The organism is Lentzea sp. NPDC051208 (assembly GCF_040682435.1).
Taxonomy (GTDB): Bacteria; Actinomycetota; Actinomycetes; order Mycobacteriales; family Pseudonocardiaceae; genus Lentzea; species Lentzea kristufekii.
Genome location: NZ_JBFBAW010000009.1, coordinates 221,580 through 277,872 on the forward strand (window position 1 = coordinate 221,580; position 56,293 = coordinate 277,872).

53 protein-coding genes and 1 tRNA gene (2 of these 54 only partly in view) are annotated in these 56,293 nt (G+C 68.6%); 23 read left to right on the forward strand and 31 right to left on the reverse strand.

The window, feature by feature from the left end:
* Positions 1–712 carry the 5' portion of a threonine/serine exporter family protein gene (locus tag AB0M48_RS23530; protein ID WP_363845709.1) on the reverse strand. The gene continues 632 nt to the left of window position 1, outside the view, so the window shows 712 of its 1,344 coding nt (coding positions 1–712); it begins with the start codon at positions 710–712; its stop codon lies off the left edge, out of view.
* Positions 713–971: 259 nt separating this feature from the next.
* Between AB0M48_RS23530 and AB0M48_RS23535 the strand changes: the two genes are divergently transcribed.
* A tRNA-Thr gene (locus AB0M48_RS23535) sits at positions 972–1,047 on the forward strand.
* Positions 1,048–1,299: 252 nt separating this feature from the next.
* A complete protein-coding gene (locus tag AB0M48_RS23540; RefSeq protein ID WP_363845711.1) occupies positions 1,300–1,815 on the forward strand; it encodes an RICIN domain-containing protein in 516 nt (171 codons plus the stop codon).
* 64 nt (positions 1,816–1,879) lie between these two features.
* Here AB0M48_RS23540 and AB0M48_RS23545 read toward each other — a convergent pair whose 3' ends face one another.
* A complete protein-coding gene (locus tag AB0M48_RS23545) occupies positions 1,880–3,541 on the reverse strand; it encodes a hypothetical protein (RefSeq protein WP_363845713.1) in 1,662 nt (553 codons plus the stop codon).
* Between the two features lie 40 nt (positions 3,542–3,581).
* Between AB0M48_RS23545 and mgrA the strand changes: the two genes are divergently transcribed.
* On the forward strand, positions 3,582–4,610 hold the full coding sequence (gene mgrA / locus AB0M48_RS23550) for an L-glyceraldehyde 3-phosphate reductase (RefSeq protein ID WP_363845715.1): 1,029 nt from the start codon (positions 3,582–3,584) through the stop codon (positions 4,608–4,610).
* A 69-nt stretch (positions 4,611–4,679) separates the two neighbouring features.
* Here the strand turns inward: mgrA and AB0M48_RS23555 are convergent, their stop codons facing one another.
* Together AB0M48_RS23555 and AB0M48_RS23560 are read right to left on the reverse strand one after the other, a co-directional pair.
* Positions 4,680–6,089, reverse strand: coding sequence for a HAMP domain-containing sensor histidine kinase (locus AB0M48_RS23555; protein ID WP_363845717.1), 1,410 nt, complete (start codon positions 6,087–6,089; stop codon positions 4,680–4,682).
* Positions 6,090–6,097: 8 nt separating this feature from the next.
* The gene (locus AB0M48_RS23560; RefSeq protein WP_266041914.1) at positions 6,098–6,796 is read right to left on the reverse strand and encodes a response regulator transcription factor; all 699 of its coding nucleotides are present in this window, start codon (positions 6,794–6,796) and stop codon (positions 6,098–6,100) included.
* 135 nt (positions 6,797–6,931) lie between these two features.
* Here AB0M48_RS23560 and AB0M48_RS23565 point away from each other — a divergent pair, with 135 nt between their 5' ends.
* From AB0M48_RS23565 to AB0M48_RS23575, 3 genes are read left to right on the forward strand one after another with little or no spacing between them, the layout of a single operon-like run.
* Complete coding sequence (locus AB0M48_RS23565) at positions 6,932–8,290, forward strand: ferredoxin reductase family protein (protein WP_363845720.1); 1,359 nt, start codon at positions 6,932–6,934, stop codon at positions 8,288–8,290.
* Positions 8,291–8,304: 14 nt separating this feature from the next.
* The gene (locus AB0M48_RS23570) at positions 8,305–8,808 is read left to right on the forward strand and encodes an FMN-binding protein (protein ID WP_319985259.1); all 504 of its coding nucleotides are present in this window, start codon (positions 8,305–8,307) and stop codon (positions 8,806–8,808) included.
* 8 nt (positions 8,809–8,816) lie between these two features.
* A complete protein-coding gene (locus AB0M48_RS23575; protein WP_363845723.1) occupies positions 8,817–9,551 on the forward strand; it encodes an FAD:protein FMN transferase in 735 nt (244 codons plus the stop codon).
* A 226-nt stretch (positions 9,552–9,777) separates the two neighbouring features.
* On the opposite strand, the gene AB0M48_RS23580 is transcribed toward AB0M48_RS23575, so the two are convergent.
* On the reverse strand, positions 9,778–10,791 hold the full coding sequence (locus AB0M48_RS23580; RefSeq protein ID WP_363845725.1) for an ADP-ribosylglycohydrolase family protein: 1,014 nt from the start codon (positions 10,789–10,791) through the stop codon (positions 9,778–9,780).
* A gap of 122 nt (positions 10,792–10,913) precedes the next feature.
* Here AB0M48_RS23580 and AB0M48_RS23585 point away from each other — a divergent pair, with 122 nt between their 5' ends.
* Complete coding sequence (locus tag AB0M48_RS23585; RefSeq protein ID WP_363845727.1) at positions 10,914–13,679, forward strand: BTAD domain-containing putative transcriptional regulator; 2,766 nt, start codon at positions 10,914–10,916, stop codon at positions 13,677–13,679.
* Between the two features lie 147 nt (positions 13,680–13,826).
* Here the strand turns inward: AB0M48_RS23585 and AB0M48_RS23590 are convergent, their stop codons facing one another.
* Positions 13,827–14,597 carry an SGNH/GDSL hydrolase family protein gene (locus AB0M48_RS23590; RefSeq protein WP_363845729.1) on the reverse strand — a complete coding sequence of 257 codons (771 nt, stop codon included), beginning with the start codon at positions 14,595–14,597 and terminating at the stop codon, positions 13,827–13,829.
* Positions 14,598–14,841: 244 nt separating this feature from the next.
* On the opposite strand from AB0M48_RS23590, the gene AB0M48_RS23595 reads away from it, so the two are divergent.
* Positions 14,842–15,147, forward strand: a complete 306-nt coding sequence (locus AB0M48_RS23595) for a hypothetical protein (protein WP_363845731.1) — start codon at positions 14,842–14,844, stop codon at positions 15,145–15,147.
* Between the two features lie 174 nt (positions 15,148–15,321).
* Here AB0M48_RS23595 and AB0M48_RS23600 read toward each other — a convergent pair whose 3' ends face one another.
* The 6 genes from AB0M48_RS23600 to AB0M48_RS23625 are packed head-to-tail and all read right to left on the reverse strand — an operon-like array spanning position 15,322 to position 22,036.
* On the reverse strand, positions 15,322–16,335 hold the full coding sequence (locus AB0M48_RS23600) for a BadF/BadG/BcrA/BcrD ATPase family protein (protein WP_363845733.1): 1,014 nt from the start codon (positions 16,333–16,335) through the stop codon (positions 15,322–15,324).
* 5 nt (positions 16,336–16,340) lie between these two features.
* On the reverse strand, positions 16,341–17,609 hold the full coding sequence (locus AB0M48_RS23605) for a 6-phospho-beta-glucosidase (RefSeq protein WP_363845735.1): 1,269 nt from the start codon (positions 17,607–17,609) through the stop codon (positions 16,341–16,343).
* The gene (locus tag AB0M48_RS23610; RefSeq protein ID WP_363845737.1) at positions 17,606–18,499 is read right to left on the reverse strand and encodes a carbohydrate ABC transporter permease; all 894 of its coding nucleotides are present in this window, start codon (positions 18,497–18,499) and stop codon (positions 17,606–17,608) included. Before AB0M48_RS23610 ends, AB0M48_RS23605 begins: the two co-directional genes overlap by 4 nt.
* Positions 18,496–19,470, reverse strand: coding sequence for a sugar ABC transporter permease (locus AB0M48_RS23615; RefSeq protein ID WP_266041924.1), 975 nt, complete (start codon positions 19,468–19,470; stop codon positions 18,496–18,498). The genes AB0M48_RS23610 and AB0M48_RS23615 overlap by 4 nt, the downstream gene beginning before the upstream one ends.
* A 12-nt stretch (positions 19,471–19,482) precedes the next feature.
* Positions 19,483–20,808, reverse strand: a complete 1,326-nt coding sequence (locus AB0M48_RS23620; RefSeq protein WP_363845740.1) for an ABC transporter substrate-binding protein — start codon at positions 20,806–20,808, stop codon at positions 19,483–19,485.
* Between the two features lie 16 nt (positions 20,809–20,824).
* Positions 20,825–22,036, reverse strand: coding sequence for an ROK family protein (locus tag AB0M48_RS23625; RefSeq protein ID WP_363845742.1), 1,212 nt, complete (start codon positions 22,034–22,036; stop codon positions 20,825–20,827).
* Positions 22,037–22,162: 126 nt separating this feature from the next.
* On the opposite strand from AB0M48_RS23625, the gene AB0M48_RS23630 reads away from it, so the two are divergent.
* From AB0M48_RS23630 to AB0M48_RS23640, 3 genes are all read left to right on the forward strand, one after another.
* Positions 22,163–22,810, forward strand: coding sequence for a DUF3159 domain-containing protein (locus AB0M48_RS23630; RefSeq protein ID WP_363845744.1), 648 nt, complete (start codon positions 22,163–22,165; stop codon positions 22,808–22,810).
* A 102-nt stretch (positions 22,811–22,912) separates the two neighbouring features.
* Positions 22,913–24,163, forward strand: a complete 1,251-nt coding sequence (locus AB0M48_RS23635) for an AAA family ATPase (protein ID WP_363845746.1) — start codon at positions 22,913–22,915, stop codon at positions 24,161–24,163.
* A gap of 44 nt (positions 24,164–24,207) precedes the next feature.
* Positions 24,208–24,894, forward strand: a complete 687-nt coding sequence (locus AB0M48_RS23640) for an HNH endonuclease (protein WP_363845748.1) — start codon at positions 24,208–24,210, stop codon at positions 24,892–24,894.
* Between the two features lies 1 nt (position 24,895).
* On the opposite strand, the gene AB0M48_RS23645 is transcribed toward AB0M48_RS23640, so the two are convergent.
* The 10 genes from AB0M48_RS23645 to AB0M48_RS23690 are packed head-to-tail and all read right to left on the reverse strand — an operon-like array spanning position 24,896 to position 33,717.
* Positions 24,896–26,074 (reverse strand): hypothetical protein, encoded by a 1,179-nt coding sequence (locus AB0M48_RS23645; protein ID WP_363845750.1) that lies wholly within the window; start codon positions 26,072–26,074, stop codon positions 24,896–24,898.
* Positions 26,075–26,081: 7 nt separating this feature from the next.
* Positions 26,082–27,260 carry a hypothetical protein gene (locus AB0M48_RS23650; RefSeq protein WP_363845752.1) on the reverse strand — a complete coding sequence of 393 codons (1,179 nt, stop codon included), beginning with the start codon at positions 27,258–27,260 and terminating at the stop codon, positions 26,082–26,084.
* Positions 27,257–28,561, reverse strand: a complete 1,305-nt coding sequence (locus AB0M48_RS23655) for a hypothetical protein (RefSeq protein ID WP_363845754.1) — start codon at positions 28,559–28,561, stop codon at positions 27,257–27,259. Before AB0M48_RS23655 ends, AB0M48_RS23650 begins: the two co-directional genes overlap by 4 nt.
* Positions 28,558–28,884: a hypothetical protein gene (locus tag AB0M48_RS23660; protein WP_363845756.1), complete on the reverse strand. Its 327-nt coding sequence runs from the start codon at positions 28,882–28,884 to the stop codon at positions 28,558–28,560. Before AB0M48_RS23660 ends, AB0M48_RS23655 begins: the two co-directional genes overlap by 4 nt.
* The gene (locus AB0M48_RS23665) at positions 28,884–29,402 is read right to left on the reverse strand and encodes a YbaB/EbfC family nucleoid-associated protein (protein WP_363845758.1); all 519 of its coding nucleotides are present in this window, start codon (positions 29,400–29,402) and stop codon (positions 28,884–28,886) included. The genes AB0M48_RS23660 and AB0M48_RS23665 overlap by 1 nt, the downstream gene beginning before the upstream one ends.
* Before the next feature lie 42 nt (positions 29,403–29,444).
* On the reverse strand, positions 29,445–29,615 hold the full coding sequence (locus AB0M48_RS23670; RefSeq protein ID WP_363845760.1) for a DUF397 domain-containing protein: 171 nt from the start codon (positions 29,613–29,615) through the stop codon (positions 29,445–29,447).
* On the reverse strand, positions 29,612–30,448 hold the full coding sequence (locus AB0M48_RS23675) for a helix-turn-helix transcriptional regulator (RefSeq protein ID WP_363845762.1): 837 nt from the start codon (positions 30,446–30,448) through the stop codon (positions 29,612–29,614). Before AB0M48_RS23675 ends, AB0M48_RS23670 begins: the two co-directional genes overlap by 4 nt.
* A 23-nt stretch (positions 30,449–30,471) precedes the next feature.
* Complete coding sequence (locus AB0M48_RS23680; RefSeq protein ID WP_363845764.1) at positions 30,472–31,857, reverse strand: class I adenylate-forming enzyme family protein; 1,386 nt, start codon at positions 31,855–31,857, stop codon at positions 30,472–30,474.
* Between the two features lies 1 nt (position 31,858).
* A complete protein-coding gene (locus tag AB0M48_RS23685; protein WP_363845766.1) occupies positions 31,859–32,932 on the reverse strand; it encodes a 3-dehydroquinate synthase II in 1,074 nt (357 codons plus the stop codon).
* The gene (locus AB0M48_RS23690; RefSeq protein ID WP_363845768.1) at positions 32,929–33,717 is read right to left on the reverse strand and encodes a 2-amino-3,7-dideoxy-D-threo-hept-6-ulosonate synthase; all 789 of its coding nucleotides are present in this window, start codon (positions 33,715–33,717) and stop codon (positions 32,929–32,931) included. Before AB0M48_RS23690 ends, AB0M48_RS23685 begins: the two co-directional genes overlap by 4 nt.
* A 204-nt stretch (positions 33,718–33,921) precedes the next feature.
* On the opposite strand from AB0M48_RS23690, the gene AB0M48_RS23695 reads away from it, so the two are divergent.
* Positions 33,922–34,830 (forward strand): LysR family transcriptional regulator, encoded by a 909-nt coding sequence (locus AB0M48_RS23695; protein WP_363845995.1) that lies wholly within the window; start codon positions 33,922–33,924, stop codon positions 34,828–34,830.
* On the opposite strand, the gene AB0M48_RS23700 is transcribed toward AB0M48_RS23695, so the two are convergent.
* Positions 34,825–35,748: a BadF/BadG/BcrA/BcrD ATPase family protein gene (locus AB0M48_RS23700; protein ID WP_363845770.1), complete on the reverse strand. Its 924-nt coding sequence runs from the start codon at positions 35,746–35,748 to the stop codon at positions 34,825–34,827. The genes AB0M48_RS23695 and AB0M48_RS23700 overlap by 6 nt on opposite strands.
* A 52-nt stretch (positions 35,749–35,800) precedes the next feature.
* Complete coding sequence (locus AB0M48_RS23705; RefSeq protein WP_363845772.1) at positions 35,801–38,608, reverse strand: S8 family serine peptidase; 2,808 nt, start codon at positions 38,606–38,608, stop codon at positions 35,801–35,803.
* Between the two features lie 122 nt (positions 38,609–38,730).
* Between AB0M48_RS23705 and AB0M48_RS23710 the strand changes: the two genes are divergently transcribed.
* The 9 genes from AB0M48_RS23710 to AB0M48_RS23750 are packed head-to-tail and all read left to right on the forward strand — an operon-like array spanning position 38,731 to position 47,301.
* Complete coding sequence (locus AB0M48_RS23710) at positions 38,731–39,585, forward strand: fumarylacetoacetate hydrolase family protein (protein ID WP_363845774.1); 855 nt, start codon at positions 38,731–38,733, stop codon at positions 39,583–39,585.
* Positions 39,586–39,589: 4 nt separating this feature from the next.
* On the forward strand, positions 39,590–40,900 hold the full coding sequence (locus tag AB0M48_RS23715) for an enolase C-terminal domain-like protein (protein WP_363845776.1): 1,311 nt from the start codon (positions 39,590–39,592) through the stop codon (positions 40,898–40,900).
* The gene (locus tag AB0M48_RS23720) at positions 40,893–41,645 is read left to right on the forward strand and encodes an SDR family oxidoreductase (protein WP_363845778.1); all 753 of its coding nucleotides are present in this window, start codon (positions 40,893–40,895) and stop codon (positions 41,643–41,645) included. The genes AB0M48_RS23715 and AB0M48_RS23720 overlap by 8 nt, the downstream gene beginning before the upstream one ends.
* Before the next feature lie 14 nt (positions 41,646–41,659).
* Complete coding sequence (locus AB0M48_RS23725; protein ID WP_363845780.1) at positions 41,660–42,694, forward strand: sugar ABC transporter substrate-binding protein; 1,035 nt, start codon at positions 41,660–41,662, stop codon at positions 42,692–42,694.
* Positions 42,694–44,196: a sugar ABC transporter ATP-binding protein gene (locus AB0M48_RS23730; protein ID WP_363845782.1), complete on the forward strand. Its 1,503-nt coding sequence runs from the start codon at positions 42,694–42,696 to the stop codon at positions 44,194–44,196. The genes AB0M48_RS23725 and AB0M48_RS23730 overlap by 1 nt, the downstream gene beginning before the upstream one ends.
* The gene (locus AB0M48_RS23735) at positions 44,193–45,206 is read left to right on the forward strand and encodes an ABC transporter permease (RefSeq protein ID WP_363845784.1); all 1,014 of its coding nucleotides are present in this window, start codon (positions 44,193–44,195) and stop codon (positions 45,204–45,206) included. Before AB0M48_RS23730 ends, AB0M48_RS23735 begins: the two co-directional genes overlap by 4 nt.
* A gap of 3 nt (positions 45,207–45,209) precedes the next feature.
* Complete coding sequence (locus AB0M48_RS23740; RefSeq protein WP_363845787.1) at positions 45,210–45,521, forward strand: L-rhamnose mutarotase; 312 nt, start codon at positions 45,210–45,212, stop codon at positions 45,519–45,521.
* The gene (locus AB0M48_RS23745; protein WP_363845789.1) at positions 45,518–46,474 is read left to right on the forward strand and encodes an aldo/keto reductase; all 957 of its coding nucleotides are present in this window, start codon (positions 45,518–45,520) and stop codon (positions 46,472–46,474) included. The genes AB0M48_RS23740 and AB0M48_RS23745 overlap by 4 nt, the downstream gene beginning before the upstream one ends.
* The gene (locus tag AB0M48_RS23750) at positions 46,471–47,301 is read left to right on the forward strand and encodes an amidohydrolase family protein (RefSeq protein WP_363845791.1); all 831 of its coding nucleotides are present in this window, start codon (positions 46,471–46,473) and stop codon (positions 47,299–47,301) included. Before AB0M48_RS23745 ends, AB0M48_RS23750 begins: the two co-directional genes overlap by 4 nt.
* Here AB0M48_RS23750 and dapA read toward each other — a convergent pair.
* The gene (dapA, locus tag AB0M48_RS23755) at positions 47,298–48,158 is read right to left on the reverse strand and encodes a 4-hydroxy-tetrahydrodipicolinate synthase (protein WP_363845793.1); all 861 of its coding nucleotides are present in this window, start codon (positions 48,156–48,158) and stop codon (positions 47,298–47,300) included. The genes AB0M48_RS23750 and dapA overlap by 4 nt on opposite strands.
* Before the next feature lie 71 nt (positions 48,159–48,229).
* Here dapA and AB0M48_RS23760 point away from each other — a divergent pair, with 71 nt between their 5' ends.
* Positions 48,230–49,108, forward strand: a complete 879-nt coding sequence (locus tag AB0M48_RS23760) for a LysR family transcriptional regulator (RefSeq protein WP_363845795.1) — start codon at positions 48,230–48,232, stop codon at positions 49,106–49,108.
* Here AB0M48_RS23760 and AB0M48_RS23765 read toward each other — a convergent pair.
* Positions 49,094–49,768, reverse strand: a complete 675-nt coding sequence (locus AB0M48_RS23765) for a FadR/GntR family transcriptional regulator (protein ID WP_266041953.1) — start codon at positions 49,766–49,768, stop codon at positions 49,094–49,096. The genes AB0M48_RS23760 and AB0M48_RS23765 overlap by 15 nt on opposite strands.
* A gap of 189 nt (positions 49,769–49,957) precedes the next feature.
* On the opposite strand from AB0M48_RS23765, the gene nagA reads away from it, so the two are divergent.
* The gene (gene nagA / locus AB0M48_RS23770) at positions 49,958–51,157 is read left to right on the forward strand and encodes an N-acetylglucosamine-6-phosphate deacetylase (protein ID WP_363845798.1); all 1,200 of its coding nucleotides are present in this window, start codon (positions 49,958–49,960) and stop codon (positions 51,155–51,157) included.
* Between the two features lie 80 nt (positions 51,158–51,237).
* On the opposite strand, the gene AB0M48_RS23775 is transcribed toward nagA, so the two are convergent.
* The 5 genes in view from AB0M48_RS23775 to AB0M48_RS23795 are tightly spaced (at most 10 nt apart) and all read right to left on the reverse strand, a layout consistent with a single transcriptional unit that may run on beyond the window.
* A complete protein-coding gene (locus tag AB0M48_RS23775; protein WP_363845800.1) occupies positions 51,238–52,281 on the reverse strand; it encodes an SIS domain-containing protein in 1,044 nt (347 codons plus the stop codon).
* Positions 52,278–53,696 (reverse strand): glycoside hydrolase family 3 N-terminal domain-containing protein, encoded by a 1,419-nt coding sequence (locus AB0M48_RS23780; protein ID WP_363845802.1) that lies wholly within the window; start codon positions 53,694–53,696, stop codon positions 52,278–52,280. Before AB0M48_RS23780 ends, AB0M48_RS23775 begins: the two co-directional genes overlap by 4 nt.
* 3 nt (positions 53,697–53,699) lie before the next feature.
* A complete protein-coding gene (locus AB0M48_RS23785; RefSeq protein WP_363845804.1) occupies positions 53,700–54,518 on the reverse strand; it encodes a carbohydrate ABC transporter permease in 819 nt (272 codons plus the stop codon).
* Positions 54,518–55,516 carry a sugar ABC transporter permease gene (locus tag AB0M48_RS23790; protein WP_363845806.1) on the reverse strand — a complete coding sequence of 333 codons (999 nt, stop codon included), beginning with the start codon at positions 55,514–55,516 and terminating at the stop codon, positions 54,518–54,520. Before AB0M48_RS23790 ends, AB0M48_RS23785 begins: the two co-directional genes overlap by 1 nt.
* Positions 55,517–55,526: 10 nt before the next feature.
* Positions 55,527–56,293: the 3' portion of an extracellular solute-binding protein gene (locus tag AB0M48_RS23795; protein ID WP_363845808.1), read on the reverse strand. The gene runs 508 nt beyond the window's last position; only the last 767 of its 1,275 coding nucleotides appear in the window; the start codon falls outside the window, past its right edge — the gene reads right to left on this strand; it ends in the stop codon at positions 55,527–55,529.

Sequence of the window (56,293 nt, forward strand, 5' to 3'; positions counted from 1 at the left end):
TGACGTTGTAGCCGGAGATCGCGTCCTGCACGGTGCTCACCAGTGCGAGCCCGGACAGCAGCACGACGATCCCGACGGCCACGAGCAGACTCGGCCGCACCGGCAGCAACCCGGTCGAGTAGATCGCCAGCGCGGCACCCGTGCCGAGCGCACCGCCGACGAGCTGCTGGAAGAAGAACGGCAGGTTGCGGCGGTTGAGGATTCGGCCGACCCGGTCGACCACCGCCGTGATGACCGCCGCGGTGAGCGCGAGCACCAGCCCACCGCCCACGAGGAACGCCACCGCGGCCGCCATTCCGCCCCACGCGGCGGTGGCCACCCAGCGCGGGTACGGGTGCTTGGCGTTCGTGATGTCCTCGAGCCGTGCGTGCGCTTCCTCGATCGGACCCAGGTTGCGCACGAGGTGTTCGACGTCGGCGAGCCGCGTGTAGTCGAGACCGCGCTGCCGGACGACGCGGATCGACGTGATCGGCATCGCCTCCGTGCCGCGATGACACGACACGCTGATAGAGGTGTAGATCACGTCTACTTCGGTGTGCGGGAGGCCATAGCTCTCGGTGACCGAGAGAATCGTGGCTGTCACATCGGCCGCACCGGCTCCACTGGCCATTTGGACCTCACCGATCTTGAGGGCGAGATCGAGTACCAGGTGAACCGTGGTGTCATCGGGCAGAGCGGGGCCGTGCAGGCTGTTCGTGGAAATCTTGGGCACCTCCGTCGTGTGATCGTGACAGGGCCTTCGACTGTTGCTGTGTCGTCTGCCACCTCCGATCGGGCGACCCGAAAAGGAGGACATGATCACTGTCTGTTGGTTACCCTCCTGACCTGGTCAAGGCGGTCAGTGGGGCGCATTGATCCACTCGGTTGGTTGGTCTGACTCCTGTCGGAGCAATCCGATCACACTGAGAGCAGACCGTTCGCCGCAGGTAGCACCCGCAACGGGCGCTTACGATGTTCGCGAACACGGACCGGCCGGCGTAGCTCAATTGGCAGAGCACTCGCCTTGTAAGCGAAAGGTTAGGGGTTCGATTCCCCTCGCCGGCTCCATTTCGGCTCCCCGGCCAGCCATGACGGCTGGTCGGGGAGCCTTCTTGCTTCTTCGGTCCCGCGACAGGGATTCCGGCACTATCCGCATCGATGTCTGTGCGCTGCGTAGTCGTTTGGCTCGGATCAGTTTGGAAACCGGCTGCGCACCGCGCCGGTTCACCGATACGCTCGCCGCACATCGACCACGCAGCAATTGGGGGATTGCGGATGTCGTTTCTTCGTCTTGTCCTGGTCATGGCGACCGCTCTTTTGATGGTCGCGACACTGAACACCACCGCGCAAGCCGCGGAGAAAATCACCTACGTCAAGCGCACGGGTGAAGTGACGGCCCAGTACCTCAGCACCTGGACCAACATCAACACCGGCCGTTGTCTGGCGATCAGGGCGGCGAGCAACTACAACGGGTCGCCCGCGTTCCAGCACGACTGCGGGTTCGCGGACCAGGTCTGGAACCTCTGGTACATCGGCTACGACCGGTGGGAGATCCGGAACGCGTACACGGGCCGCTGCCTCGCTATCAAGGCAGCGGACAACTACAACGGGTCGCCCGCGTTCCAGTACGACTGCCTGGGCTTCGACGACCAGCGCTGGTTCGTCGTCGACGCCTACGACTCCGTGGGCCATTACCTGCACAGCTTCGCGATCAACAACTACACCGGTCGTTGCCTCGCGGTGAGGTCTGCGGACAACTACAACGGGGCGCCGGCATTCCAGCACGACTGCGTCACGTCCTACAGCGACCAGCAGTGGAAGATTCGCAACGCGTGAATCCGGAATCCGGGCAACTGAAGTGAGGAACAAGGCCGCGGTCGGTCGACCGCGGCCTTGTTCGTCAGCTTTTGCGAACGAGTCCGGTGAAGCCCGCGACGCTGAGTGTGGCGAACGACCACCCCAGGATCTGCACCACCCAGCCTGCTCCGGTCGCCCACTGCCCGGCTGGTCCGTTCGCCAGTTCGCATCTCGGTGTGCCACCCAGCTTCACCAGGGGGATCGCCAGATCCGCCGCAAGACTGATCCTGTTCACCGGTGAACACGCGTCGGCGGGGCGGTCCTTGGCCGGTGTCAGACCGTTGTGGGCGCTGGCCGTCCACACCAGACACAGCCCGAGCAGGAACGTGACGAGCAGGCCGATCACCGCCCTGGAGGGCCGGTAGCCGTAGCCGAGCGTGACGCCGAGAAACCAGTGCCACAGCTTGTTGCCGGGGTCGCCGTGCCGGCGGAGGTCCTCCTGCTGCGCGATCAGGACTTTGCGTGCGGTGTGCTCGTGGCCTGCGGCGCGGTGGACGGCGGCGAGTTGTTGGTACGGCTGGGCTTCGTAGTGCCTTGTGTGGTCACGCAGCATCGTGAGCCACACGGCGGTGTTCCGCGGCGGATTCGGATAGGTCAGGCCGTCCACCGTCACGGTGAAGACGCCGGCGTCGATCAGTTCCGACTCGCCGAGGTCGAGCCTGTTGCCCACGTCCGTGTTGGACAGGTCGACCTCGTAGCCACTGCCGTGATTGACGATCTTCGTGGACTCGATGACGAGCTCGCTGTTCACGGTGGCGTCGGTGAGGTCCACGGCGGCCTGGCTGGTGTCCGTCCTGACAGTGGAGTCCGTGATCGTGACGCTCGCGCCCACCTTCGTCCTGTGCAGAACGAGGGCTTGGCCGTCGTCGGCTCGCACTGTTCCGTGGAGGACCAGCCCGGCGCCGACGCTCGTGTCGATCATGCGGATCGTGTCGTTGCTGGTCGAGCGGGCGTCGAAGCCGACGAGCCAGACCTCCTGCGTGAACTGTGCGCCGTCGAGGAGGAGCGCTGAGCCTGCGGCGGCGCGCAGCACCGTCCCGTACATCCGCAGGTTCATGGCCGTGGCATCGGTCAGTGACACCGCCGAGTGCGCGCCGCCCGCCTTGACGAAGGCTCTGTTGAGCGTGAGGCCTCCGCTGATCTTCGCGTTGGTTCCGACGAAGGCGGCGCCCGACTCGTTGACGATCACCGCCTCCGACAGGTCCACGCCGCCGCCGACCTCGCAGCCGTCGAGCCAGACCCGGCTCGCGAACAGCCGCTCGGCGTCCACGCTGCGGCTGACGTGCAGACCGGACGCGAACAGCGGCATCGCGGTGGCGCCGGACAGCAGAAGCGAACCGTCGACGCGCGCGTTCTGCAGGTCGACGATCCCGGTGCAGCGGGTGCCCCGCATCGTGAGGTAGCGAGTGCGCAGGTTCTCCGCGTTGAGCTCCGGCAGCGTGGACCCGTCGAGTGAGAGCGCCGGCAGTTCGGCGCCGTACATCGAAAGCGGTTCCTCGAAGACGCAGTTGTCCAGCTGCAGTGCGGTCGAGGTGCTGATGAAGTCCAGATCGAGCGCGCCGGTGATGCGAGCACCGGACAGCAGAAGACCACGCGGGTCCACGGTTCCCGAACGCAGCAGGCCGCGGATCGCTTCGGCGCGCAGCACGTTGTTCCCACGCAGTGAGAGGTCGAGCACCTCGCCGGCCTCGGCGGCGCGGATCATGTCCTGCTCTGTCCTACTGGGACGTGACATTGTGGGACCCATGTCCTACCTCGCGGATAGCGCGCGCTACGACCAGATGACCTACCGGCGGACGGGACGCAGCGGCCTCAAGCTGCCCGCCATCTCGCTCGGTCTTTGGCACAACTTCGGCGGTGACCGGCCCTACGAGCTGGGCCGCGGAATCGCGCGGAGGGCGTTCGACCTCGGTGTCACGCACTTCGACCTCGCCAACAACTACGGTCCGCCCTACGGCTCGGCGGAGATCACCTTCGGGCAGATCCTGAAGGATGATCTCAGGCCGTACCGCGACGAGCTGGTCATTTCGACAAAGGCCGGCTACGACATGTGGGACGGCCCGTACGGGGAGTGGGGCAGCCGCAAGTACCTGCTCAGCTCGCTCGACCAGTCGCTGACCCGGATGGGCCTCGACTACGTCGACATCTTCTACTCCCACCGGTTCGACCCGGAGACGCCGCTCGAGGAGACCATGGGCGCGCTCGTGTCCGCCGTCGGGCAGGGCAAGGCGCTCTACGCCGGCATCTCGTCGTACTCGCCGGTCAAGACCCGCGAGGCCGCCGAACTGCTCCGGTCCGCCGGTGTGCCGCTGCTGATCCACCAGCCGTCGTACTCGATGCTCAACCGCTGGATCGAGCCGGAGCTGCTGGACACGCTGGAGGAGGTCGGCGCGGGCTGCATCGCGTTCTCGCCGCTCGCGCAGGGCATGCTGACCGACCGCTACCTCAACGGTGTTCCCGAGGGCTCGCGCGCCTCGCAGAACAAGTCGCTGTCGACGGACCTGCTCACCGACGAGAACCTCGCCCGCATCCGGTCTCTCAACGAGATCGCGAAGTCGCGTGGCCAGTCGCTCGCGCAGCTCGCGCTGACCTGGACGATCCGCGACCCGCGCGTCACGTCGGCGTTGATCGGGGCGTCCTCGGTGGGGCAGCTGGAGCAGAACCTCGCGGCCCTGCAGGCGCCGCCGCTGACCGACGACGAGCTGGCCGAGATCGACAAGCACGCCGTCGAGTCGGGCATCGACCTGTGGGCGCCGTCGTCCCAGGCGGAATGAGCAGGCTGTAGCGCACGCGGGGAGCTTTCGTGCGCTCTGACCGCACGCGGGGGCCCCGCGTGCGGTCAGTCACGCCGTGTGCCGGGGGAGGCGGATCGTGAAGACCGTCGACCCCGGCCGGCTCGCCAGCTCGATCGTGCCGCCGTGCGCCTCCACCAGTGACTGGACCACGGCGAGCCCCAGGCCGCTGCCACCGCGCTGGCGGGTCCGCGAGTCGTCCACCCGGTAGAACCTGTCGAAGATCCGCGCCTGGTCCGCCGCCGGGATGCCGGGCCCGCTGTCGCTCACCCTGATCACCGCCCAGCCGTTCTCGGCCGTCACCTTCAACGCCACGGCCGTGCCCGCGGGCGTGTGCACGGCCGCGTTGGTCAGCAGGTTGTCGAGCACCTGCCGCAACCGCGTCGGGTCCGCGGTCATCGTCACCGTGTCGGCGTCGACGTCCAGCACGTGCGACGGCCTGCCCGCGCGGAACGCGTCCGCCGCGGCTTCCGCGATCACCGAGAGGTCCAGCTCCTCCGGTCGCAGCGGTGGCTCGGTCGCCGCCGAGTCCAGGCGGGCCAGCAACAACAGGTCGTCGAGCAGCACGCTCATGCGTGCCGCCTCCGACCGCAGCTTCTCCAGGTGCTTCTCGCGTTCGCCCGGCTCGTTGGCCGCCGCGTACTTGAAGAGGTCCGCGTAACCGCGCAACGAGGTGAGAGGCGTCCTCAGTTCGTGCGAGGCGTCGGCGATGAACCGGCGCAGGCGTTGCTCTGCGGCCGTGCGCGCGACGAGGGAAGTGTCGATGTGCGCGAGCATCTTGTTGAACGCCTCGCGCAGCTCCTCGACCTCGACACCGCCGCCCCGTCCGTCCACGCGCACGGCGAGGTCACCCGAGTCGGTCAGGTCGTGCGACGAGATGTCGTGCGCGGTGTCGGCCATGTCCGACAGCGGCTGCATGCCCTTTCGGATCAGCGCCTGACCGCCCACCACCAAGGTGATCAGAGCGGCCAGGAACGCGATCACGCCGACCGTGACCAGCTGCGAGATCGTGCCGTCCCGGTCCTGCATCGGGGCGGCGCTGACCACGATCCACTCGTCCTTGACGACCTGGCAGGCGCGCAGCCGGAACTTGCCCTCGCCGCGCAGGTACTCGGTCTGGAACTCGTCGGCGGTCAGCGCCCTCTTCGCGAGGGCGTCGAACTCCTCGCGGTCCGCCGGCTGCTGGCTGCCCGGCTGTGGTTGCAGCTCACCGTTGTCGATCTTGTAGACGACGGCGAACCAGTCCGGCGGGATCTTGGTGATCTTGCCGTAGTTCTCGACCTCCTTGGCCGCGCCCTGCTGGCTGATCACCATCTGGTCGTCGAGCCGGCGGTCGAGGAAGTCCTTCATCGACGTGACCATGACCCAGCCGACGATCACGAACACCGTCAGCGCGAGCGCGCCGAGGCCCAGAGCGAGGCGGGTGCCAAGCCGCCAGTCGCGGACGGGCTTGAGCTTCATCGCCGGGCTCACTCCGCTGCTCGGCGGAGCACGTACCCCACACCGCGCACGGTGTGGATCAACGGCTCGCGGCCGTCGTCGAGCTTGCGGCGCAGGTGGGAGATGACGAGCTCGACCACGTTCGAACGGCCGCCGAAGTCGTACTCCCACACGTGGTCGAGGATCTGCGCCTTCGTCAGCACGGCCGGCGAGCGGCGCATCAGGTACCGCAGCAGCTCGTACTCGGTGGGCGTCAGCGTCACGAGCTTGCCGCCGCGACGGACCTCGCGGGTGTCCTCGTCCATCACCAGATCGGACACCTTCAGCACCGATCGCTTCCACGACGGACCCGTCGAGCGGCGCAGCACGGCCCGGAGCCGTGCCATCAGCTCCTCGACCGAAAAAGGTTTCACGAGGTAGTCGTCGCCACCTCGGGTGAGCCCCGCCACCCGGTCCGCGGTGCCGTCACGGGCCGTCAGGAAGACGACCGGCACCATCGCGCCGGCCGCTCGCATCCGATCGAGAACGGTGAATCCGTCCAGGTCAGGCAGCATGAGGTCGAGCACGACGATGTCGGGTTGGAACTCGGCGGCCTCTCTGAGGGCCTCTTCGCCGCTGAGCGCGGTCGCGGCCTGCCAGCCCTCGTACCGGGCGACCGTCGCGACCAGGTCAGCGATGTGCGGCTCGTCGTCCACGACGAGCAATCGAACCGAATTCCCCTTGTCCACGTGCTCATGGTGCGTCACCTGATGGCTCTCCCGCTCGATCGACAGGAACTCGACAGCGCGGGCAAAGCGGAGCCACAGCTCGAACGCACAGGATCGAGACCGGCCGACAGAGACCGCCTGACCGAGGAGCCCGCCGTGACGACCACCCTGCAGCCTCCCGTGCGACCGGCTTCGGCCGGCCGCGCGACGCCGCACAAGGTGCTGGCCAAAGCCGGCCTGTACGTGTTCCTCCTCGCCAACGCGGCCTTCGTGACGTACCTGTTCAACGCGGCGGGCGTCGGCTCGAACAAGCTGATCAACTTCGGCCGGCTCGCGGGCCTGTACGGCGCGCTCGCCATGGCGTTCCAGCTGCTCCTGGTGGCGCGGCTGCCGTGGCTCGACCGGCGCCTGGGCATGGACAAGCTCACCTCGTGGCACCGCTGGGTCGGCTTCACGATCTTCTTCACGCTGGTCGGTCACCTGGTCTTCATCGCGTTCGGCAACGCGGGCCCCGACGGTCCGGTCGCCGAGGTCATCCGGCAGGCGACCGAGCTGGAGGGCATCCTCCGCGCGCTGGTGGCGTGGGCGATCATCATGGTCGTCGGCACCGTCTCGGCCCGCTTCGCGCGGCGCCGGATGGCCTACGAGACCTGGCACTTCATCCACCTGTACACCTACATCGCGATCTTCCTCGCGTTCTCGCACCAGGTCGCGGTGGGCAGCACGTTCCGCAAGTCCGCGCTCGCGACCGGCTACTGGTGGGGCCTCTGGGCGTTCGCGCTCGGCTCCGTCCTCATCGGACGCGTGGTGCTCCCGCTCTACCGCAACTGGCGGCACCAGTTCCGCGTCGCCGCCGTGGTGCCCGAGGCGCACAACGTCGTCTCGGTCTACATCGAAGGCAAGGACCTCGACCGGCTCGGCGCCAAGGCGGGCCAGTTCTTCCTCTGGCGCTTCCTGACCAAGGACCGCTGGTGGCAGGCCAACCCGTTCTCGCTGTCCGCGGCGCCGAACGGCAAGTACCTGCGCCTCACCGCGAAGGCCCTGGGCACCGGCAGCGCGGACATCCGCAACATCGAGGTCGGCACCCGCGTGTTCGCCGAGGGCCCGTACGGCGCCTTCACGACCATGCACCAGATCAAGCCCAACGCGCTGCTCGTCGCGGGCGGCGTCGGCGTCACGCCGGTCCGCGCGCTGCTGGAGGAGATCAAGGGCCACGTCGTGGTGCTCTACCGGGTCAGCGACCCGCGTGAAGCCGTGCTGCTGCGTGAGCTCGAAGGCCTCGCACGCAGCAAGGGCGCGGTGCTGCGCCTGGTCACCGGTTCCTCGAAGACCATCACCGCGAACGGTCCGCTGCTCGGCCCGGAGAACATCGTCGCGCTCGTGCCGGACGTGCAGGACCGCGACGTGTTCATCTGCGGCCCCGGCGGCATGACCGACACGGTGATCACCAGCCTCGACGAACTGGGAGTGCCCAGCAACCAGATCCACGCCGAGCGCTTCGCGCTGGCCAACTGAGAGGGTCCGACGACGTGAAAAGGGCAATTCCCGTTCTGGCGCTGAGCGTGGCCGGCCTGGTTCCGGTCTGGATCTACTCGCCGGGTGCCGCGCACGAGGGCGAGATCAACGAGGCCGCCGCCGCACCACCGGCCCAGACCCAGCAGCAGACGACGGCACCGCGGACGACGGCACCGCAGACCACCGGCTCCGCGCCGAAGGCGACCGGGGCCGCGCCCAAGACGACCCAGCAGCAACAGACCACGCAGCAGCAGGCCCAGAACCGCACCGTGCCCGGCCCCGCGGTGAACACGTCCGAGGGCACCGTGCAGGTGCAGGTGACGTTGCAGGGCACCAAGATCGTCGACGTGAAGGCGTTGCGGGCGCCCAACAGCAACCCGACCAGGATGGCGCTGCCGCTGCTGCGAGAGTCGGCCCTGAAGGCGCAGAGCGCGGACATCGACACGGTGTCCGGCGCGACCGCGACCTCCGAGGGTTACAAGCAGTCGCTGCAGGCCGCGATCGACGGGGCGCAGTAGAAGTGGCCGTGCGGCGCGTCGAGCACATCATGGGGTTGCCGATCTCGGTGGACCTGCGTGACGGCGACGCCGCGCTGGCCGAGAGGGCCTTCGCCTGGCTGCGCGAGGCGGACGCCCGGTTCTCGCCGTTCAAGCCCGGCAGCGAGGTGTCCCGGCTCGACCGGGGTGAGCTCACCAGGGAAGAGCTCACCCCGGACCTCGTCGAGGTCCTCTCGCTGTGCGACTGGTACGAGCAGTCGACGGGCGGCGCGTTCACGGCACGGGTGCCGGGCCGCGGACTCGATCCGTGCGCGGTCGTGAAGGGCTGGGCCGTGCAACGGGCGGCGGACATGCTGCGCGAGGGCGGCGCCACGTCGTTCTGCGTCAACGCCGGCGGCGACGTCGTGACGGCCGGCGAGCCCGAACCCGGAAAGCCTTGGCGCGTCGGCGTTCGGCATCCCGATCTCGCCGACCAGCTCAGCGTCGTGCTCGGTGTGCGCGACGGAGCCGTTGCCACGTCAGCGTTGTACGAACGCGGGCAGCACATCCTGGACGGGCGTACCGGTCGGCCGGTCTCCGGGGTTGTCTCGGTCACGGTCGTCTGCGACGACCTCGCGATCGCGGATACCACTGCCACAGCAGCGTTTGCGCTGGGCAGGGACGGGATCGAGTGGGCTGCGGCGCAGGAGGGCTGCGAGATCTTCATCGTCGACGAAGATCGTCGGGTGTACTCCAGTCCTGGACTTCCCGTACACATCTGTTAACATGCTCGCCCAACGGAGCCTTGACTCCGGGGCATGATTTCGTTGATCAAGAGCTGGATCGGAGCTCGCGCTCGGGGCAAGACCCGGCCTGCTGTCGACCAACTACTCGTGCGGAAGAGCCTGCTGCGGCGCGAATTCGGGAGCGCGCTGCGGTGGGCTCTTCCTGTTGATGAGGGGAGCTTTCATAAACCTCAGGTTTGTGAAAGCTCCCCTCATCAACAGCCTTCTACGCGTAGCGGTCCTCGTTGAAGTCCAGGTTCACCGCGGACGAGCCCAGGTCGCGGCCCATCGCGTCCAGGACGTCGACCATTTCCAGGCCCATCAGCCAGTCGCGGGGCAGCGCGTCGGTGCCGTGCAACGCTCCGAGCACGTTGCCCGTCAGGGCTGCTGTGGCGTCGCTGCCGCCTGAGTGGTTCGCGGCGGCTCGCATGGCGTCCACGAACTGGGACGGCTTCGGGTGGGTCAGCACTGTGTAGACGGCGATCGCCAGCGCTTCTGGGCCGGTCCAGCCGCTGCCCAGGCGGTCTACGCGCACGGGTGAGGTGCCGTCGTGCTCGTCTGCCAGCACCACGGCGCGTGTCAGCACCGTTGCTGTGTACGTGTCGTCGCGCAGCACGCGGCCGATCACCTGGTCGATCGCTTCGCGCAGCGGCCTGGCCTTCACGGCCAGCAGGTGGACCAGCAACGCCAGTGCGCCGCCGGAGACCCAGCCGCCCGTGCCGCCGTGCGTGAGAGCGGCGAACCGGCAGCCGAGGTCGTAGGCGATCGCGGCGGACGGTGCGAAGCCCGCCGGGGCGGTGCGGGTGACGCCGTTGCAGCCGGACGACTCGTTGTGCGGGTTCTCCGGAGTGGACGGTGTCTCGGCGGCCAGGGCGCGCAGGCACGTGAGGCCCGGCGAGCGGCTCTCGTACAGCCGTTCGTCGGCGAGCAGCCCGGTCGCCCCGCGCTCGGGGGCCGGTTGCTGCTGGGTGATCAGCCAGCGGCGATAGCTGTGCCAGACCATCTGGGACGGTTCCCACTCGCCGGTGCGCTTGCCGCGCACCCAGGCGCGCAGGTAGCCGTCGGCGGTGAACAACGTCAGCTGGGTGTCGTCGGTGAACAGCGCGGGCTTCGGCGGCCCCATGACGCCCTCGGGGCCGTGTTCGCGCTGGATGTCGGCCAGGCCGAGGTACTGCACGGGCGCACCGAGCGCATCACCGAGAGCGCCGCCGAGAAGGCACCCGGCGCCGCGGTCAACCACGGAATTCCTGTCTCGCGGCACGTGTGAACAGTAGCGTCCCGCGAATCTGGGTCGTACTTGTATCTGAGACTCGGGCTTGCGCACCTGTTGAAGTGACGAGGTCAGCGCACCTGAGGAGGGACATGCGGAGCAAAACCGGACTCGAGTTCGGCGTGCTCGGTCCGCTCCAGGTGCTCGCGGACGGACGGCTCGTCCAGCTGGGCCGTCGTGGCATGCGCGGGCTGCTGGCCATGCTGGTCGTCGAGGCGAACCGACCCGTCTCGATCGACCAGATCGTCGACGCGCTGTGGACGGGCACGCCTCCGGCCACGGCGCGGACGATCGTGCACGGGTACGTCTCGCGGCTGCGCAAGGTGCTGGAGGAGTCCGATCCCGCGGGCTCCGCGACCATCCGCACCACGCCGACGGGGTACCAGCTGACCGTCGACCCGTGGCGCCTCGACCTGCACCGCGCCCGGCAGCTCGTGGCGTCGTCCCGCGGCAAGCCCGCCGCCATCAGGGCGGGCCTGCTGCGCGAGGCGCTGGGGTTGTGGCGCGGGCCGGTGCTCGCGGACGTGCCGGGTGACCCGATGACGTCCGACCTGGAAGAGCTTCGGCTGTCCGCGCTGGAAGAGCGCATCGACGCCGAGCTCGAACTCGGCCGCCACCTGGAGCTGGTGGGCGAGCTGCGCGGGCTGTGCACCGAGTACCCGTTCCGGGAACGCCTGGTCGCCCACAGCATGCGGGCGCTGTACCGGGCCGGGCAGCGTGCCGACGCGCTGGAGGCCTACCAGCGGTTCCAGCGCCGTGCCGTGGACGAGCTGGGCATCGACCCCGGCCCGCAGCTGCGCGCGCTGCACGAGCAGGTGCTGCGCGACGACCCGTCGTTGAGCGTGATCGGCCCGGTCGAGTCCCGTCCCGTCGCGCCGCGCGCGGGGATCGTGGCACCGGCGTTGCTGCCCGCCTCCGCGTCGCGGTTGTTCGGCCGGGACGACGACAGGTCGTGGCTCGACACCGTGGTGGGGGCGCGGAACCTGCGGGCGACGTCGGTCGCCGTGCTGACCGGTGCGCCCGGTGTCGGCAAGAGCGCCCTCGCGATCACGTGGGGGCACGAGAACTCCGAGCTGTTCCCGCACGGCGTGCTGTTCGCCGCGCTCGGCGACACCGAGCCGGGCGAGGTGCTGACCCGGTTCCTGGTGGCGATGGGTGTGCCGGCGGACGGCGTGCCGGTCGGCGTCGAGGACCGCGTCGGGCTGTACCGCTCACTGCTCAACCGCCGCCGCGTGCTGGTGGTGCTGGACGACGCGACGGCGTTCGACCAGGTCCAGCCGCTGCTGCCGCCGGGGTCGGGTTCGGTGGTGCTGGTGACGTCGCGGTCCCAGATGGAACGACTCGTCGTCACCAACAGCGCCCGCGTGCGCAAGCTCGGCCCGCTGGACGACTCGGCGGCGCGTGCGCTCGTGGACGACGTGCTGGGCAGGCCCCTGTCCCGGCAGGACCCGGTGGCCGCGCAGAAGCTCGCCGAACTCTGCGGAGGGTTGCCGCTCGCGCTGCGGGTGGCCGCCGCGAAGCTCGTGATCAGTCCCGAGTGGACGGTCGAGGAGCTGGTCGGGGAACTGGCCGACGACGGGCACCGGATGCGCGGCCTCGACCTGCCGGAGGCGGAGATGGGGGTCTCGCGGGCGCTGGACCTCTCGACCCGTGATCTGCCGTCCGAACTGGGTGAGGTCTTCCAGTCCGTCGGCCTGGCGCCCGGCCGGTGGATGTCGTCGCACGCCGTCGCCGCGCTGACCCGCATCCAGGTCGAGTCGGCCCGGTCCCGGCTGGCCCAGCTCGTCGGGGTGAACCTGCTGGTCGAACCGTGGCCGGACGGCTTCACGATGCACGAGCTGGTGCGCCTGTACGTGCGCGGAGCCGGCCGTGCCGACCTGGACTCGTTGCGGCGCCTGGTGAGCTACTACCTCGTGGCGTGCGACCACGTGCGCCGGGCCATCCGGCCGGCCCGTGACGGCCTGGACTTCGCCTTGGCGGACAACGGATGCACGGCCCTGCCGGCGTTCAGCGACCCGATCGACTGGTTCGACCGGGAGTGGCCCAACATCGTCGCGGTCGTGCACGCGTCCGCCGAAAAGGGTCTGCACGACCAGGTGTGGCAGCTCGTTCGGCTGCTGCACCACTACGCGACCGTGCGCGCACTCACCGGGGAGTGGGTGGCGCTGGTCGGGTTCGGCCTGGCCGCGGCCGAGGTGACGGGGAGCCGCCTCGGCCAGATCCTCATGCTGGACACGACCTACACGACGAACGCCCGGCTGGGACGTCCCGTCCTGCTGCCGGACGCTCGCCGCGCGCACCGGCTCGCGATGGAGCTGGGTGAGCGGCAGTACCTCGTGCTGACGCTCGCCCAGCTCGCCGACGTCCTGTTCCGGCTGGAGCAGCACGACGAGGCGCTGCTGCACTTCTGGGAGTCCGTGCAACTCGCCCAGCAGTCCGGCGACGTCGTCGGCGAGGCGCACGGCCTGAACAACGTGGCGCAGGTCGAACAGGCCCGTGGTCACGTGGAAGTCGCTCTGCGGCACCAGGCTCACGCCGTCGAGGTGTACCGGCGCTCGGGCGACGACATCGCGCTGATCCGCGGTCTCGCCAACCTGGCCGAGCTGCACCTGGAGGCCGGCGCGCTGGACCAGGCCGAGATGCTGGCCCGCCAGGTCGTCGACCAGGCCGCCGTCGCCGAGGTGACGTACCTCGAAGGGTTCGGCCGGCACGTGCTCGGCGGCGTGTTGCTCCGGCGGGCGGAATGGGCTGCCGCGGCTGCGGAACTGACGGAGGCGTTGCGCCTGTACGAGCAGGTCAATTCGGCTCGTGCGGTGGAGGTCCGGACCCTGCTGGACTCCCTCTCGTCCGAGGTTTAGCGGACGTTTAGTCGTCTGGTCCCAAAGCATGGGATGTTGGAGCAGCAGGCCGCCGAGTGGGGGATTACCGAGGGGGTAAGGCGCCTGCGTCTGGAGGGCCCGACCGGCATTCGGGGGAGAGTGCCGGTCGGGCCCTCCGCTTTTGCTTCAGTTGACGACGTGGCTTTCGTCGCTGCAACGCGCCATGGGCAGCAATTCGGGCCGCTTGGGCGCCAGACCGTCACCCATCGACTCACCCCTGAGCGTGCGGCCGATCCACGGCACCACGTGTTCGCGCGCCCACTTGAGGTCCGCCTTGCGCTGGGTGACCCAGTCGGTCTGCTGCAGCGCGGGCCACGGCTCGTTCCAGGACTGGTCGTCGATCAGCCCGAGCACCTCGGCGGCCTTGAGCGCGACGCGCTGGTGCCCCTCCGGCGAGAGGTGCAGCCGGTCCTCGCTCCACGCGCGACGGTCGTGCAACGGGTGCATGGCCCACAAATCGACCATCCGGCAGTGGTAGCGCTCGGCGATCGACCACAGGTGCGTGTTGTAGATGGCGACCTTGCCGCGGATGCTCCTGAGCAGCGGCGTGGAGCGTGTGTCGAACCCGGTGAAGATCACGACGTCGCAGCCGGTGGACCTGAGCTCGGCCACGGCCACCTCGTAGACCTCGGCCAGCGCGTCCGGGTCGCTGTTGGGCAGCATGATGTCGTTGCCGCCGCCGCAGAACGTCACCAGGTCCGGCTTCAGCGACATCGCGAGGGGCACCTGGTCGTCGATGATCTCCTGCAGCATCTTGCCCCGGACCGCGAGGTTGGCGTACCTGAACTCAGGCGCCCGCTGGGCGATCATGCCCGCCAGGCGGTCCGCCCAGCCCACGTAGGTGTCGCCGGGGCCCGGGTCGTCCATGCCCTCGGTGAAGCTGTCCCCCAGGGACACGAGACTGTTCCATCGCAGCAGCACTACATCCCCCTTGCTCGTACTACCTCGTCCTGCCGGCCGCCGACGGGCTCCCGTCCGAAGGCGACTGGTTAGCATGCACAAAGAACCCTTGGTTACGCCACCGTCGGTTACGGCATCGTAGGTTTTGTCGCTGTGGGTGACGATTCTTTTACCACTCGATCGAGGGAAGCTGGAGGGTGATCCGAGGGATTCGTCTGATTCTGTCGCTACCTTCTGCCGGGTGCGTTCAGGTTTGCCGCTTCCGCTCCTTTCCCTTGGTGTCGCGCTCGTCACAGGCGCCCTGCTGACCGGGGTCGCTCTGAGCGGACCGGCCCTGCCCGGAGCCGACGGGCGTGGCGTGGTCACGCCGCCTCCCCATTCCAATCCGGTGGTCACTCCGGAGGCCGGGTCGCCCCAGGGGAGCGTCGCCGCGACGACCGTGGCGCCTTCCGGTGCGGTGCCCGCGGTGGCGCCCGCAGTGTTGCCCACCGATGTTTCGTCCGAGGTCCCGAACGCCGAAATCCCCCGCAACGACCTCGGCGCGTGAGGTCGCTGCGGGGGCCGTTGGGCCTTTCCGAGGAGCGCCGCCGCCGGACTTGCTCCCCGGAAAGGTGTTGGGACCACTGCTCGGGGCGCCGCCGCCGATGAGCCCCGAGCAGTGGGGCTGGGACCGTCTCAGGGGGCACCGCCGCCGAAAACCCCCTGAGACGGGGTCTGTGGGCTAGCCGCTCGCCGCCACGTCGAGGACGGCCGTCGGGACGTGGTCGTGGTAGGCCGAGCGCAGCCTCAGCTCCGCGCTCGGCGAGGCCCCGATGTGGTCGAGGCCGAGGAGCGCCGCACCCACGACGGGGGGCACGTCGACCAGGCGGACCTGGGCGAGCGGGGCGGCTTCCAGGATCCGCTGACGAACCGGGCCGACCACCGTGTCACCGGTGTGCGTCAGCACTCCGCCGCCCAGCACCACGTCCACGGGTTCGTTCATCAGGTCGAGCTTGCGCATGGAGACCGTGGCGAGCAGGACGATCTCCTCGATCAGGCGGTCGACCTGTTCCAGGGCAACGGAATCCCCCTGCGCGGCCACCTCGAACACCAACGGGCAGAGAGCGTGCGGGTCCAGTGCGATCTCCTCGAAGTGGATCTTCTCGACCACCGTGGAGATCGACTTCTCGCCGTAGTGCGCGAGGAGCGCGTCCAGCAGCAGCGTCGGCTTGCCCCGGCCGTCCTCCGCGCGCACGGCGTGCCAGAGGGCGTCGTTGCCGAGCTGGCCGCCGCCTCCCCAGTCACCGGAGATGGCGCCCAGGGCGGGGAAGCGGTGGGTCCGGCCGTCCCTGGCCACCCCCACCGCGTTGATGCCCGCGCCGCAGACGACCGCCACGCCGCCGGCCGCCGCGGTACCCGCCCGCAGCAGCGCGAAGGTGTCGTTGCCGACGAACGTCGTCCTCGACCAGCCCCGCTCGGTGATCGCCCGCGTCAGATCCTCCTCCTCGCGGGGCAGATCTGCTCCCGCCAAGTAGGCGGACGTGTGCGTGGCGATCGGCTCGTCGGGGGACAGTCCCGCCTGAGCCGCGGCCTCGCGTGCCAGTCCCTCGAACACGTCGAGTCCGCGCTTCATGCCCACGGTCTGAGGCGGGGCACCAGGGCCGCGCACCTGCGCGAGCACCTTGCCGTCCGCGTCGACCAGCAGCACAGCGGTCTTGCTGTTCCCACCGTCGATGGCGAGCACCCGGTCGGTCATCTGTGTCAGTTTCCCTTCACCCACGGCAGCAGGTCGCGGTTCTGCGCGATCAGCTCGTCGGCCAGCTGGTCCGCGATGGCGTGCTGGCCGATCAGCGGGTGCGCGAGCAGCGCGTTCGCCACTCGGTCACGGCCACCGTGCCTGGCCGCTTCCAGTGCCAGGTACTCGTACGCGGTGACGTGCGAGATCAGGCCGGAGATGGACGGTTCCACGGGACGCACCGGCAGCGCCTTGCCGCCGTTCGAGTCCACAGTGGACGACACCTCGATCACGGCGTCGTCGGGCAGGAAGGGCAGCGAGCCGTTGTTCTGCACGTTCACCACGTGCTTCTCAGCGCCTTCACCACCGGTCAGCGCGTGCACCAGCTGCACGGCCGCCTCGGAGTAGTACGCGCCGCCGCGTTGCGACAGCTGCTCCGGCTTCGTCACGACCGACGGGTCGCCGTAGATGTCGAGCAGTTCCTTCTCCACCGCGGCCACGACCTCGGCGCGCGGCGGTTCGGTGAGCTGCTTCTTCACGACGGCGTCGTGGTTGTAGAAGTAGTTCAGGTAGTACGACGGCACCATGTTCAGGCGCCGCATCAGCCCGCCGTCGATGCCGATGTGCTCCGCCAGGCCCTCGACGTGGTCGGCGAGCAGTTCCGGCAGGCGGTCGACACCGTCGACGTACACGCCGCGTTCCCACGTGAGGTGGTTCAGGCCGACGTGCTCCAGCTCCACTGTGGACGGATTCACGCCGAGCAGTGCGGACGTCCAGCGCTGGAACGTGATCGCCACGTTGCACAGGCCGATCGCCTTGTGACCCTCCTGCAGCAGCGCGCGCGTCACGATGCCGACCGGGTTCGTGAAGTTCACGATCCACGTGTCGGGACCGGCGATGCGGCGCACCTTGTCCGCGATGTCCAGGACCACCGGCACGGTCCGCAGGGCCTTGGCGAGGCCTCCCGCGCCGGTGGTCTCCTGGCCGACGCACCCGCACGTGAGCGGGAACGTCTCGTCCGAGGCACGCGCCTTCTGCCCGCCGACGCGCAGCTGCAGCAGAACCGCGGACGCGCCCTCGATGCCTTCTTCGAGCGACGTGGTGGTGCGCACCTTCGCCGAGTGGCCCGCGTGCTCCAGCAGCCGCTGGCTGAACGGGCCGATCAGTGAGAGGCGGTGCTCGTCCGGATCGACGAGGACGATCTCGTCCACCGCCAGGCTGGTGCGACGGCCGGCGATGCCGTCGATCAGCTCCGGTGTGTAGGTGGACCCGCCACCGACGACGGTGAGTTTCACCCTTTTACCCCCGTGAACGTGATTCCCTTGACGAACGACTTCTGGGCGAAGACGAAGAGGACGACGGCCGGGATCATCGTCAGGAACGTGACGGCCATCGACGAGTTCCACTGGACGATGTGCATGCCCTTGAACGTCGCCAGTGCCAGCGACAACGTCCACTGGTCCTTGACCTCGCCGGTGTAGAGCAACGGGCCGAAGTAGTCGTTCCAGGTGAAGAGGAAGCAGAACAGCGCGGTGGCCGCGATGCCGGGCTTCGCCATCGGCACGATGATCCGGACCAGTGCCTGGAACTCCGAGCAGCCGTCCACCCGCGCGGCGTCCACGTAGGACTGCGGGATGGTCAGCATGAACTGGCGCAGCAGGAAGATGCTGAACGCGTCGAACAGGAAGTACGGCGCGATCAACGGGACCAGCGTGCCCGTCAGGCCCAGCGAGGACCAGGTGTCGTACAGCGGCACGGCGACGACCTGCGGAGGCAGCATCATCGCGCCGATGACGAGGATGAAGGCCACGTTCCGGCCGCGCCACTTGAGCTTCGCGAGCGCGTAGGCGGCGGGGATCGACGAGATCAGCATGCCCAGCGTCGCGAGCAGCGAGTACGTGAGGCTGTTGATCAGGTACTGGAACAGCGGGGCCTTGTCGAAGACCTCGACGAAGTTCTCCCAGTGCCATTCCGTGGGCCAGAGGTTCGACGTGAAGGCCTGGTTGTCCGACATCACCGCGGTGAGGAAGACGAACACGACGGGCGTGGCGAACATCAGGCCGAGCGCGAGGCCGATCGAGTGCGTCGCGACCCAGTTCAGGAAACCGGCGACGTTGCGCTTCCTGCGCGGCTGCTCCGGTTCCGCGGGGACGTCGACCGGTGGTTTGGTCAGCGTGGCGGTCATGCTCCCGGACCCCCTTCCTCAGCCGTGGAGTTCTTGCGCATCCGCTGGACCAGCACGATGGTCACGGCGAACGAGATGACGAACAGCACCGTGGCCATGGCGGCCGCGTAGCCCATGTCGAAGTAGCGGAAGCCCTGCGTGTACAGGTAAACCGGGAACGTCAGCGTGGAGTTGTCCGGAAAACCGAGATACTTGGTCGATCCCGTCGCGTCCGCCGCTCCCGAGCCGGCCGACCCCGCGACGACCGCCTGCGTGAAGAGCTGCAACGCGAGGATCACCGAGTTCACGATGCCGAAGAGCAGCACCGGGGAGATCGTCGGAAGCGTGACGTGCCACCAGCGCCGGATCGGGCCGGCGCCGTCGAGTTCGGCGGCCTCGTACTGCTCCTGCGGCACGTCGAGGATCGCGGCGAGGATGATGATCATCAGGTCGCCGGAGATCCACAGCATGATCGCGGTGATGCCGGGCTTGGCCCACGCCGGGTCCGAGAACCACAGCGGCGAGTCGACCCCGAACCAGCCGAGGACGCTGTCCACCGGACCGCCGTTGGGGCGCAACACCATGAAGAACACGAGTGTCGCGGCCACCGGCGGCGCCAGTGACGGCAGGTAGCAGAGCGTCCGGATCAGCCCGACGCCCGACTTGAGACGTGCGATGACCGATGCCACGCCCAGCGCGAACACCGTCCGCGCGATCGTGAGCACGACGACGAACCACAAGGTGTTCGCGATCGCCTTGGTGAGCAAGGGATCCTTGAACATGAACTCGTAGTTGGCGAGTCCGTTGAACTCCGGCGGGTTGATCAGGTCGTACTTCGTGAAGCTGAAGATGACCGTGGCGACCAGTGGGTAACCGAAGAACAGGACGAAGCCGATGAGGGCCGGGGCCATGAACCCGAGCACGGCGAGACGGTGGCGGGCACGTGCCCGCCCCTTGCCGGGGGCGGGCCGCGCGCCGAGCGTGGCGGTCATCTTGCGAATCCCCTACTTGCCGCTCTTGGCGATCTGGTCGTCGATGTTCTTGTCGACTTCCTTGAGGCCTGCCGCCAGGTCCGGGACCTTGCCGGACTGGTAGGAGACCGAGAAGTCGGTGACGGCCTTGATGTGCGCGTCACCGATGGGGGTGACGGGGTTGCCCTTGAGCTTGTCGCTCTTGGCCAGGTCGATGAACGTCTTGAACTGCTCGTCCACCTCGAGCTGAGGGCTCTCCATGGCGGCCTTGGTGCTCGGGACGTTCTTGATGGCGTTGGACAGGCCGACGATCGTGTCGGTGTCGAACGTCAGGTGCTTGATCAGCTCCCACGCGGCACCGGGGTTCTTGGCGCCCTTGGGAATGCCCATGATCGTGCCCGTGGTGAACGCGGTGCCGTAGTCGGCGGGCTTCCAGGTCGGGAACGGGGCCGTGCCGAACTTGATCTGCGGCGCCTGCGCCTTGAGGAAGGCGGTGCGGTACTCACCGTCGACCATGATCGCGATCTTGCCCTGGTGGAACGCGTGGTCGGCCGAGTACTCCTGGCCGAGACCCGCGCGGAACCGCTCGAGGGCGTCGTAGCCGTAGAAGTCGACGAGCTTCTTCTGGAACGTCATCATCTCGGTGAAGCCGGGGGAGCTGGCGAGACCGGACTTGCCGTCCTTCTCCCACTCCGCGCCGAACGTCGGCGCGAGGATGGTCGGGCGGTTGGCGTAGAAGCCCATCGTGGGCAGGTAGCCCGCGACCTCGATGTCACCGTTCGGCGCCTTCTTGGTCGCCTTCACGGCCGCGTCGTACAGCTCGTCCAGCGTCTTCGGCGGGGTCGTGATGCCGGCCGTCGAGAGCAGGTCCTTGTTGTAGTACATGGCGTACACGTCGGTGAGCATGGGCATCGCGCAGCGGTTGCCCTTGTACTCGGTGTACTGCTGCACGGCAGGCGTGAGCTGGTTCAGGTCGACCTTGTCGCGGTCGATGTACGCCTTCAGCGGCTGGAACGCGCCCGAGGAGCAGAACTGGCCGATGTTGTCGGTCGTGAACGACAGCGCGACGTCCGGCGTGTTGCCCGAACGGATGCCCGCGGTGATCTTGTCGTCGTCCTGCGAGCCCTCGTGCTTGATCTCGATGTTCGGGAACTTCTTGTTGAACGTCTTGAGGGCCTTCGTGACTTCCTCGTACTCGCGGTCGGAGTAGTTGCTCCAGACCGTGAGCGTCAGCTTGTCGTCCTTGCCAGGAGCAGCTGCGGCGTCGGAATTCGCGCCACCACCCTTGCCCGCCGCACATGCGGTGAGGGTCAGCGCTGCGGCGACACAGAGCAAGGCAGCACGGGTGTGCTTGCGCATGTGCACTCCTTCTCGATCAACGTGGGGACCCGGCGACCACTGGGCCGCGGAATGGAGCCGTGGTGGCTGCCGGGAGGCCGAACACCTGTTCGCGGGCAACGGCGAGCGCCGAGTGCAGTGCGCCGCTGCGCACTGGTTTCCCGGTCACCAGGGCCAGCTGGATCGGTGTTCGCGGCACCACCAGTTGCCGCAGTTCCGCGGCAACGAGGTCGTTCAGCGTGGTTCCGCCTGCCTGCGCGATGTCGCCGGACAGGAGGATGAGTTCCGGGTCGAGCACCGCGACGACGCTAGCCACGCCCGTGGCGATGCGCTTGGCGAGATCGACCATGAACCCACGGCCCGCCGGACCCGCGGCCAGCGCCTTGCGCACGGCACTGTGACCGTTGCGCGCGGTGAGCCCGTGAGCGCGTGCGAGCTTGCAGATCGACGTGCTGCTGAGCAGTTCGCCGTACGTGCCGCCGGAGCGGTCCGTGTCGGTGTCGGCCGCCGCGCGGTCCGGGATCATCAGTCCGTCGATCTCGCCCGCGCCACCGGAAGCGCCGTGCAGCAGCGATCCGTTGACGACGACGGCGGCACCGACGAGATCCGCGGGCCAGATGACGACGAAGTCGTTCACCTCGGTGGCCCGTCCGGCGACCATCTCCTCCAGCGCGACGAGGTTGACGTCGTTCTCGACGCTCACCGACGTCGCGAGCTGCTCCCGCAACCGGCCGGGCACGTCGAAACCGCTCCAGCCGGGCAGATGTGGTGCGTAGGCGAGCTCACCGTTCGCGGGGTTCACCGCTCCCGGACAGCCCACCACGACGTGCAGCAACTGGTCGGCGCTCAGACCTGCTTGCCCGCAGGCCTTGCCGACCGCGCTCACGAACGCCTCCAGCACGCCGTGCTTCGCGGGCATCGGCGCCTTGTGCTCGGTGAGCACGGCACCGGAGATGTCCGCGATCGCGATGTCGACCGTCTCGGGGGTGAGATCGACAGCGGCGATGTGCGCAAGCGCCCCGTTGACCGACCACAGCTGGGCACGAGGCCCACGTCCACCGCCGCGCAGTCCGTTGCGGACCACGGAGTCGCCGGCTTCGAGTCGAGTGAGCAGCTGTGCGGTCGCCGGCTTGGAGAGACCGATCAGGCCTTCCAACTCCGACCTGGTCAGCGGCCCGTTGCGCAGCAAAGCCTCGATGGCTGCGCGGTCGTTGATCTCCCGCAACAGTCGTGGGCTTCCGGCACGCATTAGGTCCGCTCCTGTCTGTTAACTTTCCAGACGATTTCGCCAGACGGTAGTGACCTGGTTCACCGGGGTCAATCCCCGATATGGGTCCGTTACCTGAGTTAGGTTCGCCTAAGGCACCCTGGAACCATGACCGACGTGCGCCACGAGTCACTCGCCTCACTGCTAGGAGGCCGAGGCGGCGCCCTCGACGCCTCCCTGCCGCCGCTGGCGTTCGTCGCGGGCTGGCTGATCTGGAACCACTCGATCGGCGCCGGTGCCGTGGCGGCCGTCCTGTGCGGTGTCGCGATCGGCGTCTTCCGCTTCGTACGAGGCGAGAAACCCCGTGCCGTCGTGTTCTCGGTCCTGGCCGTGGTCGCGGCATCGCTGGTCGCGCTCTACACGGGCCGTGTGGAGGACTTCTTCCTCATCCAGCTGCTGTCCAACGTCGCCTCGGCCCTGGTCTGGGCAGGCTCCATCGCGGTGCGCTGGCCGTTGCTCGGCGTGGTGGTGGGAACGCTCCTCGGCCAGAAGGCGCGATGGCGTCGAGACCCTGCTCTTTTGCGCGCCTACTCCATCGCCTCGTGGCCGTGGGTCGGGCAGTACGCGCTGCGTGTCGCCGTGTTCACCCCGTTGTGGCTGGACGCTCAGGTCTACTGGCTGGCCACTCTGCGGCTCGCCCTGTCGTGGCCGTTGCAGATCGTCTGCATCCTGGTGTCGGGGTGGATGCTGCGGCGGGCGCTGCCTGCGGACCACCCCGGGTTCCGGCATCCGAGGGTGCCGGAGTCCGCTTCTTAGGTCAGTGCAGAGCGCCACTGCATCTTGTTGGTCGGCGGGCTAGGGGTACGCCCTACTAGAGTCACAGAAGGAATCATTTGCAACTCGGCGGCCGGAGTGGACATGTACGTCTCACAGGTGAAGCTGCGGAACATCAAGGGGTTCCACGGTGCCCGCGAGGTGGACCTGATTCTCACTCGCCCTGACGGCTCGCATGCCGGATGGACTGTTATCGCGGGCCGAAACGGTTCAGGCAAGTCCACCTTGCTGCAGGCGATCGCCCTTGCGCTCGGTGGATCAAACGCAGTCGCCGCGGTCATGGGGGATCCGGAGAACTGGAGAGCGCGCGGGGCGGATCGGGCTGAGGCGGCTCTGCGCATTTTCCTGGACCCGGATTTTGATTCTGTTGAATCGCTTGAGCGTGATGAGCTGGCGCTCTTCTGGTCGGGTTACACGGTGTGGGAAGTCAGGTCGGATGAATTCGGCAGGGCGTGGGAATCTCCGTCGAATGGGTTGTTGAGTGCCGCGTACGGGCCATTTCGCCGGCTGACTGGCGCTGTCCGCAAGACTTCCAGTCGCGTGGCGAGCATCTCAAGTTTGTTCAACGAGGACGCCTCGCTCGCCGAGGGGGTCAGCTGGCTCATTCAGCAGCATCTGCGTGCACTCGAAGGCGAACCAGGCGCGGATGATCTCAAGCAAGCCGCGCTTCGCCTGTTGAGCGACGGTCTCCTGCCCGATGAACACAAGGTAGATGCCGTCACTTCTGACGGTCTTTGGGTCACCTGCGGAGGCAACAGGTTCCCGCTGCGAGAGACAAGTGACGGGTACAGAACTGTGACCGCACTTGTCGTCGATCTGCTCAAGCAGATCCACGATGCCTACGGAAAACTCGAGGTCGAGGGCAACGCAGTCACTGCGCCCGGAGTGGTGATCATCGATGAGGTTGATGCCCACCTCCACGTCTCCTGGCAGCAGCGCATCGGCGGCTGGCTCAAGGCGCACTTCCCCAACATTCAGTTCATCGTGACGACGCACAGTCCGTACATCTGCCAGGCCGCAGATCCTGGTGGGCTGATCCGGTTGCCTGGGCCGGAGGAGCAGCTGCCTCCGCACGTGGTCGACCAGGATCTGTACGAGCGGGTCGTGTACGGCAGCGGCGACGATGCGGTGCTCACCGAACTGTTCGGCCTCGACTCGCCCTACTCGGAGCAGGCCGAGCGACTCCGCGGCCGGCTTGTGGACCTTGAGGTCAAAGTGCTCGACGGGACGGCGGACGATCACGAAGTTCAGCAGTACAAGGAACTTCGGGCGAAGCTCACCAGTTCGCTGACTGCGCGGGTGGACGAGGTGGCCGCCCGCTTGCGCGACGCATGATCAGAATCGCTCGATCGGATCTTCCTCTGCGCACGGTTGCCGCCATGTCCAAAGCGACTGAGAAGATTCGTGTGGCGAGCCCTGACGAGCGGTACGGGAAGGCTGACGCGGCTTGGCGCAAGTCAGCAATCCGGAAGACGGTCCGAGCACGGCTCGGAGAGATGGCGCCGGGGTATGAGAGATGCATGTACTGCGGCGAGAGTCGAGGTACCAGCGTCGATCACTTCGAGCCCGTCGCTCGAAACCCTTTGCGCACCTTCGACTGGCTCAACCATCTTCTAGCTTGTACGACCTGCAACAGCCATGAGAAACGAGAGCAGTTTCCGGTCGACGAGGACGGCAACCCCCTGCTGATCGATCCGACAGCCGAAGATCCGTTCGATCATCTGCGGCTGACGCTGACGCTCGGTGTCTATCGCTCCCGGACTCCGAAAGGGCAGGCGACCATCAACGTGTTCGGGCTCAACAAGCCTGGGTTGGTGAAGGGTCGCATGCATGCTCGAAAAGTGGTCACGTCCGCTCTGCGCGATTGGGGCAGGGCGCATGAGCGCGATCGTGCGGACGAGATGCTGGAGCACGTGCAGACGGTGCAGGATCAGCCAATGGCGGACGTCTGCCAGTCCATGTTGCGAGAGGCGCTCAGCCCAGGTGCGGATGTGGTGTTCAGCGAATCTCTGGATCTGCTCGTTCTTCTCCGAAGAGAAGACCTGCGCAGTGCGTTGCTGAGGTAGGTCAGCGCTTCTTCCGCTTCTTGTCGGAGCCCGGCACCGTCCCGGTCTTGGGCGGTGGTGGCGGTGGTTCGGGGACGGCCTCCAGGTAGTCCTGGGTGGCCATGAAGTCCTGAAAACCCCTGAACACGAACGCGTAGGCAGCCCAGAAGAACGCGACAGCGACGACCCCGAGCCCGGCGACGGTCAGTCGTCCTTCCCCGTCCAGCCCGCCGGCGGTGTTCCAGTCGTCCTGCAGTTCCGGCGATCCGGTGATGAGCGACAACGTGGTCATCGTCAGCATGTAGAGCGGTAGGAGGAGGAAGCCGCCCAGCAAGATCAGGTGGTATGGGCGCTTGTCAGTGCTGTAGGTGCTGACGAGTTCGCCGCGCCGCAGCCGTTGGGCGGGGTCTTCCGAGGCAGTGAGCGGAACGTCGGCCTTGCTGCACCAGTCCTCTGTGGTCAGTGGCTGCTCGTCGAGCTCGACCCCTGCTGACCGCGCCTGCACCGCGGCCAGCACTGTCCGCCCGATCTGTTCGGTCACGGGGATCAGCAGTTCGCGCGCGGTGCCGATCACGTGCAGTGCGGGACCAGGCGGCACGTCGAACGTGCTGGCGTTCGCCCGTGTCGTCGCGGAGTGCAGGAACGCCGTGCAGGTCATCTCCTGTTCGACCTCGACGAGTTCGATCGAACGCAATGTCGTCCACGGGATCGTCGCGACGTCACGTGAGCGTTTGCGCCGCGAGGCGAGGCTGTCGAGCGCGAGACGGTCCTCCCGGACGCACAGGCGGGCTTTCAGGCCTCTCGTCGGGAACGGGATCTCCAGCTTCGACCTGATCAGCGCGGGCGTGACCGGACGAGTGGTGACCAGCACGACCACCTCGCTCAACGCCCAGCACACCGCCACCAGTCCTGCCGCGATCAGCAACGAGACAGGGCGGTTGTGCTCGACGTCTATCCGCAGGCCTTGGAAGAGCGCACAGGCGACTCCGGGGAACGCCGCCCAGCGTGCCCAGACTCGCCACATCGGCACTCGCCGGCGGTGCCACCAGAGCCCGATGACGGTCATCACCGAGAACGCGATCGCCCCGTGGACGAGTACCTTCTGCGCGGCGCCCAGGCGGGCGGCGACGACAGTGGACAGTGCGGCACCGGCAGCGATCAGCAGCAGACCAGCCGTCCGGCGGAGGAACAGTTCGGCCACTTCGGACTCAGCGCCTCTTCCGCTTCTTGCCGGTCCTGGGAGCTGCCCCTGTCTTGACCGGAGCGGGCGGTGGTGCCGGATAGGCCTCGATGTAGTCCTGCGTCCACATGCCGTCGAGGAAGGGTTTGATCACGAAGCGGTGCAACAGGTAGAGGAACACGACCGAGGCGATGCCCAGGGTGGCGACCGTGCCGGGATGGACGACCCCGCCCGCCGCGTAGAACTGCTCCTGCATCTTCTCCGAACCCGTGACGAGCGACAGCGTCATCCCGGTCAGCATGAGCAACGGCATGAGCAGGAACGCTCCGACGAGCCCAAGGATGTAAGGACGGCTGTCGGTGCGGAAGGCTTCCTTCGGCCGGCGTTCAGGAGAGACGTGTGCTGCTGCGTACCAGCTCAGTTTCGCGAACGGGTCCTCCACGAACTCGACGTTCGCGGAGCGTGCCCGCACCGCGGCGAGCACGGTCTGCCCCACCTGTGGCGTCACCGGGATCAGCAGCTCGCGTGCGGTGCCGACGACGTGCAGTGCCGGGCCGGGTGCCACCTCGAACTCACGGGTGTTCGCGACGACCCAGTTCGAGAACACCCGCGCCCGCCAGACCGTCTCCACGTCGACTTCGACCAGTTCGATCGACCTGAGGGACGCCCACGGCACTGCGAGCACGTCGCGCGAGCGTTTGCGCCTTGAGACCAGGCTGTCCAGGACCAACCGGTCCGCTCTGACGCACAACCGGGCTTTGAGCCCCCTGGTGGGAAACGGGATCTCCAGCTTCGACGAGATCAACCTGGTGGTGACGGGCCGGGTCAGCACGAGCCGTGCCGCCTCGCCCGCCAGCCAGGACGCCACGACGAGGCCGAGGCCGATCACGAGTGCGACCGGCTTGTTCCAGTCACTGGCTATGAAGAAGCAGGTGACAACAGCGAGGAAGAGGCCGGGGAACGCGGCCCAGCGCGCCCAGATCGGCCACATCGTCGTGCGACGCCAGTGCCACCCCAGGCCGATGGCGATGATCAGCCAGATGGCTCCGCCGCCTATCACGAGATCCAGCACGGTGTGCTCAGGTGCCCTACCGCCCCTGAGCCGCGCGTCCCACGCAGTGAGTCTCGGAAAGGCGGCGACCGGAACGAACGCGGCCAGGGCGACCAGCGCCAAGCCTGCCGCCCTGCGCGCGAGGACCTCGATCACAGGTCGCCTTCCATGCGTTGGAACGACCCGGGCCGCTCCACGTTCGCCCGCTGGCCCTCCCAGTACTTCTGCCAGGCCTCGTTCTTCTCGTCCTGCTTGACCTCGGCGTCCGCTTCGCGGTGAGTCTGGTCGCTCCACTCCTGGACGACCGCGTTGCCCAGGATCTTGGGGTACTTCGGCAGGGAGATCTCGGGGAGTTCGTGGCCGAACACCTTCGGTTTGATTCCGCCTTCGAGGACGTCGATCGCGTCGTTGAAGCGTGGATTTCCCACGTTGATGCTGTCGCGCAGGTTCGCGTTGCGGGTCTCCTCCAGCGACTTCACCGCGTCGGCCCTGGTCTCCTTGAGCTTGTCGCCCTTCGTCCCGAGTTCCTCCAAGCGCTTCAGGTCCTCGGCGTCGAGCTTGCCCTGCTGCGCCTTCTTCGCCAGGTGCAGTGCATCGGTGGCATGCCGCGCTGCCTTCTGGTTGTAGTCGGTGACGGTTCGTTTGAGGTTCTCCGTGGTGTTCCCCAGCGTGTCCCGCGAGTGCTTGGCCTTCTCGGCGACGTTCTCCAGTTGCTTCACCACCTTGCTGATCTTCTTGGCGTTCTTGCCCGCGGTGATCGCGCCCTGCGCCACGGTGTCGGCGATGAACGCGGCTTGTGACCCGCCGAAGGTGAGTGGTGCCAACGCTGTCGCCGCAGCGAACTTGATGATCGTGTTCGAGATGAACGACGCGATCGCGTCCCGTACCGCGCCACGAACGACGCCGATCGCCGACGGGGCGACCGTCATCGCCTGCGCTGCCGACGTCGCGTGGCTCGCGCCGCCCGCCACCACGTTCGAGAAGTCCTGCACGGCCTTGCGGTAGCTCTCGACCGCAGGGCCTTGTGAACCGCTCAACGTGTTCAGCGTGGCTGAGTACTTGTCCGCAGTGTCTTGCATGCGCTTCGCGATGTTCTTCCACGTGGTCGCCATCGCGTTGACAGCGTCCGGGTCGCCGGCGAGGACGTCGAGACCTTCCTTGAGGAAGGCGATGTGCTCGATCAACCAGCCGATTCCAGCGGACAGCAGGCTGCCGAGCGGGTTGGTCACGAAGCCGAGCAGGTCCATGCCGAATCCGGCCAGGTCACCCAGAACTGCCGTCCAGTCGCCCTTGGCGCCGTCGTAGATCAGGTTCGCGGAGCTGCTGAAGATGCCCGCCGCATCCCACGCCTGCGTGGGGCTGTCGAAGTTGGAGAAACCGACCAGGTCTCCGGCTGCGAACTTCTCGGTCGCGTTGAGAGGATTCAGCTCTCCGATGTTCTGCGGCTCGTCGCTCACGGCTTGGTCCCGTCCAGGCCCTCGCGCAGTTTTGCGAACATCTGCGATGCGGCTTCCTCGTGATCGGCATAGGTCTCGCGCATGTCGGAGAACCTCTCCGCGACTGAGTCTCCGGCTTTCTTGACGGTGTCGACGTAGTCGCCCGCCTTGTTCGTCCAGTTCTGCATGACCTCGGCGAAGAACATGCCGACCACGCCCCACGTCTGGTAGTTGCCGACGTAGGCCGAAGCGGCGTCGGCCGCGTCCGGGAGGCCTGCGATGAGGGCCTTCAGTTCGCGTTCGTGAGCTTCGAGAGCCTGGAGGTCTACCTGGAAGCCCGCCATCACCAGCCACCTTCCTTCTTGAAGAGGCTGCGCTGGTCGTAGTCGGTGTCGTCGTCCTCGACCGGTCGGCGTGCCGGACGTGGGGCAGGCGGCGGCTGGGTTGCGGCTGCGTCCTGTTGTTCCTCGTTCACCACGAACTGCGGAGGTGCGGCGGGTGCGGGCTCGTCCGGGACGTCGATCGGTGGGATCTGGGACTGGACGAACTGCATGGCCTCGCTGTTGTCGCCGATGAGCGGGGCCATGATCGTGGCGATCTGGCTCACGGCCTGGGCCTGGGCGCGTTTGGCCGTGGACATCACGAGAGCGGCCAGGCGGTCTTTGGGCATGTCGTCGGCCTTTGTGCCGAACGACAGGTTCAGCAGCGCTCCCCCTGCGCTGACGCTCACCGTCACGGCGCCGTCTGTGCTGGTGGCGGCGCCGGTCAGGTTCGCGATTCGGGACTTGGCTTCTTCTGCCTGGTCGAGCAGGGCGGCGGTGCGCTGCTCGTAGTCCTCGATGAGCTGGTTCGGATCGGTCATGTGGTCCCCCTTGCACGTGCGTGAGGGGGACGTTACCGAGGGTTACTGCGTCTTGCTGGGGAAACGGGCCAAGCGCAGGAACGCGGACCAGGCGGCCGGCGAAACGGGGATGTGACTGCTCGGGGCCTTGCTGTCGCGGATGCCGACTCCGTGGCCCACCTCGACGCAGTTGTTGCTGCTGCCGCTGTAACTGCTCTTGCGCCAGGCGGTCATTGGAGGCCCTCCAAGATGTTGTCGATCACCGCCCTCGATTCTTCCTCAGTCAGGGCGACGGCCGCGAGAGCCGTCAGGATGTCCTCGTGGATCTTGATGGTCTCCGGGTCGTCGAAGAACAGGCAGTAGTTGACGCTGTCCGCGTAGACGACCGGCGGGTACTTCGGGAACTTCATCAGGCAGAAGTCACCGCAGGTACCCGCGTGCACGCCTGCCGACCGGGGAACGATCCGGATGCTGATGTACTTCCGCACCGACATCCTGAGCAGGTGGGCCAGCTGTTCTCGCCACACCTCGACGCTGCCGACCGGGAGTTCCAGCGCCTGTTCGTGCACCAGGAACACGAATTTCCTGTCAGGTTCGAGGATGTGCGCACGAGCCGCCCTGGCAGCGGCGACCGCCGGGACGTCCTCCGCCTCGATCACGGGCGAACGTTCGGTGACGATGTAGCCGTAGTCCGGCGTTTGCACCAGGCCGGGCACGAGGATCATCGACCAGGTGATGATCTCCTCGGCGTCCTGCTCGTGGTCGATCAGCGTGCGGACCTGGTCCGGCACACCGTCCTTCGGGATCTGAAGCCAGGCGTTGCCCGACTCGTGGAACAGCGCCAGCAGGTGTTCGCGTTCCTCGACCGTGGCCCGGCAGTACCCGAGCAGCAGCAGGACGTCCGCCTCGGTCACACCGCCTTTGCCGAGGGTCATGTCGGAGATCTTGGCTTCCTGCCAGCCGAGGAGTTCGGCGAGTTTGCGATGGGTGAGGCCGGTCCTCGCGATGATGGCGCGAACAGTGCCACCGAACTCCCGGCCCACCACGCTGGACGATCTTTTGGGCATGTCGGAAAGCTAGGCCTGGCAGGTCATTTCGTGCCATCGTTTCCGGCCGAATGTGCCTGAAGGTAGGACGCATGGAGCGGCTCCATGTTTCGGATGATCTTGCCGCTCGACGTTCTCGGAAGCGTGTCCATGACGTGGATGTGCTGGGGCAGCTTGAATTCCGCGAGCCTTTCCGTGCACCACTCCGACAGTGCTTGCGCGGTGAGGGTGTTGCTGGCAGTGCCCACGTAGGCCCGGATCTCCGTCTGTCCCACCGCGACCGCTTCGGTCACCTGCGGGTGTCCACGTAGGACCTGTTCGACCTCGGTCAGGTCGACCTTGTTGCCACGCACCACGACCAGTGAGTCGGCGCGGCCGAGCAGGCGCAGTTCGCCGTCGGCGGTGAACTCGCCCCGGTCGCCGGTGCGGAACCAGCCGCCGGAGAAGCGCGCCTGGTCGTCCGAGGACAGGTAGGGCGTTTCCGGCAGGGCCACTTCCACCAGGCCGTTGCGCACTCGCGCTGTGATGCCGGGCATCGGCTTGCCGACGGACGGGCGGACCGTGCCGCCCACGGCCATGGTGAGGGCGCCGGTTTCGGTGGTGCCGAAGCATTCACCCACCGGGAAGCCGTAGGCGGCGAGGAATCGGGAGGCCACGTCCTGCGGCATCATCTCGCCACCGGCGAACGCGCCGCGGACTGTGCGCAGCGCGTCGCGGTCGGGTGAGGAGGCCAGCAGGTCGAAGTGGAACGGCAGGCCGGTGACGAAGTCGACCTCGTGGGTTCGTGCGGAGCCCAGAATGTCTTCTGCGGTCGGGCTTGCGGCGAACACGAGGTGCACGCCTGTCGCGAGAGAGTGCAGCAGGCCACCGATCAGGCCGAAGCTGTGTGCGGGGGAGTTGAGCAGCAGCAGGCGTTCGCCGCGGCGCACCATGCCGTCGGAGGCGGAGAAGCGTGCCACCTCGTCGACGAGTGACGGCGTGCTGCGGCCGATGACCTTCGGGCGGCCGGTCGAGCCCGAGCTGAACTGGACGAGCCGGTGCGGAGTCGTAGCGGGGTGGCCGTCGACCCGTTCGGCCGCCAGTCCGTACCGCTCCTGGAAACCCTGGACAGGAGCGCCGCCGGGGTGGACGAGGAACTCCGGGCGCGTCAGTTCGTGCAGGACGTGGGCCTCGGCCGGGCGCAGGCGGTGGTCGATCGAGATCACCTGCGCGCCGATGCTCCACAACGCGAGCACGGCTTCCAGCTGGCTGAAGCTCGGCGGTACCTGGACGGCGACCGTGCTGCCGTCGCGGATGCCGACGGCGGCGAAGCGGAGAGCGTGAGCGGTGACGTCGGCGCGCAGCAGGCCGTGCGTGACTGTGCTGCGGTGGCTGAAGATCGGCACCTCGTCGCCGTGGCGGTGCAACAGGTCGGTGATGAACTCACGCACTTCATGACTCCTTGCAGAACTCGCCGATGGGGAGGCCCACGTGCCGTTGCTCGGACGCGATGTAGCCGAGCAGTTCGTCGCCGGGCTGGAGTTCGGTCACGTTGCGGACCTTGCCTCCGGGCGCGAGGACGCGGACGTGCCAGTCGTCCTGCACCATCAGGTCGACCACCACGTTCTCCGGTGAGCGGGCGGTGATGGTGAGCATCGGGCGGGACTCGAGCTTGGCCCTGCCGACGGTGAGCTCGCGGGTGCGGCCGTCGGCGTCGACGGCGAGGACCTTGCTGCCGGAACGCAGTTCGGACAGGTAGTTGGTGCGGTTCGCCGGGCCCAGCACGTACGAGTGCAGCGCGCCCGCGTTGACCCGGAACGGCCGCGTCGGCATGTACGGCAACGGATGCGTCTCGCTGCAGCAGAGGATGAACCCCGACGAGAACGAGCCGACGAGGATGCCCTCGTCCTCGCGGAAGTGCGAGGCGGTGTCGACGCAGACGCGGTCGCCGAGGCCGTTGTGGGTCAGCGCTTCCACGGTGAGCGTGGTCAGGGTCAGCGGCGGGGACGTGGTTTCCAGCAGCCGGGCCAGTTTGAACACGTCCGTCGCGTCCCGCGGGGCCATCAGCACGCCGTCCGAGCCGTGTTCGAGGCATTCGAGGACGATCGCGGCCTCGACGAGGTCGGTGACGACGGTGATCAGCTTGCCGGGTGCGCCGTCGGCGGCGGCGATCACGATCTCCAGCGGGATCTTCGTCGGATCGGTGAACGCGACGACGGTGTGGTCGAGCCGTTCCGCCGCGGCACAGGCGAGTTTGAGCGTGCGGTCGTCGCTGACCGTCACGAACGCGGAACCCGAGTGCAGCCGGTCCAGCTGGTCCTGGTCGTGCACCGTCACGGTGACCAGGTGAGGGCTGTCGACCGGCTGGGAGGCGAGCAGCACGCGGGTGATCGTGGGCGGCAGGCCGTCCAGCAGCGCCGGGTCGTCCGCGACGACTCCGGCGATCCGGCTGTGCACGGCCGCGTCGATCACGGCGGTCCGGTGCGCTTCCGGGACGGTTCTGAGGTCGATCCAGGCGAACTTCACCGGTTCTCCAAGGTGGCGGTCAGGGCGTGGATGAGGCTTGCGTCGGTGGGCGCGTGCACGATCGACGCCAGCTCCGCGACCAGGTGCATCGGCGTCGGTGAGGTGAAGACCCGCCGTCCGACGGCGAGGCCCGCGCAGCCCGCGTCCATCGCCGCGCGGGCGTGGCGGGCGAGGCTGGTCGCCGAGGCCGGGCCGCCCGCGACGATCACCGGAATCGGGCAGCTGGCAACGACTTCGGTCATGTCGTCGGCCAGGTTGGTCTTGACGATGTCCGCGCCCAGGTCCGCCGCGATGTTGACGACGTGCGCCAGCAGAGCAGGGTCCCTGGGGTCGCCGACGCGCGGGCCGCGGGCGTAGGCCATCGCGACCAGCGGGACGTTCCACGAGTCGCACGCGGCCGCGACCGTGCCGAGGTCGGCGAGCTGGCGGGCTTCCGTGTCCGAGCCGATGTTGACGTGCACGCTCACCGCGTCGGCACCGAGCCGCAACGCCTCGTCGACCTCACCGACGAGCACCTTGGCGTTGGCGTCGGCCATGTGCGCGGTGCCCGCGCTCAGGTGGACGATCAGCGCGCATCCGCCCAGCACGGCGGGATCGATGGTACGCACACGTCCTTTGTGGACGATGATGGCGTCGGCGCCGCCCTGCACGACGGCGCGGATCAGGTCCTGCCACCGCCCCTGCGGCACCACCGGGCCGTCCGAAACGCTGTGGTCCAACGGCACGAAGAGGTACCTGTCGTCGTGCGGACGGGAAAGGCGTCGCAGCCGCAACGCTTTCCTCATGGCGGTCCCACCCCTCGGGTCGTTTGGTGTCAACAGCAGGGTGGGGCAGTCCGCGCGGGCAGCGGCAGGTGTGAGGTGCCGATAATTCCCGGGTTATCGGCCTGACAGAGCAATCGCCCTTGCAACGGCCACGGAGCGTCATCTGGTGACACCCGCGTGGCCGTGTTCGTTGGTGAGCAACTGTCCTAGGCTTCCTCAGTGCGAATGGAGCTGAGACATCTGCACGTGGTGCTGACCGTCGCGCGGGCAGGCAGCATCAGCCGGGCCGCCTCCCAGATGAAGATCGCCCAGGCCGGGCTGACGGCCCAGGTGAGGCGGATCGAGGCGAGTCTCGGCGGGCCGTTGTTCCTGCGCCGCAACGACGGCGTCGAGCTGACCGAACTGGGCCGTCACGTCGTGCTGCGGGCCGAGGACCTGGTCGAACGGTTCGACGACCTGCTCGTCACCTCGCGCAAACTGGCCGAGCGCGGCGACTCCGGCATCCGGCTCGGCGGTGTGGCGGGCTCGCCGACCGCGCTGCTGGTCGGGGTGGTCAGAGAGGTGCTGCCCAGCCTGCCGCAGACCACGCACATCGAACGCGGCGGTGACGCCGTGCTGGAACTCGTGCGCACCGGCGACCTCGACCTGGCCCTGGTGGTGGAGTTCCCGCGCAGCCCGTTGCGGTTCCCGAAGGCGGTGGGCCTGCGCGGTGTCGTCACGGAACGCATGTTGATCGGCGTCCCGGTGGGCCATCGGCTGTCCGGCCGCAGCGAGGTGCTGCTGTCGGAGCTCGCCGGCGAGGAGTGGGTCGTCCCGGACGAGAACCACGGCGGCCGGCTGAACCTCGAACTGGCCTGCGAAGCGGTCGGGTTCACGCCGCGGTGCGCGCACTTCGGCATCGATCCCCACGTCGCCGCCGACCTGGTGCGGTCGACCGGCGCCGTGGCGGGGTTCTTCCCCGGTCACGACCTGCCGGGCGTGCTGCTCAAGCCGATCATCGGCAACCCGCTGCACCGGCGGATCACGCTGGTGTGGAACACCGAAGCCGCCGAACACGTGGACGACGTGCACGCCGGCCTGCTGCGCGCCTACCACGAGCGGACGCCGCACTCGGGCCGGCTGCTGGCGTCATGACCTGCTGGGCCTCGGCGCGTCCGGCCCCAGCACGTCCACGGCCGCCAGCCAGGCCGCACCCGCCGCGCCCTCCGTCGCCATGATCACCGGGGCGTTGCAGCGGGTGAGGAGTTCCTCCTTCAGGTGCGTGCCGACCGGGGTCTTGATCAGGCTGCCGACCAGCACGATCGGCGAGGTGTCGGACGGCTCGCGGACGGCCGTGGCCGTGTCGGCGAGCAGGCGGGCGGCGGACGCCACGATCGTCAGCGCCTCGGGATCGCCGTGGTGGTAGGCGGAACTCACCAGGGGCGCGAACTGGGCGAGTGCGATGGGAGCCGCCGCGTTCACGGCGGTGATCAGCTGGCTCCGGTTGCGAGCGCCCGCGGCGGTCAGGACGGCGGTGGCCAGGCCTTCCAGCGGTGCGCCCAGGTCGAGCAGCTTCACCGTGGCGCGGACGGCTTCGCGGCCCAGCCAGAACGCCGAACCGTCGTCACCGAGCAGCCAGCCGTAGCCGCCGGACTGGCCCACCATGCGGTGGCCGGCGATGCGGCCCGCGATGGAACCGGTGCCCGCCACCAGGACCGTGCCGTCGGCGGACGAGGTGCCGGTGGCGAAGGCGGCCTCGCAGTCGGTGATCACGCGCATCGGGCAGTGCAGGCCCGCGCGCTCCCAGGCTCCTTGGAAGAGGTCCAAGACGGCCGGGTCGGTCATGCGGGAGGCGCCCGCCATGCCGAGGACGCCGGAGCGGACCTTGCGGGAGTCGAGGCCGTCCAGCGCCTCCGCCAGCGCCTCGCCGATGTGGGCGGCGGCCACGTCGGGCGGGTGCGAGTTCGGATTCGCGCCGCCCGCCAGGCCCTGACCCAGGCGGGCGCCGTCGAGTCCGAGCACCAATGCTCTGGTGGACGTGCCGCCAGCGTCGAGTCCCACGACCAGATCCATAACGATCGAGTATGCCGAGAGACTCCTCCGCTGAGGCACGCCCAACCGGGTGTCACACGACCTGGGCGCGGTCACCCGTTGCGTTGTGGTGGAAGAACACCAGCGAGCCGGCCGCAACCCGATCACCCGGACGTACCACTGTGGACAGTGCGGGAACGATCAAGCTGTAGTCGAACGTGACCGCGGGGGCGACGTCGACCAGGTCGTCGGTGTCGGCGGGCGCGGTGTACCGGCTCAGCACCCCGGCGGTGTAGGTCACCGGGCCGGACGGCAGAGCCGACCGCGCGACCGGCAGCACCACGACGTCGCTGTCGAACAGGTTCGTGTCCGTCGAGCCGTCGAAGCCGTTCAGCGGCTGCTCGTCCACCACGTCCTCGGTACCGGCCACCACCGTCCGGGCGACCCAGACGTCGGCCGTCACCTCACCCTCGGGGTTCGTCCGCTTCTCGGCGGTGGTCACGAAGTCCTTGCCACCCACCGAGAACCGCACCTCCGGCTTGGTGTTGCCGCCGATGTTCGCCCAGGTGCTCCAGGTCGCGACGCCGAACGCCAGCAGGTCCGGCGTGGCCGTCGCGCCCACGTACCGCAGGTCGGCGCCACGTGCGGTGCGGTTCGCGGCGCAGTCGGCCTGCACGCCGGGACCGCAGTCGGGCAGGCGGTCGGAGCGCGCGCCGAGCTGGAGCACGGTCATCCGCGACTGGTAGTCGGGCTGGTCGAGGCCGCGGCCGGTGACGCGGCCACCGGTCACGCTCAGGCGCGACACCGGCTTCGGTGCCGCGTAGACCGGCACGCGGAGAGAGCGGTCGCCGGTGAACGTCACCAGGCCGGACGCCTCCGCCAGGAACTGACGGCCCTCGTCGAGCGAGACGGTGGGGTCGGGCGTCTTGCGCAGCGCGCCGGGGCCGGAGATCCGCAACTGCACCGGCACCGAGACCGAACCGCCCGGCCGCAGCACGACGTAGGGTGCGCTGACCTGGAAGGACACTCCGGGCACGCTGGTGATCGGCTCGTAGCCGGCGCGCAGCCGGACGGTCTGGGATCCCTTGTTGACCAGCTCGAGGGTGCGGCTCGTCTGCACCGGACCACCCACCTCGACCGCGCCGAACGACGCGTCGCCCAGCACCAGCACGTCCGCCGACAGGGCGCCGAGCCCGTCCACCCGGCCCGCGCCGACCCGCATCGGGGCCTCGCGCACACCCTTCGAATCCTTGATCACGCCGGAGGCGGTGTTCATCAGCGCGGCCTTGACCTCCGCGACCGTCCACTCCGGATGGACCTCGCGCAGCAGTGCCGCGATGCCCGCCACGTGCGGCGACGCCATCGACGTGCCGCCCAGCGACACGCCGTCCGAGGCCGTCCCGGAGGCGGCGGAGAAGATCGTGTCGCCCGGTGCGGCCACCGCGATCGACGAACGCGAGCGCGACGACGACGGCGTGATCGTGTCCTGGATCGACGGCTCCAGGGAAGGCACCGCGACCTTCAGCGCCGAGGTCAGGCGCACGGTCAGCGTCCCGGCCTCCAGAGCCGGTCGCAGCGCGGACGAGGCCGCCGCCGTCAGCTGGAACGCCGGGATGTGCGCGTTTCCGGCGATCCCGGCCGCGAACACCGGCAACGCCGTCGGCAGCAGCACTCCGGCCGCCCCGGCCTTCCAGGCGTTGTCGGTGCGGGCACCCGAACCGCAGGCGCGGGTGGCGTCGCTGTCGTCCCACTCCAGCCAGACGATCTTCCCGGCCAGCGGCTCGGAGATCGGCTGGCAGCCGTCCACGTTGGACGCGAGCCGCACAACGGGCAGGGTGAGGTCGAACGGCTCCTTGAAGTTCTGGCTGTACTGGCCGGCCTGCCGCTGGCCGGCGGCCTCCAGCCCGTCCAGCATCGTGAACGCGTCGCGGGTGTTCGCGACGGAGATCGCCTCGGGGGAGTTGCCCGGCGAGCCGGACACGTCGTAGAAGTCGCCGCCGTTGCCGGCCGCCGCGACCACCACCACGCCGTGCTCGACGAGCTTGCGCACGAACAACGAGTCGGGGTCGTCGGGCGCACCGAAGTCGCTGCCCAGCGACAGGTTGACCACGTCGAGCTTGTCGGAGAAGTCGCCGTCGCCGTTCGGGTCGAGCGCCCAGTCCAGCGCCCGCGCGGTGAGGTTCGTGCCGCCCTTGCAGCCGAACACCTTCAACGCGTAGAGCTGCGCTTTCGGGGCCGTACCGGGGCCGATCCTCAGGGCGTCCAGGTCGACCGAGGAGTACGAACCGCGGTAGGTCGTGCCGTCGTCGTTGACCCCGTACCCGGCCGCGGTGCCGGCGACGTGCGTGCCGTGGCCGTCGCAGTCCACCGGGTCGGCATCCGGCTCCGGGATCGCGCCGGGCCTGCCGGTGTAGGAGTCGCCCGCGAAGTCGTACCCGCCGACGACCTTGGCGTTCGGGAAGGTGCCGCCGCCGAAGTCCGCGTGCCGGTAGTCGATGCCGGTGTCGATCACGCCGATCCGCACGCCGTCGCCGAACCTGCCGAGCGACTTCCACACGTCGGACGTCCGGGTGAGCCGGACGGCGTGCGCGTTCGTGAGCTTCTTGGGGACCATCCGGTGGACCGCCCGCACCTCGGGCATGCGCGTCAGGGCCGACAGGCGCGACCTGTCCGCCGACAGCACGACGCCGGGCACCGCGTTGGTCGTTCGGGCGACTTCCCTGCCGCCGGACCGGGAGACGACCTGGGACACGTGCTCCGAGGTGCGATCCCGCGCTGAACGCGCCTGCGCGGCGGTGCCCGAGTCGACGGCTGCGGCCGAGGTCAGCTCGACGAAAACGGTTACAGTGTCGACCGGTCCGACCGGCGCCAGCAGTGCGCCTGTCAGGAGTGCTGCGGTCACCAGATTCACGATCAACTCCTTCTATTCATCGGACGACTTCAGGCCAAGCTCTAGACGCAGGCGGTATCGCGGGGCTATACATCCGATGTATTTCGTAGGGTGTGAGCAGAGGAGGAACGGCCGTGCAGTTCTTGCGCCTGGGGCCGGTCGGTGACGAGCGTCCTGCAGTCAGGACCGACGACGGGACCACATACGACCTCCTGCCGATCACCCCGGACATCGACGGGGCGTTCCTCGCGAACGACGGCGTCAACCGCGTGCGCGCCGCTCTCGACAGCGGTGAGCTCGGCGCCCTGAGCACGGAGGGCGTGCGCGTCGGGCCGCCGCTCGCGCATCCCGGCAAGATCATCTGCATCGGCCTCAACTACCGCGACCACGCGGAGGAGACCGGTGCGGACATACCCGGTGAGCCGGTGATGTTCCTCAAGACGCCCGACACCATCGTGGGCCCGTACGACGAGGTGCTCGTCCCGCGCCGGTCCGTGAAGACCGACTGGGAGGTCGAGCTCGGCGTCGTCATCGGGCGCACCGCCCGCTACCTGGAGTCCGAAGAGGACGCTCTGGCCTGCGTCGGCGCGTACGTGCTCTCGCACGACGTCTCCGAGCGCGAGTTCCAGATCGAGCGCGGCGGGACGTGGGACAAGGGCAAGAACTGCGAGACGTTCAACCCTCTCGGCCCTTTCCTCGTGCCCGCCGACGAGATCGCCGACCCGCAGAGCCTGGAGATGCGGCTCTGGGTGAACGGCGAGATCAAGCAGAACTCGTCCACCAAAAACATGATCTTCCCGGTGGCGGAGATCGTGCGCTACCTCAGCCAGTTCCTTGTCCTTCGTCCGGGTGACGTCATCAACACGGGTACACCCGCTGGGGTGGCGCTCGGCCAGCCGGAGCCCAAGCCGTACCTGCGCGCCGGCGACGTGGTCGAGCTGGAGATCGAAGGCCTCGGCAGGCAGCGCCAGATCCTCGGGCAGGCCTGAGCCCATGCCGAAGATCACCGCACTGGACGTCCTCGACATCCGGTTCCCGACCTCGCGCGAGCTCGACGGCTCCGACGCGATGAACCCGGACCCGGACTACAGCGCCGCGTACGTGGTGCTGCGGACCGACGACGGACCCGAGGGACACGGGCTCGCGTTCACCATCGGCCGCGGCAACGACGTGCAGGCCGCCGGCATCAAGGCCCTCGCACCGCACGTCGTCGGCAAGGACGTGCCGGAGGACGCGAAAGCGCTGGCGGAGCTGTACTTCGAGCTGATCGGCGACTCGCAGATCCGCTGGCTCGGCCCCGAGAAGGGCGTCGCGCACATGGCGATCGGCGCCGTCGTCAACGCGGCCTGGGACCTCGCCGCCCGTCGCGCCGGGCTGCCGGTCTGGCGGTTCCTCGCCCAGATGTCGCCGGAGGAGATCGTCAGCCTCGTCGACTTCCGGTACCTGAGCGACGCACTGACGCCCGACGACGCGTTGCAGATCCTGCGCGAGGCCGAACCCGGCAAGGCCGAGCGCGCGGACACCATCGCCCGCGACGGGTACCCGGCCTACACGACGTCACCGGGCTGGCTCGGCTACTCCGACGAGAAGCTCGCCGGACTCGCCCGCCAGGCACTCGCCGACGGCTTCGACATGATCAAGCTCAAGGTCGGTGGCAGCCTCGACGACGACGTCCGCCGGATGAAGCTCGCCCGCGAGGTCGTCGGCGAGGACACCCGCGTGGCGGTCGACGCGAACCAGCGCTGGGACGTCGACACGGCCGTGCGCTGGATGCGCGAGCTGGCGCCGTACAACCCGTACTGGATCGAGGAGCCGACCTCTCCGGACGACGTGCTGGCGCACCGCGCGATCGCCGACGCGCTGGCCCCGATCAGGGTCGCGACCGGCGAGCACGTGCAGAACCGCGTGATCTTCAAGCAGCTGCTGCAGGCCGGCGCGATCGACGTGCTGCAGCTCGACGCATGCCGGGTCGCGGGCGTCAACGAGAACATCGCGATCCTGCTGCTGGCCAGGAAGTTCGACATCCCGGTGTGCCCGCACGCCGGCGGCGTAGGCCTGTGCGAACTGGTCAGGCACCTGTCGTTCTTCGACTACGTCGCCGTCTCCGGGGAGATCGGGGAGCGCGTGATCGAGTGGGTCGACCACCTGCACGAGCACTTCCTGGACCCGGCCGTCGTCGAGAACGGCCGCTACCTGGCGCCCGCAGCGCCGGGGTTCTCCGCGCAGCTCAAGGATGAGACGCTGGCCGACTACGTCTACCCCGGCGGTCCCGTGTGGACTGATCTGGAGGGCGAGGATGACTGACTTCGAAGGACTCGTCGCCGTCGTCACGGGCGGTGCGTCCGGCATCGGCCTGGCCACGGCCGAACTGCTGAGCAGCAGGGGAGCCACGGTCGTCGCGCTCGATCTCAACCCGGACGTGAAGGACCCGCTCACCGGGATCCGCGCGGACGTGTCGGACGACGAGAGCGTCAAGGCCGCGATCGACGAGGTCGTCGCGCGGTTCGGACGGCTCGACGTCGTGGTGAACAACGCCGGCATCGGCGCACAGGGCGACGTCACGGCCAACGACGACGCGCAGTGGGCGAAGGTGCTCGACGTCAACGTGCTGGGCATGGTCCGCGTCTCACGAGCCGCGCTGCCGCACCTGCGGAACTCGCCGTCCGCGGCGATCGTCAACACCTGCTCCATCGCTGCCTGGGCCGGGCTCCCGCAGCGTGCTCTCTACTCGGCCAGCAAGGGCGCGGTGTACTCGCTGACGCTCGCGATGGCCGCCGACCACGTCCGCGAAGGCATTCGCGTCAACGCGGTCGCCCCCGGCACGGCGGACACCCCGTGGGTGGGCCGTCTGCTCGACTCGGCACCGGATCCGGCCGCCGAACGAGCCGCGTTGGAGGCACGCCAGCCGCACGGCCGGCTCGTCTCCGCCGATGAGGTCGCCGGAGCCATCGCCTACCTGGCGAGCCCGCTGTCGGGGTCCACCGCGGGCACGATCCTCGCTGTCGACGGTGGCATGTACGGCCTGCGCTTGCGTCCCCAGCAGTCATGAAAGGCAATTCAACGATGAAGCGTCGCAACCTCACCGCCGCGGTGTGCCTCGCGCTAGCCGGTGCACTGACACTGTCCGCGTGTGGCGGCGGGACCGCCGGCACCGGAGCCGGCGGAGTCGGGCCGATCGGCGCCGACCACCCGCGGGCCGACACCGACTTCTGGAACTCCTACATCAAGTACTTCCCGGACAAGGCCAAGGACCTCGGCGTCAACCTGCTGAACCCGACCAACTCCCAGAACAAGGTCGAGAACCTGGTCGCCAACGCCCAGTCGCTGCAGTCGCAGGGTGCCAAGGCGATCATCATGGCCCCGCAGGACACCGGTGCCATCGCGTCCACCCTGGACCGGCTGGAGAAGGCGAACATCCCCGTCGTCACCGTCGACACCCGTCCGGACAAGGGCAAGACCTACATGGTCGTGCGCGCGGACAACAAGGCGTACGGCGAGAAGGCCTGCAAGTTCCTCGGCGACAAGCTGGGCGGCAAGGGCAAGGTCGTCGAGTTCCAGGGAGCGCTGGCGTCGGTCAACGGCCGCGACCGCTCCGAGGCGTTCGCCGCCTGCATGAAGCAGAACTACCCCGGCATCACGGTGTTCGAGGAGCCGACCGACTGGGAGGGCCCGAAGGCGTCCGCGGCCCTGCAGACCAGGCTGAACCAGCACCCGGACATCAACGGCATCTACATGCAGGCCGGTGGCGCGTTCCTCACGCCGACGCTGCAGGTGTTGCGGCAGAAGAACCTGATCGTCCCGCCGACCGACCCGAAGCACATCTTCATCGTCTCCAACGACGGCATCCCGCAGGAGCTGGAGGCGATCCGCAAGGGCGAGATCGACGCGACCGTCTCCCAGCCGGCCGACCTCTACGCGCAGTGGGCGCTCTTCTACGCGAAGGCCGCCGTGGAGGGGAAGACGTTCTCCCCCGGCAAGACCGACCACGACTCGACCATCGTGGACACCGGCGGCGGCCGGCTGGAGGACCAGCTCCCGGCGCCGCTGATCACCAAGGAGAACGTCGACGACAAGGCGTTCTGGGGCAATCAGATCTGATGAACGAGTTCGCTTCCGTCGGCGGTGCCGACAACTTGGCAGCAGTCGCGCGGGGCGTGACGAAGAGGTTCGGGCAGACGCTCGCGCTGGACGACGTGGGCATCGAGATCCGGGCCGGTGAGTCGCACGCGCTCGTCGGTCGCAACGGCGCGGGCAAGTCGACGCTGGTCTCGGTCCTCACCGGCATGCAGACGCCGGACGCGGGCGAGGTCAGCTTCTTCGGCGAACCCGCGCCGCCCGTCGCCGACAGCGCGGCCTGGCGCCGCCATGTCGCGTGCGTGTACCAGAAGTCGACGGTCGTGCCGGAGCTGTCGGTCGCCGAGAACCTGTTCATCAACCGGCAGGACCTCGGCGGCGGGCTGATCAGCTGGAAGAAGCTGCGGCGCCAGGCGTCCGAACTGCTGGAGACCTACGACGTGGCGGTCGACCCGGACGCGTTGGTGTCCACGCTGACCGTCGAGCAGCGTCAGCTGGTCGAGATCGCGCGGGCGCTGTCGATCGGTTCGCGCTTCGTGATCCTCGACGAACCGACCGCGCAGCTCGACGGCCCGGCGATCGAGCGGCTGTTCGACCGGATGAGGTCGTTGCAGGACAAGGGGGTGACGTTCCTGTTCATCTCCCACCACCTGCAGGAGGTCTACGAGGTCTGCCAGACGGTGACGGTCTACCGCGACGCGCGGCACATCGTCACCGCCCCGGTGGCCGAGATGTCGAAGCCCGACCTGATCGAGGCGATGACCGGCGAGGTCGGCGGGCTGAACGTGCCCAGCGGCGACGACAGGCCGTCCTCCTCCGAGGAAGTGCTGACCGTGTCGGCGTTGAGCGGGGACCACTTCTCGGACATCTCGCTGTCGGCGACCCGCGGTGAGGTCATCGGCCTCGCGGGCAGCGCGTCGTCCGGCAAGCACGAGTTCGCGGAGACGGTCTACGGACTGCGCAAGCCGTCTGCCGGGTCGATCTCCGTGGACGGTTCGCTGGTGCGCGGCGGCGACGTTCCGGCCGCTTTGAAAGCCGGAATCGGCTGCGTGCCAAGGGATCGGCACCACCAGGGGCTCGTGCTGGACCTGTCGATCGCGGAGAACGCGACGATGAGCACGGCCGGTGCGTTCGTGTGGCCGTCGGCCCAGCGGTCGGCCGGCAGCACGGCGATCGCGTCGTACGACGTGAAGGCCGCCGGGCCGGACCAGCCGGTCTCGGACCTGTCCGGCGGCAACCAGCAGAAGGTCGTGATGGCGCGTGCGCTCGCCGGCGACCCGTCGGTGCTGGTGCTGATCAACCCGACCGCGGGTGTCGACGTGAAGTCCAAGGAGTCGCTGCTCGGGGTCGTCGACGCGCAGGCGCGCCGGGGCAAGGCCGCGATCGTCGTCTCCGACGAGCTCGACGACCTGCGGGTCTGCGACCGTGTTCTGGTGCTGTTCCACGGCCAGGTCGTGCGCGAGTTCGCACGCGGCTGGCGCGATCAGGAACTCATCTCTGCGATCGAAGGAATGAGCTCGGAATGACCAAGGCCATGACTCCGCCGGTCGCGGCACCCGCGCCGGACAAGCCGAAGTTCCGGCTGGCGCGGTACCAGGACCTCGCGCTGGTCCCGGTGATCATCCTCCTGCTGATCATCGGGGCGATCCTGTCGCCGATCTTCCTCACGCCGAACAACCTGATCGCCGTGCTGACCCAGCAGAGCGAGCTGTCGTTGCTGGTGCTGGGCCAGGCGATGATCCTGATCGTCGGCAAGATGGACCTGTCGCTGGAGTCGACGGTCGGTCTCGCGCCCGCGCTGGCGGTCGCGCTGATCATCCCGTCGTCGGCCGGTGGGCTGGACATCGGGCTCGCGGCGTGGCTGGCGTTGCCGCTGTGCCTGCTGATCGGTGTCGCGATCGGTGGCCTGAACGGGTTCCTGATCCTCAAGGTCGGGCTGTCCGGGTTCATGGTGACGCTGGGCATGCTGACGATGCTGCGCGGTCTGCAGCTCGCGATCACCGAGGGCAAGTCGCTGATCGACGTGCCGGAGTCGTTCCTGTACCTGGGTTCCACGACGTGGCTCGGGCTGCCGGCGGCGGTGTGGATCTGCATCGTCTGCTACGCGGCGGGCATCTTCGTGCTGAAGTACCTGCGCGCGGGCCGTTCGTTGTACGCGATCGGCGGCAACTCGGAGGCGGCGCGGGCCGCCGGCATCCGGGTCGACCGCGTGGTGTGGACCGTGCTGATCATCGGTTCGGTGCTCGCCGTGATCGCGGGCATCCTGATGACCGGACGGCTCGGTTCGGTGGCCGCCACGCAGGGCGAGGGCATGATCTTCCAGGTCTTCGCGGCCGCGGTGATCGGTGGAATCTCGTTGCAGGGCGGCAAGGGCACGCTGTTCGGCGCGCTGTCCGGTGTGCTGATGCTGGGGCTCGTGGAGCAGATCCTGCGGCTGCAGGGTGTTTCCGGCTTCTACATCAAGGCCTCGTACGGCGCGGTGATCATCCTGGCGCTGATCGTGACGCGGTTCGCCACCGGCCAGAAGCAGGAGTGAGCGTTGGAGACCGTTGCGCTGCACACCCGGCTTCGCGAGGGACGCGAGGCCGACTACGACCGCATCCACGCGACGATTCCGGCCGAGCTGGACGAGGCGCTGCGCGAGGCCGGGGTGTGGTCGTGGCGGATCTGGCGTTCCGGGCGAGAGCTGTTCCACCTCGTCGAGGTGGATGACTACCGCGCGATGCGCGCCTGTTTGGCCGAGCACCCCGCCAACGTTCCGTGGCAGGCTCAGATGGCCGGACTGCTGGAGGTCGAGGACGACTACTCCGGTGCCGAACCTGCTGTGCGACTCGTGTGGGAGCTGCCGTGAAGGTCGCTGTTTCTCGTCTTGGCTTCGGTGGTGCGCCGATCGGCAACCTCTACCGGGAGGTGTCCGACGAGGTGGCGTTCGGCGCGGTGGAAGCCGCGTGGCGGTGCGGCGTCCGCTACTTCGACACCGCACCGCACTACGGGCTCGGGCTGTCGGAGCGCCGTCTCGGGGTCGCCCTGGCCGGGCGGCCGCGCGACGAGTACGTGATCTCCACGAAGGTCGGGCGGTTGCTGGAGCCGTTCGACGGCGAAGGCCTCGACGACGAGGGTTTCGCGGTGCCGCGGCACTTCCGGCGGGTGCGGGACTACTCGGCGGACGGGGTGAAGCGGTCGATCGAGTCCTCTTTGGAGCGTCTCGGTACGGACCGGGTGGAGATCGTCTACATCCACGACCCGGACGACCACTGGGCTTCCGCGATCGGTGAGGCCTATCCGGCGCTGGAGGACCTGCGGTCGCAGGGTGTCGTGGGCGCCATCGGCGTCGGCATGAACCAGTGGGAGATGCCGGAGCGGTTCGTCCGCGAGAGCGACATCGACGTGGTGATGCTGGCCGGCCGCTACACGTTGCTGGAGCAGCCTTCGCTGGTCTCGTTCCTGCCCGCCTGCGTCGACCGGGGCGTGTCCGTGGTGGCGTGCGGGGTATTCAACTCCGGGTTGCTGTCGAAGCCGGAGGTGGCGTCCGACGCCAGGTACGACTACGAGGAAGCGCCCTCCGAGCTGGTGGAGCGGGCGCGGGCGATCGCAGCGGTGTGCGGGCGGCACGGCGTGACGCTGCCCGAGGCGGCGATCCAGTTCGCGCTGGGTCATCCCGCCGTGGTGTCGGTGGTGATCGGCGCACGGACGGCGGAGCAGATGACCGCCAACGCCGCGTACTTCTCCGCCTCGATCCCCGAGGACCTGTGGAACGAGCTGAAGGCGCTGGACCTCATCGACCCGGAGGTGCCCACCCCGTGATAGTCGATGCTCACCACCACCTGTGGGATCTCTCGGTCCGCGACCAGGACTGGATCACCGATCCGCCGATGGGCGTGATCCGGCGATCGTTCCTGGAACCGGACTTCATCGCCGCCGCACCCGAGGTCTCGGCGTCCGTGCTGGTGCAGACGGTGTGCGTGCCGGAGGAGACGCCGGAGTTCCTCGCCATCGCGGCTTCTTCGGACGTCGTGGGCGCGGTGGTGGGCTGGACCGACCTGACGTCGGCTGCCGTCGGTGATGAGCTGACGTCGTTGGTGGACAGCCCCCACGGCTCGTGGCTGCGCGGGATCCGGCACCAGGTGCAGAGTGAGCCGGACCCGGAGTGGTTGTGCCGCAAGGACGTCTGGAACGGGCTGGCGGCCGTGGGTGCTCATGGGCTGGTCTACGAACTGCTGACGCTGCCGCACCAGATGCCGGCCGCGCGCCGGACCGTGGCGGCGTTGCCCCAGGTCGGGTTCGTGGTGGACCACTGCTCGAAGCCCGCGATCGGTGCCGATCCGGGGGAGTGGGCCGAGCAGATCCGGGCGCTGGCGGCGCACGAGAACGTGACGTGCAAGCTGTCCGGGCTGGTCACCGAGGCCGACTGGAAGTCGTGGGACGTGGCAACGCTCCGGCCGTACTTCGAGGTCGTGCTGGACGCGTTCGGGCCTGAGCGGCTGATGTTCGGCTCGGACTGGCCCGTGTGCCTGCTGGCGGCCACTTACGGGGAGTGGCTTGGTGCGGCTCGGGAACTGGTCTCCGAGCTGTCGCCCGGCGAGCAGGCCGCGATCTTCTCGGGCACTGCTCGCCGGGTCTACGCGCTCTAGACGAAAAGCGCCTTCAGCTCGTTGATCAGCTTCGGCGTGGCTCCGGCGAGCGGCTCGCGGACCGGGCCCGCCGGGAGCCCGAGCAGGTTGAGCGCGGCCTTGACGGCGACGGCACCGGGCTCGCGGGTCATGATCGCGGTGATCACCGGCAGCAACGCCTGGTGGCGGCGCAGGGCCTCCTTGTTGTCGCCCTCGTCGTAGGCGTCGAGCATCGCCTTGATCTCGTTGCCGACGACGTGGCCGACGGTGCTGACCGTGCCGACGCCGCCGATCGAGTACAGCGGCAGGATCAGCTCGTCGTTGCCGGAGTAGAAGTCGAGGCCGGTCTCGGCGATCACGCGGGCGGTCGCGAGCAGGTCGACCTTGCAGTCCTTCACGCCGACGATCCGCGGGTGCTCGGCGAGCCGGAGCAGCGTCTCGGTGTCGATCGCCGTGCCGGTCCGGCCGGGGATGTCGTAGAGCAGCGCCGGCAGGCCCGAGGCGTTCGCCACCTGCCTGAAGTGGTTCTCGACGCCCTCCTGCGTGGGCTTGCTGTAGTACGGCGTGACGACGAGCAGGCCGTCGGCGCCGCTCTCCTCGGCCTGGCGGGAGAGCTCGATGGTGTGGCGCGTGGAGTTGGTGCCGACGCCCGCGAGGACGTGCGTGCGGTCGCCGACGGCCTCCTTCACGGCCCTGATGATCTGCGCCTTCTCGGCGCCCGTGGTGGTGGGCGCCTCGCCGGTCGTGCCGTTGACGACCAGCCCGTCCGCGCCACCCTTGTCGACGAGGTGCGCCGCCAGCTCCTGCGCACCCTTGAGGTCCAGGTCACCGTCGGGGGTGAACGGGGTGACCATCGCTACCAGCACTCGTCCGAACATGACTCCAGCGTGGCTCTAGTCTTCGCAAAGTTCCAGTTAGAAGTTCTGCCCGGAACGTTAAGCTGAGCTTTGTGTTGGATGTGCGAAGGCTCCGATTGCTCCACGCCCTGTCGGTCCACGGCACGGTCACCGCCGCCGCGGAGGCCATGCACGTGACCTCCCCGGCCGTGTCCCAGCAGCTGGCCGCGCTGGAACGCGAGGCCGGCGTCGCCCTGGTCGAACGGGAGGGCCGCCGGCTGGCGCTGACCCGCGCCGGGCACGTGCTGGCGGCGCACACGCAGCTGGTTCTCGATCAGCTGGCCGCCGCCGAGGCGGACCTGGCCTCGCTGCGCACGTCCGTGTCCGGCGTCGTGCGCGTCGGTGCGTTCGTATCGGTCGCCGCGTTGCTGCCGCGCGTGATCCAGGTGCTGCGGTCGGCGCACGGGTCCGATGTGGACCTGTTCGTGCACGAGATGGAGCCGGAGGCGTCACTGCCCGCGTTGCGGCGCGGGGACGTCGACATCGCGGTGATCCACTCTTACAACATCATGCCGCGCTCGCTGCCCGAGTCCTGCGAGTCGTTCGAGTTGTTCGTGGAACCGGTGAACGTGGCACTGCCGTTGAGCGATCCGTTGGTGCAGCAGGATTCGGTGGATCTGTCGGTGCTGGCCGACCGGCCGTGGATCATGCCGCGCACCGACGCGTCGTGCCACGAGCTGACCCAGCGGGCGTGCGGCGCCGCCGGGTTCGTGCCTCGGGCGCAGGCCTACTGCGACGACTTCGGGGTGATGTGCGGGCTGGTCGAGGCCGGGCTGGGCGTTGCGCTCGTGCCGTCCGTGGCCCGGCGGCCCGGTGTGGCGTTGAGGCCGTTGAAGCAGCAGGTGTTCCGGACCGTGTCCGCTGTGGTGCGGAACCGGGCGGACGGGCAGCCTGCGGTGCGCGCGGTGCTGGAGCAGCTACGCCAGGTCTGACAGCCACTGCTCGACGCCGGCCACGTGCACAGTGGACCAGCTGCGCGCGAGTTCCGGCTGGTGCGCGGCCAGCGCGTCGACGATGGCGCGGTGCTCGGCGACCGTGCGGTCCACGGCGTTCGACTGGGTGATGCCGCGCCAGATGCGGACGCGGACCGTCGGGCCGGCCAGCGTGTCGAGGAGCTGGGCCAGGTAGGCGTTGCCCGAGCACTGGGCGATGGCGCGGTGGAACTCGAGGTCGTGCTCGACCAGTTCCTCCACGGACTTCGCGCTTTCGGCGGCGTCGCAGAGCGCGCGGAGCTTGACGATCTCCTCCGCGTCGACGCGCTGGGCGGCCATCGCGGCGGCCGCCGGCTCGAGGATCCGGCGGACCTGGAGGACTTCCAGCACCGAATCCTCGCCGCGGTGCAGGTCGAGCACGAAGGAAAGCGCGCCGAGCAGGTCGTCGGCCCGCAGCGAGGACACGTACGTGCCGTCGCCCTGGCGGACGTCCAGTACACGGACGAGTGACAGTGCCTTCACGGCCTCGCGCAGCGAGTTGCGCGACAGACCAAGACGTTCTGCCAGGTCAGCCTCACGCGGGAGACGGTCGCCGGGCTTGAGCTCGCCCGAAACGATCATCTCCTTGACGCGCAGGATCGCATCGTCAGTGACTGCCACGGCACCCTCAACTCGTCGTAGACCTCGGATGTCTGGCAGCCAGTATGCGCTACGGGTGGTCATCTTCGTGGCATCCCGGTCGTTTCGGACCTGATTCACCAAGTGTTATGTAAGATGGTTATCTCCTAACGAAGGGTGACGTGGACCCCTGTTGTGGCCATAATGGTCTGGACCATTCAAGGAGGGATCTTGGACGCCGTTGTCGCAGCACCGCGCGCATTGCTCGGTCGCACGATCGTCGGTCCTGCCTCGGTGCGGATCAGGGACGGCCGCATCGTCGAGGTGACCACCGGTGAAGCACCACCCGGCGCGGAGGTCCTATCCGACGGCCTGCTGACACCGGGCCTGGTCGACGTGCAGGTGAACGGCGCCGTCGGCGTCGACTTCGCCGAGGTGGACGCCGCCGGAATGCGTTCCGTGGCCGAAGCTCTGCCGTCCACCGGTGTGACCCGGTTCTTGCCCACGTTGATCACCGCACCGGTCGACGTGATCCTGAGGCAGACGCGGGCGGTTCTGGCCGCCTCCGCCGCTCTGCCGGACGGAGTGGGTGCCCGCCCCTTGGGCGTGCACCTCGAAGGCCCCTTCCTGTCGCCCAAACGGGCAGGGGTGCACGACCCGTCGTTCATGGTCGAGCCTGGTCCTGACCAGATCTCGGCCCTGCTCGACGACGAGCTGATCCGCCGCGCCCTGCGGATGGTGACGATGGCTCCCGAACAGCCCGGTGGCCTGGAGGCGGTCCGCCGTCTCGTCGAGGCCGGCGTGCTCGTCGCGGTGGGCCACTCCGACGCCACGGGTGAGCAGACCCGCGCCGCCGCCGACGCGGGTGCCCGCATGGTGACGCACCTGTTCAACGCCCAGCGTCCGCTGGGGCACCGGGAACCCGGGGTTCCCGGGGTGGCGCTGGTGGACGAGCGCTTCACCCTCGGGCTCATCGCGGACCTGGCCCACGTGGGCCCGGACGTGTGCCGCCTCGTGTTCAACGCCGCCGGGGCGCGAGTCGCACTGGTGACGGACGCGGTCGCCGCAGCCGGGATGCCGCCTGGGCGCTACCACCTCGGAGGGGCGGACGTGCTGCTCACCGAGGACGGGGTGCCCCGGTCGCCGGAGGGCACGATCGCGGGTTCCGCGCTCACGCTCGACCGCGCGGTGCGGAACATCGTGTCCGTGGGTGTTCCGGTGGCCGACGCGCTGGCGTCGGCGACGATCGTGCCCGCCGAGGTCATCGGTGAGTCCGGTCTCGGCCGGCTAGCACCGGGGGCCGTCGCGGACCTGGTGTGGTGGGACGACGACCTGCGGCCCAAGAAGGTCTGGGTCGACGGGCGGGTCGTGTTCGACGCCGCGGTGCCCGCACCGCAAGTCGCGGCAAGCTACGCCACAGCAGGCCAATAGTCACGCATCAAAAGCCACGCGGGGCCCCTACGTACTTTCATACGGTACGTAGGGGCCCCGCGTGGCCGAAAAAACACCCGTTAGAGGGTGCGCGTGACCTTGTTCAGGCCGCGCGGGCTGTCCGGGTCGCCGCCGCGTGCCAGTGCCAGGCCGTGGGCCAGGCGCTGCACGGGAAGGATCTCCAGCACCGGGGCCACTTCCTCGGCGGTCTCGGGGATGGCGATGGCGAGCGTCGCCCCCACCTTCTCCGAGGCGGAGCCGACGGCCACGACGTCGGCACCGCGCTGGTGCACCACGTCCAGGGCGTCGCGCAGCGAGTCGCCGCCCTTGCCCAGCGAGGTGATGGCCAGGACCGCGGTCTCGCCGTCCACCGCGGCCACCGGGCCGTGCAGCAGGTCGGCGCCGCTGTAGGCGCGGGCCGCCAGGTAGGACGTCTCCGCGAGCTTGAGGGACGCCTCCAGCGCCGTGGCGTAGGAGTAACCGCGGCCCGTGGTGAGGACGCGGTCCACGAAGCGGTAGCGGCGCACGGCCTCGTCGACGGTCGGCGCCGACTGGTCGAGGGTCACCTGGGCGAGCTCGCCCAGCGACGCCGCCGCCTCGCCGTCGCCGCCGCGCACCGCGTCGATCAGCAGGTAGAGGGCCAGCAGCGTGGCCGAGTAGGTCTTGGTGGCGGCCACCGCGTGCTCGACGCCCGCCGAGACGTCCACCGAGAGTTCGGCGGCCGCGTTCAGCGGGGAGTTCGACGTGTTCGTCACGGCCACGGTCAGGGCACCGCGCCTGCGGTAGGAGGCGGTCACCTCCAGCAGGTCGGGCGAGCCGCCCGACTGGGAGACCGTGACCAGCAGGACGTCGCGCAGGTCCGGCTCCGCGCCGTACAGCGTCGTGGTGGACGCGGAGACCAGGCCGGCGGGGAGCTGGAGCAGGATCTCGGTCAGGTACTTCGCGTAGATCGCGGCGTGGTCGCTGGAACCGCGGGCCGCGAAGAGCACGAAGCGCGGGGCGCGCTCGCGGATCACGGCGGCCACCTCGGCGATCGCGGACCGCCCCGCGTAGAGGTCGGAGAAGATCGACGGCTGAGCGGCGATCTCCGCTGCCATGTGCCGGCCTGGCTGGGGCGTGGTCATGTCGTGCCTTTCAGGATCAGCTCGGCCGCGGCTCGGAGGCTCACCCGAGAACCGCCGTGGGTGTCGATGCGGGCGACGCTGCCCAGGTCTGGACCCGGCACGCCCGTTTCGACGTGCACCACGTCCAGCTGCAGATTAGTTAAGTTTATTACCAGTTGTCGAGCGCCGGAGTGGCGGTGGGCGTCGCGCGTGACGACCACAATCGTGCGGCCACCTGCGACTTTCGCAACTTCTTCCGCCGAGATGTCACGTGCGGCGATCACCTCGGTGCCCGGAAGTACCTCCTGGAGGTACGGGCCGAGGCCCCACGGGACGTCACCGACCGCGATCGAGGAGTCCACCACCAGGTCCACCACGACCGGGTCCGCACCGACACTAACCCGGCCACGTGCGGAAACAGCGCGTCGAGCGGCTGTGAGACCGATCTCGGCGTCGTGGGCGTCGACGGTGGACGGCGGGAGGCCCAGCGCCAGGGAGCGGGCGGCCGCCTGGGTCAGGCGCTCCTCGGACAGCTCGCCGGACTTCACGGCCGCGACGATCGAGTCGATCAGCCACTGCAGGTCGTCGTCGTCCAGGGCCATGCCGCCCAGGCACAACGAGTCCACACCGGCGGCCAGGGCCCGGACGGCGCCGACGGCCAGGTCGCCGCCCACCGCCTTCATGTCCAGTCCGTCGGTGATCACCGCGCCGGTGAAGCCCAGCTCGGTGCGCAGCAGGTCGATCGCGTGCTTGTTCAGCGTCACCGGCGCCGGACCCCACTCGGGGATCACGAGGTGGCCGGTCATGATCGAGCGGACGCCCGCGTTCACGGCCGCCTGGAACGGGACGAGCTCCACGGCGCGCAGCTGTTCCTCGGTGCGCGGAAGCACCGGGAGCTGCTCGTGGGAGTCCTCAGTGGACGCTCCGTGGCCGGGGAAGTGCTTGGCGCAGGCGGCGACGCCCACGGCCTGCAGGCCCTCGACCCACGCGGCCACGTGCCGCGCGGCGAGCACCGGGTCGGAGCCGAACGCGCGGACGCCGATGATCGGGTCGTCCAGCGTCAGCACCAGGTCGGCGGACGGCGCGAGGTTCAGCGAGATCCCGCACTTCGCCAGCCGCGCGCCGATGGACGCGGCCACCGAGCGCGTGAGGTCCAGGTCGTCCGCCGCGCCCAGGGCGTGGTTGCCCGGCACCTCGGAACCGCGGCCCGCGTCGAGACGCGTGACGTCGCCGCCCTCCTCGTCGATGCCGATCACCACGTCCGGGCGCACCGAACGCAGTTCGCCGCACAGCTCGGTCACCTGGGCGTCGTCGACGACGTTGCGCCCGAAGAGCACAACGCCGCCGAGCCCGTCAGCGACCCGCCGCAGCAACCAGTCGGGGGCGGTCGTTCCGGTGAAGCCGGGAAGCAGAACGGCTGCGGCCAACTGATCCACGCGTCATCCCTTCACTGCACCGGCGGTGACGCCGGCGACCATCTTGCGTTGCACGATCAGGAAGAACACCAGTGCGGGCACCGTGAACAGCACCGAGGCGGCCATCGCGCCACCCCAGTCGGTGCCGAAGGCGGTCTCGAACCCGGACAGCCACACCGGCAGCGTCTCGCGGTCCTGGCTGCGGATCAGCACCTTGGCGAAGAGGAACTCGTTCCACGCCGTGATGAACGCGAACACCGACGTGGCCACGAGACCCGGCCCCAGCAGGGGCAGGGTCACCTTCTGGAACGCGCCCCAACGACCGCAGCCGTCGACCATCGCGGCCTCTTCGAGCTCGATCGGGATGCCGTTGACGAACCCGCGCAACGTCCACGCGCAGAACGGCAGCGTCACCGCGAAGTACACGAGGACCAGCGACGAGAGGTGTTCGTAGAGCTGGAGGTCCCGCATCATCAGGAACATCGGGATCAGCAACGCCTCGAACGGCGCCATCTGCGCCACCAGCATCAGCAGCACGAAGCTCTTGCGGCCGCGGAACGCGAAGCGCGACATGGCGACCGCGGCGGTGATGCCGATGACGATCGCGGCGACGACCGCCGTCAGCGTCACCAGGAGGCTGTTGCCGAGCGAGGACAGGAAGCCGGGCTTCGTCCACGCCGTCACGAAGTTCGTGAACGTCACCGAGAACGGGATCAGGTCGTAGTCCGACGTGATCGTCGAACCCTTGGGCTTCAGCGCCGACGTGATCATCCAGTACGTCGGGAAGATGAAGAACAACGCCAGTGCGAGTCCTGCGAAGTTCGCAGCAGACTTCTTGAGCATCAGATCTTGCCCTCCTCGGTCTGCAGCAGCTTGCGCAGGTACTGGAACGTGATCAGGCCGAGGATGACCATCATCAGCACGGAGATCGCGGCAGCGACGCCGAAGTGGCTCTTCGCGATGCCTTCCAGGTACTGCAGCACCGGCAGCGTCGTGCTCTCACCGCTGGGACCGCCGCCGCGGAACACCCAGATCTGGGCGAAGACCTTGAAGTCCCACAACAGCGACAGGAACGTCACCATCATCAGCAGCGACCGGATCTCCGGCCACGTCACCGCGCGGAACGTCTGCCAGCCCGTGGCGCCGTCGATGCCCGCCGCCTCGTAGAGGTCGCGCGGAATGCCGACGAGCCCCGCGTAGAGAGAGAAGGCGAGGAAGGGGATCGCCTGCCACACGATCAGCAGGCCGACGACGGACAGCGTCGACGTGCCGGAGGAGAACCACGAGTAACCGGCGAAGGAGTCGAATCCCAGCTGCACCAGCGTCTTGTTCAAGATGCCGTAGTTCTGGTCGAACATCCACTGGTAGACCGTGGTCGACGCGAGGATCGGCATGGCCCAGGCGCAGAGCATCGCGATCTGCAGGGCGACTCGCACCCACGGCGTGAGCACGCGCATCAGCAGTGCGATCCCGAGGCCCGCGCCCACCGAGGCGACGACGACGGAGACGGTGAACACGACGGTCCGCAGCGAGACGGTCCAGAACCGCTCGTCCTGAAGAACCGTCACGTAGTTGTCGATGCCCGTCCACACGACCTCGCCGCGAACGAGCTCGCCGAGGTTCAGCTGGCGGAAGCTCGTCACGAAGACGGAGACCACCGGCCAGCCGATCAGCCAGAGGATCGCGATGAGTGCGGGAGCGAGCAGCAGGTAGGGCAGCGCCCGGTCGAAGGCACTGCCCCGGCGGCGGCGCCGTGGCGCCCCGCCCGTCACGGCAGGCGGCAGCGCCGGAGGGATGTCCCCTGCCGGCGCTGCCGTTTCGGTCGTTTTGACGGCCGTCATCTCAGCTTGGCTAGGCCATGGCCTTGGTGATGGCTTCGCTCGCGTCCTTCGTTGCCTGGTCGAGAGACTTGGCACCGGTGAGGTACGCGGTCAGCGCGTCCTTGAGCGGGTTCTGGCCCGCCTCGACGGCCGCCCACTTCGGCGTCACCGGGGTGACCTTGCCGTTGGGGGAGGACGCGGCGAGCGCCTTGCCGACCGCGTTGGTGGCGAGCTTCGCGGTGTCCTTCGAGGTGCCGGGAACAGCGCCGCCCTCGGCGAGCATGTCCTGGTACTTCTTGGACGACAGCAGCGCCAGGTACTTCTTGGCCGCGGCGGCGTTCTTGCTGGCCGTCGGGATGGCGAGGTTCGAGCCGCCCAGGAACACGGGGGAGGACGAACCGGCCTTCTTGGACGGGATCGGGAACGCCGAGGTCTTGTCGGCCAGGTCCGGCTTCGCCTTCACGGCACCGGCGAGCTCCCACGGGAGACCGACCATCATGCCGACGTTGCCCGTGCCGAAGACCTCCATCTGCTGGGGCTTCGCCTCGTCGATGTCGGCCGGGACCTTCTTGGTGGCCGACGCGTCGTAGAGCGCCTTGTAGGCCTCGAAGCCCGCCTTCGCCTGCGGGGTGTCCAGCGTGCCCGTCCACTTGCCGGCGTCCTGCTTGGCGATGTCGCCGCCCTCGTCCCAGATCAGGGACAGCAGGAAGTACCAGGACTGGCCAGGCAGGTACAGGGCCTGGAAGTCCGGGTTGGACGCGTTGGCGGCCTTGAGCTTGTTGATCGCGTCGAGCCACT

Bases quoted from the DNA above. Each gene is read 5' to 3' on its own strand.
- AB0M48_RS23730 (WP_363845782.1), top strand. From the start codon at position 42,694: ATGAACGAGTTCGCTTCCGTCGGCGGTGCCGACAACTTGGCAGCAGTC.
- AB0M48_RS23585 (WP_363845727.1), top strand. From the start codon at position 10,914: ATGCGGAGCAAAACCGGACTCGAGTTCGGCGTGCTCGGTCCGCTCCAG.
- AB0M48_RS23775 (WP_363845800.1), bottom strand. From the start codon at position 52,281: ATGACCACGCCCCAGCCAGGCCGGCACATGGCAGCGGAGATCGCCGCT.
- AB0M48_RS23610 (WP_363845737.1), bottom strand. From the start codon at position 18,499: ATGACCGCCACGCTGACCAAACCACCGGTCGACGTCCCCGCGGAACCG.
- AB0M48_RS23640 (WP_363845748.1), top strand. From the start codon at position 24,208: ATGTCCAAAGCGACTGAGAAGATTCGTGTGGCGAGCCCTGACGAGCGG.
- AB0M48_RS23615 (WP_266041924.1), bottom strand. From the start codon at position 19,470: ATGACCGCCACGCTCGGCGCGCGGCCCGCCCCCGGCAAGGGGCGGGCA.
- AB0M48_RS23690 (WP_363845768.1), bottom strand. From the start codon at position 33,717: ATGAGGAAAGCGTTGCGGCTGCGACGCCTTTCCCGTCCGCACGACGAC.
- dapA (WP_363845793.1), bottom strand. From the start codon at position 48,158: ATGTTCGGACGAGTGCTGGTAGCGATGGTCACCCCGTTCACCCCCGAC.
- AB0M48_RS23670 (WP_363845760.1), bottom strand. From the start codon at position 29,615: ATGACCGCCTGGCGCAAGAGCAGTTACAGCGGCAGCAGCAACAACTGC.
- AB0M48_RS23600 (WP_363845733.1), bottom strand. From the start codon at position 16,335: ATGACCGACCGGGTGCTCGCCATCGACGGTGGGAACAGCAAGACCGCT.
- AB0M48_RS23545 (WP_363845713.1), bottom strand. From the start codon at position 3,541: ATGATCCGCGCCGCCGAGGCCGGCGAGGTGCTCGACCTCTCACTGCGT.
- AB0M48_RS23540 (WP_363845711.1), top strand. From the start codon at position 1,300: ATGGTCGCGACACTGAACACCACCGCGCAAGCCGCGGAGAAAATCACC.
- AB0M48_RS23620 (WP_363845740.1), bottom strand. From the start codon at position 20,808: ATGCGCAAGCACACCCGTGCTGCCTTGCTCTGTGTCGCCGCAGCGCTG.
- mgrA (WP_363845715.1), top strand. From the start codon at position 3,582: ATGTCCTACCTCGCGGATAGCGCGCGCTACGACCAGATGACCTACCGG.
- AB0M48_RS23695 (WP_363845995.1), top strand. From the start codon at position 33,922: ATGGAGCTGAGACATCTGCACGTGGTGCTGACCGTCGCGCGGGCAGGC.
- AB0M48_RS23785 (WP_363845804.1), bottom strand. From the start codon at position 54,518: ATGCTCAAGAAGTCTGCTGCGAACTTCGCAGGACTCGCACTGGCGTTG.
- AB0M48_RS23790 (WP_363845806.1), bottom strand. From the start codon at position 55,516: ATGACGGCCGTCAAAACGACCGAAACGGCAGCGCCGGCAGGGGACATC.
- AB0M48_RS23715 (WP_363845776.1), top strand. From the start codon at position 39,590: ATGCCGAAGATCACCGCACTGGACGTCCTCGACATCCGGTTCCCGACC.
- AB0M48_RS23625 (WP_363845742.1), bottom strand. From the start codon at position 22,036: ATGCGTGCCGGAAGCCCACGACTGTTGCGGGAGATCAACGACCGCGCA.
- AB0M48_RS23675 (WP_363845762.1), bottom strand. From the start codon at position 30,448: ATGCCCAAAAGATCGTCCAGCGTGGTGGGCCGGGAGTTCGGTGGCACT.
- AB0M48_RS23735 (WP_363845784.1), top strand. From the start codon at position 44,193: ATGACCAAGGCCATGACTCCGCCGGTCGCGGCACCCGCGCCGGACAAG.
- AB0M48_RS23665 (WP_363845758.1), bottom strand. From the start codon at position 29,402: ATGACCGATCCGAACCAGCTCATCGAGGACTACGAGCAGCGCACCGCC.
- AB0M48_RS23555 (WP_363845717.1), bottom strand. From the start codon at position 6,089: ATGAAGCTCAAGCCCGTCCGCGACTGGCGGCTTGGCACCCGCCTCGCT.
- AB0M48_RS23700 (WP_363845770.1), bottom strand. From the start codon at position 35,748: ATGGATCTGGTCGTGGGACTCGACGCTGGCGGCACGTCCACCAGAGCA.
- AB0M48_RS23630 (WP_363845744.1), top strand. From the start codon at position 22,163: ATGACCGACGTGCGCCACGAGTCACTCGCCTCACTGCTAGGAGGCCGA.
- AB0M48_RS23635 (WP_363845746.1), top strand. From the start codon at position 22,913: ATGTACGTCTCACAGGTGAAGCTGCGGAACATCAAGGGGTTCCACGGT.
- AB0M48_RS23725 (WP_363845780.1), top strand. From the start codon at position 41,660: ATGAAGCGTCGCAACCTCACCGCCGCGGTGTGCCTCGCGCTAGCCGGT.
- AB0M48_RS23660 (WP_363845756.1), bottom strand. From the start codon at position 28,884: ATGGCGGGCTTCCAGGTAGACCTCCAGGCTCTCGAAGCTCACGAACGC.
- AB0M48_RS23720 (WP_363845778.1), top strand. From the start codon at position 40,893: ATGACTGACTTCGAAGGACTCGTCGCCGTCGTCACGGGCGGTGCGTCC.